Source organism: Bradyrhizobium sp. AUGA SZCCT0169 (assembly GCF_018130085.1).
Lineage (GTDB): Bacteria > Pseudomonadota > Alphaproteobacteria > Rhizobiales > Xanthobacteraceae > Bradyrhizobium.
In genome coordinates this window covers 1-56,460 of record NZ_JAFCMC010000015.1, presented here as the reverse complement: position 1 = coordinate 56,460, position 56,460 = coordinate 1, and the positions used below count along the sequence as shown (strand labels likewise).

The 56,460-nt window shown below is 61.6% G+C and carries 51 protein-coding genes and 1 pseudogene; 25 read left to right on the top strand and 27 right to left on the bottom strand.

Features of this window, described 5'->3' with window-relative positions; all coding sequences use genetic code 11:
* Positions 1-417: 417 nt before the first annotated feature.
* On the bottom strand, positions 418-813 hold the full coding sequence (locus JQ609_RS18655; protein ID WP_212274475.1) for a hypothetical protein: 396 nt from the start codon (positions 811-813) through the stop codon (positions 418-420).
* 15 nt (positions 814-828) lie between these two features.
* On the opposite strand from JQ609_RS18655, the gene JQ609_RS18650 reads away from it, so the two are divergent.
* From JQ609_RS18650 to JQ609_RS18635, 4 genes are all read left to right on the top strand, one after another.
* The gene (locus JQ609_RS18650) at positions 829-1,383 is read left to right on the top strand and encodes a hypothetical protein (RefSeq protein WP_212274474.1); all 555 of its coding nucleotides are present in this window, start codon (positions 829-831) and stop codon (positions 1,381-1,383) included.
* Positions 1,383-1,859: a hypothetical protein gene (locus JQ609_RS18645; RefSeq protein ID WP_212274473.1), complete on the top strand. Its 477-nt coding sequence runs from the start codon at positions 1,383-1,385 to the stop codon at positions 1,857-1,859. Before JQ609_RS18650 ends, JQ609_RS18645 begins: the two co-directional genes overlap by 1 nt.
* Before the next feature lie 234 nt (positions 1,860-2,093).
* Positions 2,094-2,282 carry a hypothetical protein gene (locus tag JQ609_RS18640; RefSeq protein ID WP_212274472.1) on the top strand — a complete coding sequence of 63 codons (189 nt, stop codon included), beginning with the start codon at positions 2,094-2,096 and terminating at the stop codon, positions 2,280-2,282.
* A 99-nt stretch (positions 2,283-2,381) separates the two neighbouring features.
* Positions 2,382-4,343 (top strand): bifunctional diguanylate cyclase/phosphodiesterase, encoded by a 1,962-nt coding sequence (locus JQ609_RS18635; RefSeq protein ID WP_212274471.1) that lies wholly within the window; start codon positions 2,382-2,384, stop codon positions 4,341-4,343.
* A 1,035-nt stretch (positions 4,344-5,378) separates the two neighbouring features.
* On the opposite strand, the gene JQ609_RS18630 is transcribed toward JQ609_RS18635, so the two are convergent.
* Complete coding sequence (locus tag JQ609_RS18630) at positions 5,379-5,699, bottom strand: hypothetical protein (protein ID WP_212274470.1); 321 nt, start codon at positions 5,697-5,699, stop codon at positions 5,379-5,381.
* Positions 5,700-5,788: 89 nt separating this feature from the next.
* Between JQ609_RS18630 and JQ609_RS18625 the strand changes: the two genes are divergently transcribed.
* The 4 genes and pseudogenes from JQ609_RS18625 to JQ609_RS18610 all read left to right on the top strand — a co-directional run bounded on the left by JQ609_RS18625 (position 5,789) and on the right by JQ609_RS18610 (position 13,993).
* Positions 5,789-8,581, top strand: coding sequence for a DNA polymerase (locus JQ609_RS18625; protein WP_212274469.1), 2,793 nt, complete (start codon positions 5,789-5,791; stop codon positions 8,579-8,581).
* 88 nt (positions 8,582-8,669) lie between these two features.
* Positions 8,670-10,115: pseudogene (locus JQ609_RS18620) on the top strand (YifB family Mg chelatase-like AAA ATPase); the annotation flags it as partial.
* Between the two features lie 1,010 nt (positions 10,116-11,125).
* The gene (locus JQ609_RS18615; RefSeq protein ID WP_212274468.1) at positions 11,126-11,593 is read left to right on the top strand and encodes a hypothetical protein; all 468 of its coding nucleotides are present in this window, start codon (positions 11,126-11,128) and stop codon (positions 11,591-11,593) included.
* 150 nt (positions 11,594-11,743) lie between these two features.
* The gene (locus JQ609_RS18610; protein ID WP_212274467.1) at positions 11,744-13,993 is read left to right on the top strand and encodes an ATP-binding protein; all 2,250 of its coding nucleotides are present in this window, start codon (positions 11,744-11,746) and stop codon (positions 13,991-13,993) included.
* Positions 13,994-14,093: 100 nt separating this feature from the next.
* On the opposite strand, the gene coaA is transcribed toward JQ609_RS18610, so the two are convergent.
* The 7 genes from coaA to hisB all read right to left on the bottom strand — a co-directional run bounded on the left by coaA (position 14,094) and on the right by hisB (position 18,900).
* A complete protein-coding gene (coaA, locus tag JQ609_RS18605) occupies positions 14,094-15,050 on the bottom strand; it encodes a type I pantothenate kinase (protein WP_192736144.1) in 957 nt (318 codons plus the stop codon).
* Positions 15,051-15,065: 15 nt separating this feature from the next.
* The gene (locus JQ609_RS18600) at positions 15,066-15,389 is read right to left on the bottom strand and encodes a phosphoribosyl-ATP diphosphatase (protein WP_192736143.1); all 324 of its coding nucleotides are present in this window, start codon (positions 15,387-15,389) and stop codon (positions 15,066-15,068) included.
* 80 nt (positions 15,390-15,469) lie between these two features.
* Positions 15,470-16,246, bottom strand: coding sequence for an imidazole glycerol phosphate synthase subunit HisF (gene hisF, locus JQ609_RS18595; RefSeq protein ID WP_212207580.1), 777 nt, complete (start codon positions 16,244-16,246; stop codon positions 15,470-15,472).
* A gap of 10 nt (positions 16,247-16,256) precedes the next feature.
* Positions 16,257-17,006 (bottom strand): 1-(5-phosphoribosyl)-5-[(5-phosphoribosylamino)methylideneamino]imidazole-4-carboxamide isomerase, encoded by a 750-nt coding sequence (hisA, locus tag JQ609_RS18590; protein WP_212207581.1) that lies wholly within the window; start codon positions 17,004-17,006, stop codon positions 16,257-16,259.
* A complete protein-coding gene (hisH, locus tag JQ609_RS18585; RefSeq protein ID WP_212274466.1) occupies positions 16,994-17,644 on the bottom strand; it encodes an imidazole glycerol phosphate synthase subunit HisH in 651 nt (216 codons plus the stop codon). Before hisH ends, hisA begins: the two co-directional genes overlap by 13 nt.
* Entirely contained in the window at positions 17,641-18,171 is a 531-nt protein-coding gene (locus tag JQ609_RS18580; RefSeq protein ID WP_212274465.1) for a DUF2628 domain-containing protein, read from the bottom strand. Before JQ609_RS18580 ends, hisH begins: the two co-directional genes overlap by 4 nt.
* A 135-nt stretch (positions 18,172-18,306) precedes the next feature.
* On the bottom strand, positions 18,307-18,900 hold the full coding sequence (gene hisB, locus JQ609_RS18575; protein ID WP_212274464.1) for an imidazoleglycerol-phosphate dehydratase HisB: 594 nt from the start codon (positions 18,898-18,900) through the stop codon (positions 18,307-18,309).
* A gap of 179 nt (positions 18,901-19,079) precedes the next feature.
* On the opposite strand from hisB, the gene hslV reads away from it, so the two are divergent.
* From hslV to JQ609_RS18550, 5 genes are all read left to right on the top strand, one after another.
* Positions 19,080-19,631: an ATP-dependent protease subunit HslV gene (gene hslV / locus JQ609_RS18570; protein ID WP_212274463.1), complete on the top strand. Its 552-nt coding sequence runs from the start codon at positions 19,080-19,082 to the stop codon at positions 19,629-19,631.
* Between the two features lie 15 nt (positions 19,632-19,646).
* Positions 19,647-20,129, top strand: a complete 483-nt coding sequence (locus tag JQ609_RS18565; protein WP_212207586.1) for a GNAT family N-acetyltransferase — start codon at positions 19,647-19,649, stop codon at positions 20,127-20,129.
* The gene (locus tag JQ609_RS18560) at positions 20,126-20,737 is read left to right on the top strand and encodes a DUF2585 domain-containing protein (RefSeq protein WP_212274462.1); all 612 of its coding nucleotides are present in this window, start codon (positions 20,126-20,128) and stop codon (positions 20,735-20,737) included. Before JQ609_RS18565 ends, JQ609_RS18560 begins: the two co-directional genes overlap by 4 nt.
* Positions 20,738-20,778: 41 nt before the next feature.
* Positions 20,779-22,080, top strand: coding sequence for an ATP-dependent protease ATPase subunit HslU (gene hslU / locus JQ609_RS18555; protein ID WP_212207588.1), 1,302 nt, complete (start codon positions 20,779-20,781; stop codon positions 22,078-22,080).
* A gap of 161 nt (positions 22,081-22,241) precedes the next feature.
* Positions 22,242-23,366 carry a hypothetical protein gene (locus JQ609_RS18550; RefSeq protein WP_212274461.1) on the top strand — a complete coding sequence of 375 codons (1,125 nt, stop codon included), beginning with the start codon at positions 22,242-22,244 and terminating at the stop codon, positions 23,364-23,366.
* Here the strand turns inward: JQ609_RS18550 and JQ609_RS18545 are convergent.
* From JQ609_RS18545 to JQ609_RS18535, 3 genes are all read right to left on the bottom strand, one after another.
* The gene (locus JQ609_RS18545) at positions 23,363-23,959 is read right to left on the bottom strand and encodes a Smr/MutS family protein (RefSeq protein ID WP_212274460.1); all 597 of its coding nucleotides are present in this window, start codon (positions 23,957-23,959) and stop codon (positions 23,363-23,365) included. The two genes, JQ609_RS18550 and JQ609_RS18545, sit on opposite strands and share 4 nt — an antisense overlap.
* Positions 23,956-25,329: a murein transglycosylase A gene (locus JQ609_RS18540; protein WP_409411189.1), complete on the bottom strand. Its 1,374-nt coding sequence runs from the start codon at positions 25,327-25,329 to the stop codon at positions 23,956-23,958. The genes JQ609_RS18545 and JQ609_RS18540 overlap by 4 nt, the downstream gene beginning before the upstream one ends.
* A 166-nt stretch (positions 25,330-25,495) precedes the next feature.
* Positions 25,496-26,200 (bottom strand): Tim44/TimA family putative adaptor protein, encoded by a 705-nt coding sequence (locus JQ609_RS18535; protein WP_212207591.1) that lies wholly within the window; start codon positions 26,198-26,200, stop codon positions 25,496-25,498.
* Between the two features lie 439 nt (positions 26,201-26,639).
* On the opposite strand from JQ609_RS18535, the gene secB reads away from it, so the two are divergent.
* Positions 26,640-27,128, top strand: coding sequence for a protein-export chaperone SecB (secB, locus tag JQ609_RS18530; protein WP_212207592.1), 489 nt, complete (start codon positions 26,640-26,642; stop codon positions 27,126-27,128).
* A gap of 36 nt (positions 27,129-27,164) precedes the next feature.
* Here secB and dnaQ read toward each other — a convergent pair whose 3' ends face one another.
* The 4 genes from dnaQ to JQ609_RS18510 form a co-directional block, all read right to left on the bottom strand.
* Positions 27,165-27,863, bottom strand: coding sequence for a DNA polymerase III subunit epsilon (gene dnaQ, locus JQ609_RS18525; RefSeq protein WP_212274458.1), 699 nt, complete (start codon positions 27,861-27,863; stop codon positions 27,165-27,167).
* 32 nt (positions 27,864-27,895) lie between these two features.
* A complete protein-coding gene (gene coaE / locus JQ609_RS18520; protein ID WP_212274457.1) occupies positions 27,896-28,495 on the bottom strand; it encodes a dephospho-CoA kinase in 600 nt (199 codons plus the stop codon).
* A 22-nt stretch (positions 28,496-28,517) separates the two neighbouring features.
* Positions 28,518-29,126, bottom strand: coding sequence for a Maf family protein (locus tag JQ609_RS18515; RefSeq protein WP_212274456.1), 609 nt, complete (start codon positions 29,124-29,126; stop codon positions 28,518-28,520).
* Between the two features lie 73 nt (positions 29,127-29,199).
* Complete coding sequence (locus JQ609_RS18510) at positions 29,200-30,039, bottom strand: pyruvate, water dikinase regulatory protein (protein ID WP_212207596.1); 840 nt, start codon at positions 30,037-30,039, stop codon at positions 29,200-29,202.
* 453 nt (positions 30,040-30,492) lie between these two features.
* Between JQ609_RS18510 and hemJ the strand changes: the two genes are divergently transcribed.
* The 7 genes from hemJ (at position 30,493) to JQ609_RS18475 (ending at position 38,883) form a co-directional block, all read left to right on the top strand.
* Positions 30,493-30,939, top strand: a complete 447-nt coding sequence (gene hemJ / locus JQ609_RS18505; protein ID WP_212274455.1) for a protoporphyrinogen oxidase HemJ — start codon at positions 30,493-30,495, stop codon at positions 30,937-30,939.
* 254 nt (positions 30,940-31,193) lie between these two features.
* Positions 31,194-32,459 (top strand): transcription termination factor Rho, encoded by a 1,266-nt coding sequence (gene rho / locus JQ609_RS18500; protein WP_074821153.1) that lies wholly within the window; start codon positions 31,194-31,196, stop codon positions 32,457-32,459.
* A 323-nt stretch (positions 32,460-32,782) separates the two neighbouring features.
* On the top strand, positions 32,783-34,114 hold the full coding sequence (mnmE, locus tag JQ609_RS18495; RefSeq protein WP_212274454.1) for a tRNA uridine-5-carboxymethylaminomethyl(34) synthesis GTPase MnmE: 1,332 nt from the start codon (positions 32,783-32,785) through the stop codon (positions 34,112-34,114).
* A gap of 168 nt (positions 34,115-34,282) precedes the next feature.
* A complete protein-coding gene (gene mnmG, locus JQ609_RS18490) occupies positions 34,283-36,166 on the top strand; it encodes a tRNA uridine-5-carboxymethylaminomethyl(34) synthesis enzyme MnmG (protein ID WP_212274453.1) in 1,884 nt (627 codons plus the stop codon).
* A gap of 191 nt (positions 36,167-36,357) precedes the next feature.
* Positions 36,358-37,023, top strand: a complete 666-nt coding sequence (gene rsmG, locus JQ609_RS18485; RefSeq protein ID WP_212207600.1) for a 16S rRNA (guanine(527)-N(7))-methyltransferase RsmG — start codon at positions 36,358-36,360, stop codon at positions 37,021-37,023.
* Complete coding sequence (locus JQ609_RS18480; RefSeq protein WP_212274452.1) at positions 37,010-37,861, top strand: ParA family protein; 852 nt, start codon at positions 37,010-37,012, stop codon at positions 37,859-37,861. Before rsmG ends, JQ609_RS18480 begins: the two co-directional genes overlap by 14 nt.
* Positions 37,862-38,001: 140 nt before the next feature.
* Positions 38,002-38,883, top strand: coding sequence for a ParB/RepB/Spo0J family partition protein (locus JQ609_RS18475; protein ID WP_212274451.1), 882 nt, complete (start codon positions 38,002-38,004; stop codon positions 38,881-38,883).
* 122 nt (positions 38,884-39,005) lie between these two features.
* Here the strand turns inward: JQ609_RS18475 and JQ609_RS18470 are convergent, their stop codons facing one another.
* The 4 genes from JQ609_RS18470 to leuS are packed head-to-tail and all read right to left on the bottom strand — an operon-like array spanning position 39,006 to position 43,563.
* On the bottom strand, positions 39,006-39,362 hold the full coding sequence (locus tag JQ609_RS18470) for an ADP-ribosylation/crystallin J1 (RefSeq protein WP_212207603.1): 357 nt from the start codon (positions 39,360-39,362) through the stop codon (positions 39,006-39,008).
* A 1-nt stretch (position 39,363) separates the two neighbouring features.
* Entirely contained in the window at positions 39,364-40,392 is a 1,029-nt protein-coding gene (gene holA / locus JQ609_RS18465; protein WP_212274450.1) for a DNA polymerase III subunit delta, read from the bottom strand.
* Positions 40,393-40,400: 8 nt separating this feature from the next.
* On the bottom strand, positions 40,401-40,952 hold the full coding sequence (gene lptE, locus JQ609_RS18460; protein WP_212207605.1) for an LPS assembly lipoprotein LptE: 552 nt from the start codon (positions 40,950-40,952) through the stop codon (positions 40,401-40,403).
* Entirely contained in the window at positions 40,939-43,563 is a 2,625-nt protein-coding gene (gene leuS, locus JQ609_RS18455) for a leucine--tRNA ligase (protein ID WP_212274449.1), read from the bottom strand. Before leuS ends, lptE begins: the two co-directional genes overlap by 14 nt.
* A gap of 285 nt (positions 43,564-43,848) precedes the next feature.
* On the opposite strand from leuS, the gene JQ609_RS18450 reads away from it, so the two are divergent.
* Entirely contained in the window at positions 43,849-44,838 is a 990-nt protein-coding gene (locus tag JQ609_RS18450) for a GGDEF domain-containing protein (protein ID WP_212274536.1), read from the top strand.
* Here JQ609_RS18450 and JQ609_RS18445 read toward each other — a convergent pair.
* A complete protein-coding gene (locus JQ609_RS18445; protein WP_212274448.1) occupies positions 44,835-46,526 on the bottom strand; it encodes a diguanylate cyclase domain-containing protein in 1,692 nt (563 codons plus the stop codon). The two genes, JQ609_RS18450 and JQ609_RS18445, sit on opposite strands and share 4 nt — an antisense overlap.
* Before the next feature lie 106 nt (positions 46,527-46,632).
* Between JQ609_RS18445 and JQ609_RS18440 the strand changes: the two genes are divergently transcribed.
* Entirely contained in the window at positions 46,633-47,322 is a 690-nt protein-coding gene (locus tag JQ609_RS18440; protein WP_212274447.1) for a YggS family pyridoxal phosphate-dependent enzyme, read from the top strand.
* Between the two features lie 169 nt (positions 47,323-47,491).
* Here the strand turns inward: JQ609_RS18440 and JQ609_RS18435 are convergent, their stop codons facing one another.
* Both JQ609_RS18435 and JQ609_RS18430 read right to left on the bottom strand, forming a co-directional pair.
* The gene (locus JQ609_RS18435; protein ID WP_212207609.1) at positions 47,492-48,277 is read right to left on the bottom strand and encodes a 2-keto-4-pentenoate hydratase; all 786 of its coding nucleotides are present in this window, start codon (positions 48,275-48,277) and stop codon (positions 47,492-47,494) included.
* Between the two features lie 24 nt (positions 48,278-48,301).
* Complete coding sequence (locus JQ609_RS18430) at positions 48,302-48,871, bottom strand: L,D-transpeptidase (protein WP_212274446.1); 570 nt, start codon at positions 48,869-48,871, stop codon at positions 48,302-48,304.
* A gap of 260 nt (positions 48,872-49,131) precedes the next feature.
* Here JQ609_RS18430 and JQ609_RS18425 point away from each other — a divergent pair, with 260 nt between their 5' ends.
* Together JQ609_RS18425 and JQ609_RS18420 are read left to right on the top strand one after the other, a co-directional pair.
* Positions 49,132-49,818 carry a response regulator transcription factor gene (locus JQ609_RS18425; RefSeq protein WP_044539278.1) on the top strand — a complete coding sequence of 229 codons (687 nt, stop codon included), beginning with the start codon at positions 49,132-49,134 and terminating at the stop codon, positions 49,816-49,818.
* Between the two features lie 48 nt (positions 49,819-49,866).
* Positions 49,867-50,307, top strand: coding sequence for a Crp/Fnr family transcriptional regulator (locus tag JQ609_RS18420; RefSeq protein WP_192740640.1), 441 nt, complete (start codon positions 49,867-49,869; stop codon positions 50,305-50,307).
* A gap of 70 nt (positions 50,308-50,377) precedes the next feature.
* Here JQ609_RS18420 and JQ609_RS18415 read toward each other — a convergent pair whose 3' ends face one another.
* From JQ609_RS18415 to JQ609_RS18400, 4 genes are all read right to left on the bottom strand, one after another.
* Positions 50,378-51,193 (bottom strand): exodeoxyribonuclease III, encoded by an 816-nt coding sequence (locus tag JQ609_RS18415; protein ID WP_212274445.1) that lies wholly within the window; start codon positions 51,191-51,193, stop codon positions 50,378-50,380.
* A gap of 65 nt (positions 51,194-51,258) precedes the next feature.
* On the bottom strand, positions 51,259-52,098 hold the full coding sequence (locus JQ609_RS18410; protein WP_212274444.1) for an outer membrane lipoprotein carrier protein LolA: 840 nt from the start codon (positions 52,096-52,098) through the stop codon (positions 51,259-51,261).
* A gap of 142 nt (positions 52,099-52,240) precedes the next feature.
* Positions 52,241-54,691, bottom strand: coding sequence for a DNA translocase FtsK (locus JQ609_RS18405; RefSeq protein ID WP_212274443.1), 2,451 nt, complete (start codon positions 54,689-54,691; stop codon positions 52,241-52,243).
* Positions 54,692-54,703: 12 nt separating this feature from the next.
* Positions 54,704-55,927, bottom strand: a complete 1,224-nt coding sequence (locus tag JQ609_RS18400; protein WP_212274442.1) for an aminotransferase class I/II-fold pyridoxal phosphate-dependent enzyme — start codon at positions 55,925-55,927, stop codon at positions 54,704-54,706.
* Between the last annotated feature and the right edge of the window lie 533 nt (positions 55,928-56,460).

Below are 56,460 nucleotides of genomic sequence, written 5' to 3'. Positions count from 1 at the left end.
GGACATAGGTCATCAGAGGGCTTCTCGACACGCGAGTCTCCGAGACAACACGTCCGTAGCCACCGGCCGGAAACATGTACAAGAACCACTGGATGATCAGGCCGGGGAGAAGAAGCCATTTCCAGGGGCTATCAAGAATGACTCGCGCCTTATTCTCCCGCCCCCATAGTCCTCTCTGAATCATCTTTCTCTCCCAGACCGCAGTTCATTTTGTCGATTTAAAGCGGTGGGTCAATAAGCGACAGCCGAGATCGCGCATCTGCCGATTTCGAGGATATCGCCAAACTGCCCAAGAACGGTCGACCGACCCCGTTGAATTCAACGTATGAGCGGCGCCGCGATCCGGCAAAACACTGGATGGAGCCCCGCACCATTGAGCGGCTATGAGGTGCCCGGACATGCGGTCGGCTACATGAACTAACTCCTCCCCGCCTTCTTGTCCTTAGCGGTCTTGAAGTTCGACCTGACCGCATTTGCGCAGGCGGCCAGCGCCTCGTCCATACCACCGGCCACGGCGATCGTTTTGATCTGGTCAAGCTGTTCGACCAGATCATCAAACGTCGATGCCTTCAGCGTGCTCTTGCCCTTCTCCAGCTCCAGCGGCTGCTTCCCATAGCGAAGCTGGAAATAGATCGCGCCCGATCCATCTACCCAGAATTGCTCGCGGGAAATCCGCTTTCCTTCACGGAATAGGCCGATCTTGGTGATCTGCTGCTCGATGCTGGCGGTGAACTTGTTGCGGCGCTGCAGGATTGGTGTATTCGCGGTCGGCTTCTGAACAGAGACGAGAGAGATATTCGGACGGTTTGCCATGCTGGACTCCTCTGATTGACGATGGAGCGGCCGTCCCCCCGATTTGGCATTCAGACAACAGCGAGCTGGGTCAAAAATATCGTCCTGATCTGCGAAGGGCTTAGCGACAGAAATCTAAATATCTCCATCGGAGCAGACATCATTGATGTCGGCTTACAATCCCAGTTCGCAACGAAACGGAGAAACATGTCCAACGCGCCGCCGCTCTGGGAGAATCCAGAGCCAATCATCCCACCACCGCCACCGCTTTCGGCTCAAGCAGCTCGCAAGTTGAAGCAACGTGAGCGCTACGCGAACGGTCCGCCTACCGATGTTCTTGAATGGCTGCGCTCAAACAAGCCTCAGCACTTCGGTGAGCTTATGGACTTGCGAAAGACGCTGTACAGCCGCCAAAGCCATGGCAAGTATTGGATCACCAAGCGGGGTCATACGATGAGTGGCGAGGAGAAGTTTGTCCTCAATGGGCCAGCTGGAGCAGTGTTGATCCTTAGCAACAAGTGCCGTCACTTCCTCCTTCGCACTCTATGCCGGCTGCGTCGCCAGAAGCGTTGGCAGCCAATCGCATATTAATGTCTCCCGCTGCTCGTGAAGCAGAGTTTGAGCTGCGTCGGCTAGTTGAATCGATCCATTTCGAGAATCCCGTCGCCGTCACTCTAACGATGAAGAAACGCGCTGGTTCGCAGGCCGCCGATTCCATCGTCGCATCAAACAACTTTCGCCATTTTCGCAATCGTCTTGAGCATGCGATTCTTGGCAGCGCAGCGAAACGTCATGGCAGACGTTTATCGATGATCGCAGTTCTTGAAATGAGCGCGGACCATCGCCTCCATTATCACTGCACTATCGACCGGCCCTATCACTGCTCATTCGAAAGGTTGAGCAATACCATTCGAGAGCAGTGGCAAAAGACAGACTTCGGCTATCGCCAAGTCGATATCCAGGACCAACCGGATACCGGATGGACCGATTACATACTGAAGCAGCGGCAGAAGGGCTCGCTGTTCGATTCCATAGATTGGGCCAATTGCCAATTGATTGCTGAGTGAAGTCTCCTCTCAGGCAACCGATCGATCGTACTACGCAGAAAGCGGCTCGTGTTGAGAAGCTTTAATAGCTAAGTGCGTTCCAGGAACAGCCAGCGATCCATAGTGAACCAACGGTATCAATTGATGTGAGTAGCCTGTTTACCAAGTCGATCAATGACGTGAAAACCAACTTCCCTAAACGGTCCGAAACGAATCCGTTCTAGGCTGCCTCCAACAAGCAGTAAGGGGCGACAAATGTTCGAGATCGTTAAGGTGCTCGCCATCGCAGCATGCGCTTATGCCGGTTCAGAGGTAGCAAGCATTCAATTCCCTGAGTTGCCGGATTGCAATCGAACCTGCTCGGAACTGCCTGACGGAAAGAGCCTGTTCCTGGATCGAGCGCATCAACACCAATTGGTTATCCATACCGTGGAACTTCGATAGCGTTCGTGTCGCACTGCATAGTTCATATTTTCTCAAAGAATACCGGCGACTTTCCAAAGATTGGCGTCAGCGTCCAGCAGCCGCTGTCGGGGGTCTAGAATGCGGACGTATCTGAGCTCCTATTTCTCAAAGCTGTTCGCCGGTGATCTAGCAGCTTTTGGCGGTCCGCCGACGGGGGAAGTGGTCGCAGGCTTCATTCGTGCCGAGCAGATCGCCCTCGTGCTGCGCCATGCACCTAGCATAATGGTGGCCAATGCCTGCAATGCGACAGTGCTTGCAATGGCGCTGTGGAATTCGCCTGACGGGATATTCGCGGCGTTATGGGCTGCCGTCGTAGTTTTCTGCGCGATATTCTTCGGAGTGAAAGCGCGGGCATCGTGGCGGGTTGCAAAGCCCCAATTTGTGTCCCGTCGGACCATTCATCGACTCGTGCGAAATGCCTTCATTCTTGGAGGCGCCTGGGCGATCGTTCCGATAGGTTTCTTTGCAAACGCCACCAACGGCGGGCAACTGGTGATGACCTGCCTGTGTGCTGGGATGCTTGCGGGTGGAGCATTCGCCTTCGCCACGATCCCGGTGGCGGCGATTGCTTTCACCGCTCCTATCTTTGTCGGCACAGCGATCTGCATCGGCAGAAGTGGCGATTTTACCTACCTGCTGGTCGCAATCCTGGTCGTAGTTTATGCATGCGTCCTTCTGCGCGGCGTATTTTCCTATTCCTTTGAATTTACACGACGGCTGATTAACCAGCTGGAAACCGAGAAGGCTGTCCGCCAGGATCCACTTACGCATCTACCGAACCGCTTTGCCTTCAACGAAAGCCTCGGAAGCGGTCTGACTCGGCTGTCTCACTCCGGCGAGGAATTTGCCATTCTTCTGCTTGACCTCGATCGCTTCAAGGAGGTGAACGACCAGTTTGGTCACCCGGCAGGCGACGAATTCCTCATCCAGGTTGCGACGAGATTGCGACGATGCACGCGGGAGGCGGAAATTGTCGCGCGCATTGGTGGTGACGAGTTCGCGATAATTGTGACAAATCTGACCAAGGCAGAAGAGGCACTTGCGCTCGCCGAACGGATCGCTGCCGCGTTTGCCGATCCATTCCTCATCGAGGGACGGGAAATCGTGGGCGCCGCCAGTATCGGAATTGCGCTGGCGCCACGTGATGGTAGCACATCCAACGATCTCCTGAAGCATGTAGATGTCGCGCTCTATCGCGCAAAGAAAGTGGGACCCGGCACGATCCAGTTCTTTCAGGCAAGCGACGACGTATCGGCTCGCGAGCGGCGGGCGTTGCAGCATGACCTGGAAGGAGCGATCGCACGAGAGGAGCTTTTTCTCGTCTATCAACCGTTTCTGAACCTTCGCGAGAACCGTGTGACCGGCTTCGAGGCCCTGCTGCGCTGGCGGCATCCCGTGCGTGGATTGGTCCCGCCGGATGAATTCATTCCGATTGCCGAGGAGAGCGGGCTGATCCATTCGATCGGAGAATGGGTTATCCGACGCGCGTGCGCAACGCTGTCGCACTGGCCGGCAGACGTCAGGATTGCAGTGAATTTTTCGGCGGTGCAGTTTCAAAACGCAAATATTCTGCAGACTGTTGTGCGCGCTCTTGCGGATGCCGGTGTTTCCCCCGGACGTCTGGAAATCGAGCTGACGGAGTCGATGCTGGTCTCGAAATATGGCCCCGCATCCACCGTGCTAAATTCATTACTGCAATTAGGGATCACAGTAGCACTCGACGATTTTGGAACAGGCTATTCGTCGTTGACCTATCTGCGTAAATTGCCTTTCAGCCGTATCAAGATCGATCAGTCCTTTGTCCGCGACATGCTGATCCAGCCGGATTGTGCGGCGATCGTGAAATCCGTGATTGGGCTGGCTCAGGATCTGCGGATCTGCGTCGTAGCAGAAGGCGTCGAAACCAGGGAGCAACTTGAATACCTGCGCGAGACCAACTGCGATGAAGCCCAGGGATATCTCATAGGACGGCCGGTTTCGTCCGACCAGGTACTAGCGTTGCTGGACCAGCGAAACCCAAAAGCGGAGCATGCTGCCTGACAGGTCGAATTGCAGCCGCCGAAGTAATATGGACTGGCGTCGGCTTTGATGTTCCTGATGTTTGCCCCCGCAGACCGTATCTATCAATCAACCCTACACGGAGAATACGGATTGGTCTCTTGCCAGCGTCTGAGTTGGCAGGCCCCAGGGGCAACGTCACTACCCGCACTGTGGCGATAGGTTTAGTTTTCTCAAGAGCGGATCCAAGCCATCTGAACGACACTCCTTCACGTCAGTAACGCGTTTGGGCGCTCGGTCAGCGGAGTTTTTCGTTGGCGGCCTTGATTTACTGGTTCTCTGTTTGGCTGCATCAAAAAACTTCCGGTCATGCGGATCGTGCCAATGACGAGATACGATGCGGGGAAGCGGTTGACTCGCTACCTTTTGCGGCACTTGTAGTTCTGAAGGGGCTTCGACAGGTGGAACGTAAGCGACATCCAGCCTCTCCACGTCATCTGGCGTATCCAGACGAGGCATAAGAGGCAGCCGATCAGCTTTGTTGCCGTCAACCTTCGGGAATACGATCTCGGCGTGTTGTGGCAACGCTGGTTTCTTGGCGGCTGCGGCAATCGCACCCAGCCCGGCCAGGCAAATTACTCCAAGAGCGACGGTCCTAATCACACGGGACGCTCCTACGCGGAGAGAACGCAAAGCGTCTGCGTCAAATCCGTCCAGAATAAGGCCGTGTCATTGGCTTGGCTAATGCGCCGAGATGGCTCTATTGACAAGGTTGGCTCTATCGAAAGCTGCCGGATTGTGGAGTGCACAAGCAAGCAACCGATCAGTCGTGTGCGTGCAGACGGCGTCTCGCGTGGAGGCGTTTAATAGCTAACTGTACTCCAAAGCCAGCACGTAACCATTTAATGGAAGTGCGGAGTGCCGAAGGCGCAGTCGCTAAAGGGCGAGTCGAGGATCAGAATGTCTCAGAAGCTGGGGATTGCCCCACGATCGCTGAATGCTCTGTCTTGGACAGCCAGGATATGAAGCTAGAATGTTATCAGATAACATCGACTGAAAACCAATTGACTGTCGAGCCTATTTCTTTGTCTTTCGCCGCATGATCACTAATCGAGTCTTCGCGACGTCAAGTTCCTCTGTCGTGAATTCTCCACTGGACTCGTGATCAATAGCAGCTTGTTCAATTGAGCAGTCTAGCAAATCGTATTCGGCCAGTTTCTCCAGGCCAGATTGGAGCTTGGTCACATGGTTGATGTCGAGAACGCGCTTGGCTGTAATGACCGCACCCTGTTTGTCAATCAGATCGCGCATGGCGGTGAATTCGTATCCCGGTATGGCCGCCTCTGCCCTATCGAGCCTAGCCAGCACATCCTTCTTAAACCGATCCTCAAACGACATGCGCAACTCCTCTGTGGGTAGCACCGTTTAACAGAAGCAAGCCGCCGACGAAATCCCTACACTGGCTGGGAATCTGGCGGGCGGTCGATATGAACGACGAAGACTTTGTCGAGCTTGAGCAGGAGGAGACCGAGCCGGACGAGCCGGCACCCGAGAAGCCAAAGGTCGATCAGTCGGCCTTCCTTGAGACCACGAACACAGCGCGGGTTCGCGACAAACTGAAGGGCCGCAAACGCGACTATTCGTTTCCACGATCTATGATCAAGGACGTGAAGAGGTCAGAGTTCATGGTGCTCGGCTTCGACACGGAATATCAATCACCGCAGGAAGCTTTCAAGAATGATGCTATTGCGGAAGGCAAAGCGAAGTACGAGGTCTTGTCGTATCAATTTCACGCGATCAACAGCAATGGCGTGGAGTGGAGCGGAATCGCGATTCCCGACGATAACGATCGCCTTTCCTTCACGGATTTCATTGTATTCGCGCTGTCTCTCGGTGCGAAGAAGAAACAACAAGTACCTAAGACAATTATCCTCGTCGCGCACTACAACAGAGCCGATCTCCCAGCATTCGAGGACCGCAAGCAGCTTCTTTGGCGATTGCAGAACGTCCGAAATTCCCTCGTGTCAGCGTCTGCACCGATTTCGCTTAAGGTTAGCTTTGACGACGGAGCTGAGGAGACTGTCGATCTTAGCGTTTATGTGCGGGACACGATGCTGCTGGCTCCAGCCGGCCGCAAAAGTCTAGCCGAGATCGGAAAGCTAATCGAACGCGAGAAGATCAGACTATCAGATGATGACGACGAAGAGCTCAAACTCAAAGCGAATATGAAGAGCCTCCGAAATACGGACTGGGCGACCTTTCGAGAATACGCACTAATCGATGCCGAGATCAGCGCCAAGTATTTTCTCAAGCTGACGCGGATGTATCAGGAGGTCACTGGAGAAGATTTCGTTCCCAGTGCGCTATCAAACATTGGCATGAAGCTGCTGATCAAAGGATGGAGAGAGGGCGAGCCGCAGCGTGATCCGATTGAATTGGTCGGCAAGGAGAAGGTAGCGGAAGTCGTTTGGGACGAGAAATCGCAGGGGTTTCGGAAATGGAACCACAAGCCACCTTTGGAAGAGATCAGCTGGTTCGTTGATTTCGTGACAGAGTGCTATCATGGTGGTCGCAATGAACAGCTATGGTTCGGGCCAAGTTTTGAGGATGATTGGTACGACTATGACTTGACCGGCGCATATCCTACCGCGATGGCAACCATTGGCCGTCTCGACTGGCGAGCGATACGACCGTTGGCTTCCCTGAATGACTTACGAGACGAGGACGCCGCATTTGTCTGCGTCGACTTTAAGTTTCCGGACGACACTCGGTACCCGACGCTCCCCATGAGGAGCCAGAACGGGATCATCTTCCCACTGTCTGGCCGAAGCTACTGCGCCCGCCCTGAGATTGAGTTGGCTCAGCAACTGGGCTGCCAGTTAACACTCAAGCACGGGGTCGCAGTTCCGCAAGACACGAATGACAAGGTATTCTTCGAGTTCATCAAGGATACGATACGGAAGCGTGATGAAGCGCCCACCAAAATCGAGAACGCGTTCTGGAAGGAGCTGACCAACTCTTGCTACGGTAAGACTGCACAAGGGCTCCGCGAGAAGCGCGTCTTCAGCCTGCGCAAAAGGCGAGGCGAGCGGATTGGGGAGAGCGCGATCAGCAATCCATTCTACGCCGCATATATCACATCATTTGTCCGCGCCGTCGTCGGCGAGATCATGAACAGCATTCCCCGGGACAAGATGGTGTTTAGCGTGACGACGGACGGATTCATCACAAATGCGACCGACAGGGAGATGAAAGCTGCCAAGGGCGGCCCGATAGCCAAGCGTTTCTCAGATGCTCGCAACGCACTCAAAGGCGATCCAGAGGTGCTATCGGAGAAGCATCGTGTTCGTCAGGTTCTTGGCTGGCGGACGCGAGGCCAAGCGACGATTAGGCCAGGCGATGAGACTGTCGAAAGCGAACGGTATGTGCTGGCCAAAGCGGGCATCAAGTCGCCAGTCCACAGCACGGAAGTATCCGAGCAGAATGATTACATCACCGAACTTTTCTTCAGGCGCAGCGCCGAGCACAAGATCGAATTGGATTACTTCACAAGCATCCGCGAAATGCTTCTCTGGAACGCCGACCTCGTGAAGAAGAAGTCCGAGAAGCACATCAGCATGGAATACGATTTCAAGCGGAAGCCGTATGCTGCGGGGATGACGGAGGTTGATGGCGTAAAGCCACTTTCGACCGGCCCGAAGCCACACTTGATATTCAGCACGGAGCCGTGGAAATCCGTTTCTGAGTTCAAGCAAGTGAGATCTGTCTGGAACGATTTCTACAACAAGACGAAAATCTGCCTCAAGACGACGAACGATTTCGCCGATTTCGCCGATTTCTTTGACACGGCTTCATCGCTTACCCCCGGCATGGAACGATACATGAGAAGTAAGAACGGCGACATCAGGAGACTTCGCCGCGATGTGTGCCGAGCATTCAAGAGAGGCCTCGCCGGTTTCGCCGCCTATCAGGACATGACTGCCAAGGAATTCGCTGCTGCGTTGAATGAGGCCGGGTTTATTGCGGTCGGCGAAGAAGTCAAAGTCAGCGATGTTACGAACGCAGCCAAGCCCAACGCCCCGTTTATGAGGAACGCAACCCCACCGACCAAAGCGGTCCGAAAACTCGTGGACAGCCTCAGGGAGCGGTTTCCGGAATTCGACGAACTCGAGATACTGGCAGCGCCGCGGCATGACGCCATCAACTTGTTTGAGGCGCTAACTCGGCCCTGTGACTTCGTCGATCGAGCGCAAGGCACCGGTGAAAGATGGCGGGAATAGTAAAAGTTATACGATTTGTCCCATATCCAACTTTTACTACGGGCAAGCCATCTCAACTTCTCGCTAGGGGTTAATTGTCCTTACCATCGCGATCGTCGGCCTGCCCGACAAGGCGGTTTCCGAGGCGCGCGAGCGGGTACGTTCGGCGCTGATCGCCTCGGGGCTGGCGCTGCCGGCGCGGCGGATCACCGTCAACCTCGCCCCCGCCGACGTGCCCAAGGAAGGCAGCCATTACGACCTCCCGATCGCACTCGGCCTGATGGCTGCCATCGGCGCGATTCCGCCGGACGCGCTCGCAGGCTTTACGGTGCTCGGCGAACTCGGGCTCGACGGATCGATCGCGCCGGTCGCGGGCGTGCTGCCGGCGGCGATCGGCGCCAATTCGCGCGATGAAGGCCTGATCTGCCCCGCTGCGTGCGGAACGGAAGCCGCGTGGGCGAGCCCGGATATCCAGATCATCGCGGCGAAATCGCTGATCCAGATCGCCAACCACTTTAAAGGCACGCAGCTGCTGTCGCGCCCGCAGCCGAAAGTGCATGAGCGCGAGGAAACGCTGCTCGACTTGCGCGACATCAAGGGCCAGGAAAGCGCAAAACGCGCGCTGGAGATCGCGGCGGCCGGCGGACATCATCTCCTGATGATCGGCTCGCCAGGCGCCGGCAAGTCGATGCTAGCGGCGCGGCTGCCCTCGATCCTGCCGCCGCTGTCGCCGTCCGAACTTTTGGAAGTCTCGATGATCGCCTCGGTCGCCGGCGAAATCCGCGACGGCGCATTGACGGCGCGGCGGCCGTTCCGGGCGCCACATCATTCCGCCAGCATGGCCGCGCTGACCGGCGGCGGGATGCGGGCAAAACCCGGCGAGATCTCGCTGGCGCATCAGGGCGTGCTGTTCCTCGACGAATTGCCGGAGTTCGATCCGCGCGTGCTGGACTCGCTGCGCCAGCCGCTGGAGAACGGCGAGGTCGCGGTGTCCAGGGCCAATCACCGCGTCACCTATCCGGCGCGCTTCATGCTGGTCGCGGCGATGAACCCGTGCCGCTGCGGCCACGCCTATGAGCCCGGCTATTCCTGCAAGCGCGGCCGGATCGACCGCTGCACGTCGGATTATCAGGTGCGTATTTCGGGGCCGATGATGGACCGCATCGATCTGCGCATCGAAGTGCCGGCGGTGACCGCCGCCGACCTGATCCTGCCGCCCCCGAGTGAAGGCTCGGCCGAAGTCGCCGCCCGCGTCGCCGCCGCGCGCGACGTTCAGCTCGCGCGGTACGCGGCGGCCGGCATGCCGCATGTCCGCACCAATGCCGAAGCGCCGGCGTCGCTCCTGGAAACCATAGCGCAGCCGGATGCGCAGGGACAAAAGCTGCTGCGCGACGCCGCCGAGACCATGAAGCTGACCGCGCGCGGCTATCATCGCGTGCTGCGCGTCGCCCGCACGCTGGCCGATCTCGACGGCGCGGAAAAGATCGGCCGGCTGCATCTGGCGGAAGCGTTGTCGTATCGCGCCTTGGCCGACGATGCGCGGCGCGCGGCGTGAGTCGTAGGGTGGGTGGAGCGCAGCGATACCCACCAGCTTCGTCGCCAGCCATAGATGGGTATTGCGGAGCCTGTCATCGGGCGCGCATTGGCGCGACCCGTTGGCTCCACCCATCCTACAAGATCGAACGATCACCTCTTGCACTCGGGAGTCAGAAAGCCGAAACAATTCAACTGCGGTTGTTGCCTTAGGACTGTGCCGGACCCGCAGTCGCCAAGTCGTCACTCTGGCACCACGCAAGCCGTCCCGGCGGGCCGCTTTCTAATCTTGTCGCGACAAATTGACCCGACGGGCAAATCAGTTCTGAGTTTCAGAAATCATGTCAAGTAGAAAATTTCTGTAAATCAAAAATATTTCTGTTGTCGGCCGGCCCAAATCAGTGCGCATCTATCGCCATCCCGCCCTGGTCAGAAGGGCGTCGGCCGTCGTCACGGACGTTGGGCGGGTTGCGGTGGACGCTGGGCTCACGTCTGACGATGGCGTGGATCGAGCGTACGGCAAAACCGTGTGGTCCTGGCACCCGTTGCTGGTGTCAAGCTGTCGGAGAAGCGCAAGCGGAAACGGCAGTGACGGAGTCAATCAAGAACTCGTCTCCGGGGAGAGCACGGCATAAGCCGTAAAGCCACTGCGCAGGGAATGTCGGATGTTCTCCGCTGCCCTGTATGCTCGTGTGCGCATTTTTCTGTGCAAATTGCACACGGGACCGCGGGTGCAGCGCACATCCGGCATTCCCTGCGCCCTCTTAATTCTGGGGGCGGAACGAATTTACAAAGCTCGGGCGCAATGCGTCGCGAGATCGCGAACACATATTCAGTTGTCATCACCCGCGCATGCGGGTGATCCAGTATCCCAGAGACGACGATGATTGAACCGATAAGCCGCGGCGTACTGGGTCCCCCGCTTTCGCGGAGGACGACACCGCGCCTCATAAACCCCGTAGTAACGAGTTTTCTTTACCCTCTGCCAACCATAAGCTCCCTGTCGCGGGCTTGTGCTGAGTGGGTAGTGTCATGTTGCGTTTCAAGGTTCTGGCCTCGGTGGTTCCGCTGGCCGTCGTCGCCCTGTTCGCCCGCGGCGAGTTTTCGACCGGTCCGCGCCCCTGCATCGAGATTGCGGGCGCTTCGGTCCAGATCGCGGCGCTGTCCTGGCAGGCCGAACGTCACGTCAGTTTCACTCATGATCCCGGCCGCGCCACCGTCCGCGTCCAGATCTCCGACAGCGCGGAAGCGGCGGACTTTACCGTCATTGACGACGTCGACAGCACCGAGCGTGGGGCCTGCGAAAGCCATTCGCCGCCGCAGCTGGTCGCGATTTCCAGTTCGCCGTCGCCGTCCAAACCCGTCGTCTATCTCTCGACGGAGGGACCCGCCGATTACCGCATCTTCGTGCGCTCGAAGAGCTTTTCGGTGCGCGATGCCGCCGCTCTCATCGTCAGCGCCCGCGGCGCACAGCCTCGCGTCGTGGCCGCCTCGCTGTGAGTTAACACTTCATCAACCCTGTTCTTATCGCACCCGCGAAAGGCAGCCAGCCTCAAGCACTTTTCAAGATCGGCGACGCATCGTCTCTCGGGACGCACCGGGCGAATCGAGCCGCCTCAATTCGAGCAAACAATCTCAGGGTAACTGACGATGGGGCGGACTTACCGGATCAAACTATACTTCCGCCGCTTTGGCCGCCGGTATCCCTGGGTCAGCTTCACCCTCCGCTCGTTCATCGTCTTTTCCGCCACCTTTGGCGGCGCCTACGGCTTCATTACCGCAAGCCGCTCGGAAATATCCGGCTACAATCCGCACACCTTTGCGATCGGCATCAGTTTCCTGTTCGCGATCGCCTGCGTCGCCCTGGCCGCCCAGAGCGCCCGGTTTCGCTTCCTGCGCAAGAAGATGCACAAGGTCGCCCTGCACAATGAAGCGATGGCGGACCGCAACTGGGAACTGCAGGAGGCCGAGCAGCGCACCCGCCGCCTGTTCGAATCGCAGGGCGATTTGATCATCCTGCGCGACACCGACGGCCGCATCACCTTCGTCAACGATGCCTATTGCGAACTGGCGCAAGCGCCGCGCGAGGCCCTGATCAGCAGCACCGCCACGCTCGAAATTCTGGAACAGGGCGACAGCGTGCTGGAGTGGAACGGGACGCGTATCCATGACCAGAAGATCGCCGGTCCCGAGGGGCCACGATGGATCGCCTGGCGTGAAGCGCTGGTGCGCAACGATGCCGGCGGGCCTTCCGAAATGCAGAGCGTCGGCCGCGACGTCACCAACCGCACCGAGAGCGAGCGCGCGCTGGCCGAGGCCCGCGATCAGGCCGATGCCGCCAGCCGCGCCAAGTCGCGCTTCCTCGCCATGGCGAGCCACGAGATCCGCACGCCGCTGAACGGCATCATCGGCATGAGCGGGCTGCTGCTGGATACGCCGCTGACGCCGGAACAGACCACCTACGTCAAGGCGGTGAAGACCTCCGGCGACGCGCTGCTGTCGCTGATCGAGGAGCTGCTGGACTATTCCAAGATCGAGGCCGGCAAGATCGACCTCGAACATCGCGCCTTCGCGCTGCCAGAGCTGATCGAGGGCATTACCGAATTGCTGGCGCCGCGCGCGCAGGCCCGCAAGCTCGAGATCGCCGCCTATATCGACGAGCGCCTGCCGATGGAAGTGGTCGGCGATGCGGCGCGGCTGCGCCAGCTGCTGCTCAATCTCGCCGGCAACGCCATCAAGTTCACCGCGACCGGCGGCGTCGCGTTAATTGTCGAGCCCGGCATCCGTCCGGGTGAAGTCAGTTTTGTGTTGCGCGACACCGGCATCGGCATCGCGCCCGAGGCGCAGGAGCGCATCTTCCGCGAATTCGAGCAGGCCGACGACCGCATCGCGCGCAGCTATGGCGGCACCGGATTGGGCCTCAGCATCAGCGATCGCATCGTCAAGCGGATGGGCGGCCGCATCACGCTGGAGAGCAAGCCCGGCACTGGTTCGACGTTCGAGGTGACGATCCCGCTGCCGGCCTCCGATTCCGGCACGCCCAAGACGTTTGCCGCACCCGACCTGACCGGGCAGTCGATCATGCTGGTGTCGCCGCAAAGCATCGAGGCCTCGTTGACCGCGCGGCGGCTGCAGCGCTGGGGCGGCCAGACCTGCATGGTTTCCGACGCCGACGTCGCCGAGGCGCTGCTGCCGGAGCGGCTCTGGCACGCCATCCTGATCGATCACGCGCTCGGCACCAAAGCCATCGAAGCGTTCGGCGAGGCCGCACGGCTGCACGCCACCCAGCGCATCGTGATGTTCACGCCGGCCACGCGGCAGGAACTGCAACCATCCGCGGCATCCCCCTTCACCGGTTATCTGGTCAAGCCGCTCCGCGCCGCCTCGCTCGCGGCGCGCCTGACGGCGACGGCGGAAATCTCGGCGCCCAGCGTCGTCAGCGATGCGATGACGGGCCTCGACGAGCCTGCCCCGACGCCGGCGCCGGCGAGCAAGGGCCTTTCGATCCTGGTCGCGGAAGACAATGAGATCAACGCGCTGTTGATGCGCTCCTTGCTGAGCCGGCTGGGGCACCAGGCCGTCATCACCACCAATGGCGAAGAGGCGCTGGAATCCTGGCTGTCGGCCAAGTCAGCCGGCGCGGGCTATGATCTGGTGCTGATGGACATCCAGATGCCGCAGCTCAACGGCATCGAAACCACCAAGCGGATGCGCACGCTGGAATCCGGCCTGCCCGGCCGCCGGACGCCGATCCTGGCGCTGACCGCCAACACGCTGGTGGAAGATCGTTACGCCTGTTTTGAAGCCGGGATGGACGGTTTCCTGATCAAGCCGCTCGACCGCGAGAAACTGGCGGAGGCGATCGCAGGGCTGGCAGCGTCGCGGCACATCGCGGCGTGACATCAATCGTAGGATGGGTTGAGCTCTTCGCGAAACCCATCAATGACTGGCGACGACGCTGATGGGTTTCGCAAGGGCTCAACCCATCCTACGAAGCTGGCTACAGCCGCCGCAGCGCCACCGTCTCGACGACGTGATCGGCGCCCTTCTTGAGAATCAGCGTCGCGCGCGGCCGGGTCGGCAAGATGTTGTCTTCGAGATTGGCAAGGTTGGTACGTTCCCAGATCGCCAGCGCCGTTGCCGTCGCCTCCTCGTCGGAGAGCGGCGCGTAACGATGGAAGTAGGACCGCGGATCGGTAAACGCCGTGTCGCGCAGCGCGAGGAAGCGCCGCACATACCATTGGCGCAGCACCGCTTCGTCGGCGTCGATATAAACCGAGAAGTCGAAAAAGTCGGAGACCACAGGAACCGCCTTGCCGTCGCGCGGCAGCCGGCCGGTCTGCAGCACGTTGACGCCCTCGACGATCAGGATGTCGGGGCGGTCGACCTCGATCCACTGGTTGGGAACGATGTCGTAGGTCAAATGCGAATAGACCGGCGCGCGCACCGGCCGCCGGCCGGCCTTGATGTCGCTCAGGAACGACAGCAGCATCGGCAGGTCGTAGCTCTCGGGAAAGCCCTTCTTCTGCATCAGGCCCTGCCGCTCGAGCACGGCGTTCGGAAACAGAAAGCCGTCGGTCGTCACCATTTCGACCTTGGGCCGCGGCGACCAGCGCGCCAAGAGCGCCTGCAGCACGCGCGCGGTGGTGGATTTGCCGACCGCCACGGAGCCGGCAACGCCGATGATATAGGGCACCTTGCGGTCGCGGATGCCGAGGAACTGACGCTGCGCCTGGTAGAGCCGCAAGGTCGCATCGACATAGATCGACAGCAGGCGCGACAGCGGCAGGAAGATGTCCTCGACCTCCTGCAAATCGAGGCGGTCGTGCAGCGAACGCAGCCGTTCGAACTCGCCCGGCTCCAGCGTCATCGGCGTGTCGTCGCGCAATCGCGCCCACTGCTCGCGGGTGAAGATCCGGTAGGGGTTGTATTGCTGGTCCGTCGCCCGAATATCCATGGCGTCGCCTCTTGCTCAATCGCGCTTGCGCGCGGCTTTTTCTTCCAGCCCGGACTGGTTGGTACGTTGCCCGAGCGCGGTCTCGACTTCTTCCAGCGTCACGCCGCGCGCTTTGAGCAGCACCAGCAGATGAAACAGCAAATCGGCGCTTTCGGCGATCAGGTGGTCGCGATCGTTCTCGACCGCGGCGATCACGGTCTCGACCGCTTCCTCGCCCAGCTTCTTGGCGCAGTGCTCCGCGCCCTTGTCGAGCAACTTGCGGGTGTAGGACGCCTCTCCCCCCGATGCGGCCCGGGCATCGATGGTGGCGGCCAGATCATGAATGGTGAAACGTGGCATCGACTGAACTCAACAATTGCGCCGGCTGAAGGCCCGCGCCATCCCGATCACGGACTTAGCACTTTTGTGACGGGGAGTCGTCAGGGATCGAGCCGCATCGGCAGCCCGGCCCGCACCATGTGCTCCTTGGCTTGGCGAATGGTAAATTCGCCGAAGTGGAATATCGAGGCCGCCAGCACCGCGGTGGCGTGGCCCTGGCGGATGCCGTCCACGAGGTGGTCGAGATTGCCGACGCCGCCGGACGCAATTACCGGTACGGGAACACTGTCGGCGATGGCCTGTGTCAGCGGCAGGTCGAAGCCCTGCCTTGTGCCGTCCCGGTCCATCGAGGTCAGCAGGATTTCGCCGGCGCCGAGCGAGACCACTTCCTGGGCGTATTCGATGGCGTCGATCCCGGTCGAATTGCGCCCGCCATGGGTGAAAATCTCCCAGCGGTCCGAGCCGCCGGCGCGTTTGACCCGCTTGGCGTCGATCGCGACCACGATGCACTGCTCGCCGAACTTTTCAGCCCCCTGCTTGACGAATTCACGGTTGGAGACCGCCGCGCTGTTGATCGAGACCTTGTCGGCGCCGGATCGCAGCAGCGTCTTGATGTCGTCAATCGTCCGCACCCCGCCGCCGACCGTCAGCGGCATGAAGCAGGCTTCCGCCGTCCGCCTGACAACGTCGAGCATGGTGCCGCGGTTCTCGTGGGTGGCGGTGATGTCGAGGAAGCAGAGCTCGTCGGCGCCGGCGGCGTCATACGCAATCGCCGCTTCCACGGGATCGCCGGCGTCGCGCAGATCGACGAAGTTGACGCCCTTGACCACGCGGCCGTCCTTGACGTCGAGGCAGGGGATCACGCGGACCTTGAACATCGTAGTCTCCCTACGCCGCGCTGCGCGCGTTGCGGATCAGCGCCAATGCGGCTGCGGGATCGAGCCGGCCGTCATAGAGCGCACGGCCGGCAATCGCGCCCGCCAGCTTTTTGGCGCGCGGCTCCAGCAGCGCCTTGACGTCCTCGATGGAAGCAAAGCCGCCGGAGGCGATGACGGGAATCGAGATGCTCTCGGCCAGCGCAATCGTTGCGTCGAGGTTGAGGCCCTTGAGCAGACCGTCGCGCGCGATGTCCGTAAAGATGATCGCGGCGACGCCGGCGTCCTCGAACCGTTGCGCGATTTCGAGCACGGTCACCTGCGAGGTCTCGGCCCAGCCTTCGACCGCGACCTTGCCGTCGCGGGCGTCGAGACCGACCGCGACGCGGCCGGGGAATTTCTTCGCGGCGCTCTTCACCAGTTCCGGGTCGCGCACCGCGGCGGTGCCGATGATTACCCGCGCAATGCCCTTGTCGAGCCAGGCCTCGATCGTCTTGAGGTCGCGAATGCCGCCGCCGAGTTGCACCGGCATCGTGACCGCCTTCAGCATGCCTTCGACGGCGAGCGCGTTCATCGGCTTGCCGGCAAAGGCGCCGTCGAGATCGACGACATGCAGATATTCAAAGCCCTGATCGGCAAAGGCGCGCGCCTGCGCTGCGGGATCGAGGTTGAACACGGTCGCCCGCGCCATGTCGCCCTGTTCGAGGCGCACGCACTGGCCGTTTTTCAAATCGACAGCGGGAAAAAGGATCACGGCTTCCATTTCAAAAAGTTCGAGATCAGACCCAGCCCGAAACGCTGGCTCTTTTCCGGGTGGAATTGCGTACCGATCGCGGTGTCCTTGCCGACCATCGCCGTTACCGGCCCGCCATACTCGGCGCGCAGCAGCACATCCGCTTCATGCGAGGCGTTGAGGTGATAGGAGTGCACGAAATAGGCGTGGCGGCCCTTCGGCCCGAGCGGCAGGCGCTCCAGCACCGGGTGCTCGCGCACCATGTCGAGCGTATTCCAGCCCATGTGCGGAATTTTCAGGTTCTCTTCGCGCGGCGTTATCTTTTCGACGTCGCCCGCGATCCAGTTGAAGCCGTCGGTGGTGACATGCTCCTTGCCGCGCGTCGCCATCAGCTGCATGCCGACGCAGATGCCGAAGAACGGCCGCGCCTTGGAACGCACGGCTTCCGTCATTGCCTCGAGCATGCCGTCGACGGCATCGAGGCCCCTGCGGCAATCGGCGAAGGCACCGACGCCGGGCAACACGATGCGATCGGCGCGGAATACCGCTTCGGGATCGCGCGTCACCATGATCTTCGGCGAATTTTCCATGCTGCGCGCGGCGCGCTCGAACGCTTTGGCCGCCGAGTGCAGATTGCCCGAGCCGTAATCGATGATCGCAACGCTCATCGCAATCCTCCCGGCTCGGGAAACAGGCCGATGATGCCGCCTTGCGGCATCGGCGGCGGTTTTGAAAATGGCTGGCCCGGAATGTTGCGGGTCGGCGGCGGTCCGCCGCGCTCAACCGCCCATTGGTCGTTGGTGAGACCGCGCTGCCTTGCGGTCCAGCGATTGAAGAAGCGCTGCTCGGCGGCTTCCTCGTCATCGGCCACCACGATATCGAGCTGCCGCCATTTGCGCCGCGAGAACGTCCAGCGCCGCAGGCTGGCCGCTTCAAAGCCCATCAGAACCGCAACCAGGAAATTGGCGAACAGGATGGTACCACCGCCGGCGCCAAGCGCCCTCAGGCCGAATGCAATCGCAACTGTCAGCGCGATCCAGCCGATCAGCGCCAGCCACAGACGATGCCAGACAAGCCACGGCAGGCTCGCCACCGCGGCCCAGAAATGGAAGCCGTCGCGGACGAAAATAAACCTGTCGGTCGACGCCAGATCGGCGCCGCCATTGACCGGGGCATGCACTGTATAGACCGGCATCGTCACTCTCCGCCGCGAACCAGATCGAGCTGATTGGTCAGTCCGATCAGCCTTTTAGTTCAAGCATGGACCGTTTCGGGGAAACCGGTGCCCACTTTCGCCAGCGGGGCCCCGGGTCCAGATCATGGTCCAAAATCAGCCGCCGAGCTGACCCTTGGTGGATGGCACTTCGCCTGCGGTTTTTGGGTCGATGGCAACCGCCGTCCGAAGCGCCCGGGCCAAACCCTTGAAGCAGGATTCGGCGATATGATGGCTGTTCTCGCCATATATGGTTTCGACGTGCAAAGTCACGCCGGCGTTGGTCGTGAACGCGTTGAACCATTCGCGAACCAGCTCGGTGTCGAATTCGCCGATCTTGTCGCGCGGAAAATCGGCCTTGAACACCAGCACCGGCCGGCCCGAAATGTCGATCACGACGCGCGTCAGCGTCTCATCCATCGGCATGTGGATCGAGGCATAGCGGGTGATCCCGGCCATGGTGCCGAGCGCCTGCTTGACGGCCTGACCCAGCGCGATGCCGACGTCCTCGGTGGTGTGGTGATGGTCGACATGGAGATCGCCATCCGCCTTGACTGCGATGTCGATGCGCGAATGCCGGGCCAGGAGGTCGAGCATATGGTCGAAGAAGCCGATACCGGTCGAAACCTTGGACACGCCCGTGCCATCGAGGTTTACCGCCACCTCGATGTCGGTCTCCTTGGTCTTGCGCTTGATGGTCGCTGTGCGCATGAAATGTGCTTCCCTTTGCCTCTTCCCGGCCGAAAACGCGGCCCTTTTAACAGGCCGAAGTCGCCTTCGCCACTGCGGGATCGTGCTTAAAAGGCTCAACTTCCCCCTATAGTGACCAAATCCGGCCGATTGTAACGGTGCGCTCGAACCCCTAAATCTGGTCGGACACGAGGTATTCCATGCAAGTATCCCCCAACGAGCCGTCGGTCTGGCACGGCACCACCATTTTAACGGTCCGCAAGGGCGGCAAGGTGGTGATCGGCGGCGACGGCCAGGTCTCGATCGGCCAGACCGTGATCAAATCCAACGCCAAGAAGGTCCGCAAACTCGGCAAGGGCGACGTTATCGGCGGCTTTGCCGGCGCCACCGCTGATGCTTTCACCCTGTTCGAGCGGCTGGAGAGCAAGCTGGAGCAGTATCCGGGTCAATTGACCCGCGCCGCGGTCGAACTCGCCAAGGACTGGCGCACCGACCGCTATCTGCGCCGCCTGGAAGCGATGATGATCGTCGCCGACAAGGACGTCTCGCTGGTGCTGACCGGCACTGGCGACGTGCTGGAGCCGGAGGCCGGCGTGATGGCGATCGGCTCAGGCGGCAATTATGCGCTGGCCGCCGCCCGTGCGCTGATTGATACCGACAAGGATGCCGAGGCCATCGTTCGCCGCGGGCTGGATATTGCCGCCGATATCTGCGTCTACACCAACCGCAACGTGACGATCGAGACCCTTTAGGGAGAGTGGCCGGTCATGGCTCCGCCTTATGTCTTCCGCCCGATGACCACGGCCGATCTGCCGCTGATTCAGCGTTGGCTTCTGGAACCCCATGTCGCCGAATGGTGGCATGATCCCGAGACCTTCGAGTTCGTCAGTGGCGACCTGGATCATCCTGATGTGGCGCAATTCATCGTGACGCTGGATGGCCAGCCGTTCGGCTATCTGCAATGCTATCGAATGAGCGACTGGGATAGCGGCTTTGGTCAGCAGCCGTTCGGCACACGTGGGATCGACCAGTTTATCGGCGAAGCCGATATGATGGGGCGGGGCCACGGGTCTGCATTCATCAGCGCCTTCATTGAAGGGCTGCTGAGGAATGACACGCCTCGCGTCGTGCTCGATCCCAAGCCAACGAATGGTCGCGCCATACGGGCCTATGAGAAGGCGGGTTTCGTTAGAGATCGCTTGGTCGATACCCCCGACGGCGAGGCTCTGCTGATGGTCCGCAACCTATGACTACAGACAGCGCCGCCGCACGGCCTCCCTTCGCCAACAGTGTTACGGCCGGGCGCTGGCTGTTGATGGCCGCCGTCATCCTGGTGCTGCAAGCCTTGATCCTCTATGCGATGGGCCGCCTGCCGATCTGCGCCTGCGGCTACGTCAAACTCTGGCACGGCGTGGTGCAGAGCTCGGAAAATTCGCAGCACATCGCCGACTGGTACACGCTGTCGCATATCCTGCACGGCTTCCTGTTTTATGGCGCGGCCCATCTCGTGTTTCCGCGGCTGGCCTGGCCCGGCCGGCTGATCCTCGCGATGCTGGTCGAGGGCGCCTGGGAACTGGTCGAGAATTCAAATTTGATCATCGACCGCTATCGTGCCGCCACCATCTCGCTGGATTATTACGGCGACACCATCGTCAATTCGATCTCCGACAGTTTCGCCATGATCGGCGGCTTCCTGCTGGCGAAAAAACTCCCGGTCGCGGCCACCGTGGCGCTGGCCCTGGTGTTCGAAATCGTGTTGGCGCTGCACATTCGGGACAATCTGGCGCTGAACATCATCATGCTGCTCTACCCCGTTGAAGCGATAAAGCAGTGGCAGGCCGGCCCGCCGATTATCTAGGCCGCCTTGCCGTGAACGAAATTTCACCCTAGCTAAAGCCAATGACCGACTTTTCCCCCCGTGAAATCGTATCCGAACTCGACCGCTTCATCGTCGGCCAGGCCGACGCCAAGCGCGCCGTCTCGATTGCGCTGCGCAACCGCTGGCGGCGGCTGCAGCTCACCGGCAATCTGCGCGAGGAGGTGCTGCCGAAAAACATCCTGATGATCGGGCCAACCGGCGTCGGCAAGACCGAGATCGCGCGACGGCTGGCGAAATTGGCCGGCGCCCCCTTCATCAAGGTCGAAGCCACGAAGTTTACCGAGGTCGGTTATGTCGGCCGCGACGTCGAGCAGATCATCCGTGATCTCGTCGAGGTCGCGATCTCCCAGACCCGCGAGCGCAAACGCAAAGACGTGCAGGCCCGCGCCCAACTCGCGGCCGAGGAGCGCGTGCTCGACGCACTGGTCGGGCCGGCTTCCAGTCCCGCCACCCGCGATTCCTTCCGCAAGAAGCTGCGCGCCGGCGAACTCAACGACAAGGAAATCGAGATCGAGACGTCGTCGTCCGGCGGCATGCCGATGTTCGAAATCCCGGGCATGCCCGGCGCCCAGCTGGGTGCGATTTCGATCGGCGATATCTTCGGCAAGATGGGCGGACGGACCAAGACCCGCCGCCTGACGGTCGAAAACTCGCACGAGACGCTCGTGAACGAAGAATCCGACAAACTGCTCGACAGCGACCAGCTGGTGCTGGAAGCGATCAACGCGGTCGAGAACAACGGCATCGTGTTCCTCGACGAGATCGACAAGATCTGCGTGCGCGACGGCCGCACCGGCGGCGATGTCTCGCGCGAAGGCGTGCAGCGCGACCTGCTACCGCTGATCGAAGGCACCACCGTCTCGACCAAGCACGGCGCGGTTAAAACCGACCATATCCTGTTCATCGCGTCCGGCGCGTTCCATATCGCAAAACCGTCAGACCTGTTGCCCGAGTTGCAGGGCCGGTTGCCGATCCGTGTCGAGCTGGAAGCGCTGACGCGCGACGACATGCGCCGCATCCTGACCGAGCCGGAGGCGTCGCTGATCAAGCAATATATCGCGCTGATGCAGACCGAAGGCGTCACGCTCGACATCACCGACGGGGCGATCGACGCGCTGGCGGATGTCGCGGTCGCCGTCAACTCCACCGTGGAGAATATCGGCGCGCGGCGCCTGCAGACGGTGATGGAGCGCGTGCTCGACGAGATTTCCTTTGCCGCCCCGGACCGCCACGGCGAGACCATCAAGGTCGATGCCGACTACGTGCAGAAGCACGTCGGCGATCTCGCCAAGAACGCGGATTTGAGCCGGTTTATTTTGTAGTATCAAAGATTGTCGTCCCGGCCTTGAGCCGGGACCCATAACCCCGGTCGTCTATTGTTGAAGCAAGCCATCTACCATCGTGCCAGACAATCACGGCCGCTGCATATGGGTCCCCCGATGCGCACTGCGCATCTGAGCTCAAGGCCGGGACGACGATGAAGATGAATTTGCGTCTTTGGGAAAACCTCTGGCGCTTGATGATTGCCGTCAATGTCGCCGTGTTCTTCGGGGTGTTCCTGCACAAGATCGCGCTGCCGCCCTTCGTTCCCTACATTCATCTGCTGGTCGACTATCATTTCGGCTTCACCAAGCGCGCGCTGATCGGCGCGATCGTGGCGCTGTTCGCCTCAAAGGTGCCGGTGTGGCTGGTGTTCGCGATCAGTGGAGCGGTCTGGCTCATCACGGCGGGCCTGTTCGTGCGACTGTTCAGGCGGACGTTCGGTTTCGACGACGCGCATCTGCCGTTGTTCGTGTTCATGGTAGGCTCACCGTTCTTCCTGAAGAATTTCATGCACACGCTCGGGCATTTCGACATCTACGGATGCCTGTTTGCGATCTGCCTCTTACTGATTCCGGCGCGCTCGCTGTTCTATGTGCTGCTCGCCACGCTATGCTCGATGATCCTCGTGCTGATTCACCATATTCATCTCCTGATGTATGTGCCGACCATCGCGGCCATCGTGGTGCTGCGTTATTATCTGGTGCAGGGAGTGAGCCGCACCGGCGCGATCGCGGGCTTCGCCGCGCTTGCCGCCACCGGCATCCTTTTCTTCGCCGCGCAGTTCTATGGAACGATGGCGGTGTCCGAAGCAGATTTCGTCGCTTATCTAAAGGGCCGGATGGCCGATCCCAGCCGCAGTAACCTGCTGAGCTTTGCCTATATCTGGTACCAGCCGCTGTCGACGGAGGTTGCCGACACCTGGCAACGCCTACCGCACAACCTGCTCGGCTTTCCGATCTTCGCGCTGCTGATCTGGCTGCACACGCCGCTATGGCGATATTTTGCAGACCTGATCGCTGCACTATCCGTCGAACGCCATCGCCACATCGTCAAGGCCGTGATCGCCGTCATCAGCCTCTTCTATCTCGTGATGTTTGCGATGGTGTTCGATTATTCGCGCTGGATTTCGAACTGGGCGGTGTGCCTGTTCCTGCTCCTGCACGCGGTAAAGGCCCTGCCCGCCTCGCGCGAGGTGACGCCGATATCGACCGATGATCGGAAGACCATGGTCTTCGGCTGGATCGTCACGCTGATCCCGCGCGTCGGGATCGTACGGCCGTTCTAGCGAACCCTTCGTACCCGCACATACAGCGCGCCCTCGCCGCCGTGGCCGATATGGGCCTCCTCGAAGCCGACCACCAGCGAGCGGAATTCCGGCAAACCCAACCATTGCGGCACCTGACGGCGCAACACGCCGCGCTCGGCCTCTGAGCCGCCCACTTTGCCCTTGCCGGTGATGATGAGCACGAAGGTGAGGCCATCGCTGTGTGCGCGCTGCAGGAAGGTAAGCAGCACGCGGTGCGCGCGGATCTGCGTCATGCCGTGCAAATCGAGCCGGGCGTCTATCTCTTTCCGGCCACGCGAAAGCTGTGAGCGTTCACGGCGTCCGATCGGCGCCAGCGGTGGCGGCTCCGGCCGGGACGGAGGAATGATTCGTGGCGAAGGCGTCGCCTTTGGTGACGCAACAGGCTTGGCAGCGGCACTGGCTTCCGCCTCCGGCGATGCGGCCGGCGGCTTCACGGTGCGGTGCCGCTTGCGCAGCGGCTTGACCTGCTTGGCCACGCTTTCCCACAGCGCACGCTCCTCTTCGCTGAGGCTGCGCTTGCGCCGCGGCGGCATTGGTATTTCGGGGATCGAGCTCGACGTCCGGCGTTTCATTGACGGTGGTGGCGGAAACGGCGGATGTGGCGGTGCCGCGGTTCGGAAACCGGTTTGACATCGGGCCGGGCCGCCGGCAACGGCACCGGTTTTACCACGGCGGCCTGCGCGGCGGATGTGGGTGCGGTCGCGGGCGGCGTTGCAGCGGGAGTGGCGGGAGCAGCGTTCTTGGGATCCTTCAGTGGATCAACCTGCGGAAACAGCTTTGCGATTTTCTCCGACGGCCGTTCGTCCGGCACCGGCAGCTTGCGGCCCCGCGCGGAGGGATCGAGGCTCTTCGGCAACAGCATGACAAAACGCATAGGATGGCGGAAGCGGCCTGCCACCTTGCCGGCATCGGCTCCGGCGCCGAGATAGAGATCGGCACGGGCCGGCCCGACGATCGCAGAGCCCGTGTCCTGCGCGATCATCAGCCGGCGAAACGGCGTCTTGGACGTTTCGGTGTCGATCGGCAACTCGCCCTCGATGAAGAATGGCGTGCCGTAGACATGCAGCGCCTTATCAACCGCGATCGAGCGACCCGGCGTCAGCGGCACACCCTGGGCGCCGACCGCTTCGTCCTTGTCGGAGAGGTTTACCTCGCGGAAGAACACGTAGGACCGGTTCTGGCGTCGCAATTCGTTGGCGCCATCGGGGTTTGCCGTCATCCACTCCCGGATCTTCTGCATCGACATCTGATCCCTGGGGATGATGTTGCGTTCGATCAGGATGCGGCCGACCGGGGTATAGGGATAACCATTATGCGCATCGTAATTGATGCGAACGGTCGAGCCATCATCGAGGCTGACCCGCGCCGACCCCTGGATCTGCGAGAACAGCAGATCGGTCTGGTCCTTCAGAAAGCAGATCTCGAGGCCACGGCCCTCGATCGCTCCGTCCTCGATCTCGGCGCGATCGTAATAGGGCACCAGCTTGCGGCGGCCAATCTTGCGAAACACCTTGCCCCCGTTGGGCAAACCGACCGAGCTCTGCGTGACGCCGCGAACGAACAGATTGGACGGCCGGCGATAGACCGGCACTTTGTAGACCTCGTTCTCCGTCCGCGAGCCGTCGACGATGGGCTCGTAATAGCCGGTGACAAAGCCCTCGGGCTCGCCGAGCCGCGATATCCGCAAGGGCAGAAAATGCTCCTCGAAGAACGCTTTCGCCCTGGCGCCGTCGGTTAGCTCAAGGCCCCTGGCGACGCGGCAGGGATCGCGCAGCGAGGTACCAATTGCTTTCGGTTCGGATGGTGGTTTGGTTTGCGCTGCTATCGGCTTGCAGCTGTCGCGAAAGGTCTTGTAGGCGGCGAGATGATCGTCTTCGCGCCAGCCGGTGATGTCGGACCAGGCGACCGGCGCATATTGGGTGTTGGTGATCTGGAACGGCAAATCCAGCTGCGGATAAGGAAGCTGACGCTCGGATACCGGATGCGGTGGCGGATGAGAATGCGACCGCATCCGACGCGCGGCAGATGCGTCCAGGGGAGCCAGTGACAACGCGATAGCGATCGCAGCCAGCGCCAACCTTGCAAGAGACCTTACAAGGCTGTGCTCGCTAGCTGGCGCTTCCGGTGCCAACCAACTTCCAGTTCGGATCGCGGGAACTCGTGTCGCGGGCAAATGTCCAGACATCGGTGATATCGGCGACCTTATCCGGCGTTCCATCGACAATGGCACCGGTCTTGTCGCGGGTGACCGAGATCATCTGCGACACGAACCGCACCGTCAGCTGCGCCGCCTTGTCGCGGGCTTCCGCACCCACCAGTTCGGCCTTGTCGATCGAAACAAACCGCGTTTCGGTTTTCTGCTCGTGCTTCTCGCGATCCTTGATCACCGCGTCGAAACTCTCATAGACCTCGCTCGACAACAGATCCTTGAGCGCGCGGCGGTCGCCATTGGCAAATGCCAGCACGATCATCTCGTAGGCGCTGCGGGCACCGGAGAGGAAGTGACGGGGATCGAATGAGGAATCCTGCGCGACAAGCGCGTCGAGGCCTTGCGCCAGCGGCGTGCCGGCTTCCGCAATGCCCTTCCAGCGGTCAGTCGCCGGCGCAACGTCCGCGGCCGGCGCCAACGGCGTCTGATCGATCACGGCACCGGGCATCGGCACGACGTTGTTGTCCTGCGTACGCTGCACCACGTTCGGCGCGGCGCGATCATAGGGCGGCCGTTCGCTCCCGGTGCGCTGTCCGAGGACGCTGCGCAGGCGCAGGAAGATGAAGACGGCCAGCGCCAGGAAGATGATAGTGTAAATATCCACGTCGTATTCGCTTTCTGGTTCTAACGCCGGCAACGGGTCCGGCGGTCGAGGGTTCCCTCATGACCCCGGGAACGGCAGAGATTACATCTTCAATCGAGACTGCAGCATGTAGGCATGAAACTTTGCCCGGCCAATGGCGCGTTTTGGCGCGGGTGAATTGTAGCGCGTTTTGGCCGCGAGGGGAAATCCGATCATTTCCGGAAATCACGCATATTCAATTATTTAGGATGACCCCAAAGGGGCTCGCTGGGAGGCCGGCCGCGCGCTATTAGCCATATCTGTCACAAATGGCGGTTGGCCGGACCCGCCTTCAGCCCGTCGTCCTTGTGGAATAAGGCGGGGCTATGATAGCCACTCGCCCGGCAAAGGCATTTCCGCCCGCCGAGCGAATTCAGACAGAAACCCGGGCTCCGCTCGCCAGCGTTTTTAGGAGAGTTTCATGACCAACGGTAACGGCGCGCCCGCAGAGCAGGCCCCTGCCCAGCTCAACGTATTGGCGCAGTATACCAAGGACCTGTCGTTCGAGAATCCGAACGCCCCAGGATCGCTGGCGCCTCAGCAGCAGCAGCCGGCCATCAATATCCAGATCAATGTCGGCGCCAATAATCTCTCCGAGAGCGAGTTCGAGGTGACGCTTTCGATCGAGGGCAAGGCGGAAAATGCCGGCAAGCTCATGTTTTCGTTCGACCTCGCCTATGCGGGGGTGTTCCGCATCGTCAATGTGCCGAAGGAAAACCTGCACCCGCTGGTCATGATCGAATGCCCGCGGCTGTTGTTCCCGTTTGCGCGCGAAATCATTGCCACCTCGGTGCGGGACGGCGGGTTCCCCCCGCTAATGCTCGATCCCGTCGATTTCGTCGGCCTGTATCGCCAGAACATGGAGCGGCAGGCGGCAGAGCAGGCCGCCTCGGGCGCAAAGCCCAGCTAACAGGGGCGCTCAGCGGCTAAACGCCGCTGCAGCGTTTCAAGCAGCTCCCAGAAACTCGTTCCAGATCGCCTTGTCGCCCAGCGTGGCGACAAAGGCCCGGTGCGCCTCGCGGTCAGCATCGGTGATTCGGGGTGCGAGCGGCGTCTCGCGCTGCCGGCGCGGCATATCGCCGGTCCGCTCCGCCCGCGACTCGCGGGTCTCCGAGGCCAGGATCAGCTGCGACTGGCGTGCTCCGATCAGGTCGATATAGACCTCGGCCAGCAGTTCGGCGTCTAGCAGAGCCCCGTGCTTGGTACGGCGGGAATTGTCGATCGAATAACGCGAGCAGAGATCGTCGAGCCGATTCGAGACGCCCGGATGCTTGCGGCGCGCCAGCAGCAGCGTATCGACCAGCCGGTCGCGCGAAATCACCTGTCGCTTGATGCGGTCGAGTTCGGCATTGATGAAGGAGATGTCGAACGACGCGTTGTGGATCACCAGCGGCGCATCGGCGATGAATTCCAGGAACTCCTCGACCACTTCCGTGAACAGCGGCTTGGTGGACAGGAACTCGGCGGAAAGTCCGTGCACCGCGAATGCTTCGGCCGGCATGTCGCGCTCGGGATTGATGTAGCGGTGAAACGTTTGCCCTGTTGGCATGCGGTTGTAGATTTCGATGCAGCCGATCTCGACCAGCCGGTCGCCGCGCAGCGGATCAAGCCCGGTAGTTTCGGTATCGAGAACGATTTCACGCATGGATTTACTTCAGGGCCCGGAAAGTCAGCGAATCAGGTCCGCCGCTGCGGCATCTTAACAACCTCGGCCAGAATGTCCCTGATACGGGCGCGCACGGGGTCGAGACCATCCGAAGTATCCACCACGAAATCGGCGCGCTTGCGCTTTTCGGCGTCCGGTAGCTGCCGCGCCAGAATGGCGTCGAACCGCGCCTCGTCCATCGTGCCCCGCGCCAACACGCGCTGGCGCTGGATTTCGGGCGTGGTCGTGACCACCACGACCGCATCGACGCGCTTCTCGCCGCCAGTCTCATACAGCAGCGGGATATCCAACAGCACCACCGGCTTGCCCGCCGCTTCCGCATCTTCAAAGAATTTTTTTCGCGACGCGCCGAGCATCGGATGAACGATCTGCTCGAGCTGCTTCATGGCGGCGGGATTGTGCACCACCTGGGCGGAGAGCCGCGCCCGATCCACCTTGCCGTCGACTGTGGTGCCGGCAAACGCCGCTTCGATCGCGGGCGCAGCCTCACCCTCATAGATTTTGTGGACCTCGGCATCGGCGTCGTAAACGGGAACCCCCGCCTCCGCGAACAATTTTGCGGTGGTGGATTTTCCCATTCCAATCGAGCCGGTCAGTCCAAGGATCAGCATTCAGGTCGCCATTGTTTGAAACTCAGACGCCAAGCAACCGCTCGCTGCGCAAAAATGCGAACAGCGGCAGCAGCGGCAGGCCGAGGATGGTAAAATGATCGCCTTCGATGCGCTCGAACAAATGCACCCCGAGCCCTTCCAGCTGATAGGCGCCGACGCTGGTCGTCACCGCTTGTCCGGCCTGGTCCAGATAGGCCTCGATCTCGCCCTTGCTGAGAGATCGCATGATCATGTGTGCAACACTAACATGTGCGGACAATATCTTACCGTCACGGGCAACAGCAAATGCCGAATGCAATTCGTGGCGCTTGCCTGCGAGCAAACCCAGTTGCTCCGTAGCTGCGGCACGCCCGGCGGGCTTGCTGAACAACCGGTCCCCAAGCGCCAGCGTTTGGTCGGCGCCAACGACGTAGCGGTCGGGTTTTTGCTGCGAGACCCACAGCGCCTTTTCCCGCGCCAGCAGTTTTGCGATTTCACCGGGCGCCGTTAGCCCGGAGCCCTTCTGCACGGCGCGCTCATCGATATCGGCCGGAACAGCTTCAAAGGCGATGCCGGCGTTGGCCAGCAGCATCTGTCGCGCGCGGCTCTGCGAAGCCAGGACTAGCGGGTCTTTTCCAAGCCAGATGCTCATAGCCGTTGATCGTTGTTTTGACGCGTTTTCTTGACGCGAACCGGGGTCCACTTCGCTGGAACACGCTCTGGTTTCATTCCGGAAGCCGTTGCCGCTGCCGGTCGGTGAAAAGTTTCAAGATTGCGGCCGCGGTTTCCTCGATTGACCGCCGCGTCACATCGAGCTGCGCCCAGCCGAACTTGGCACTGAGCCGCCGTGCGTACGCCACTTCATCGGTGACGGATTGGCGATCGATATAATCGTCGTTGCCGGAATCCGCGCCCATGCTCAGGAGCCGGTTTTGCCGAACCTGAATCAGGCGCTCCGGCGTTGCATGGAGGCTGACCACCAGCGGCTTCTTCAGCGTTTCCAGCTGATGCGGCGCCGGAATGCCCGGCACCAGCGGGACATTCGCGGTGCGGATGCCGCGGTTGGCGAGATAGATCGAGGTCGGTGTCTTTGACGTACGGGATACGCCGACCAATACGATATCGGCGTCTTCGAGGCCTTCCACATGCTGGCCGTCGTCATGGATCATCGTGTAGTTCAGCGCGTCGATGCGCTTGAAATATTCGGCATTGAGCACGTGCTGGGCGCCGACGCGCCCCGTGGTGGCCGCACCGAGATAGGCTTCGAACAATTGCATTACCGGCCCGATGATCGACAGGCTCGGGATGTTGATGTCCTTGCACTTGGTCTCGAGCCGGCCAACCAGATCCTTTTCCAGCAGCGTGAAAAGCACGATGCCCGGCGCCTCCTCGATCTCATCGAGCACACGGTCGAGCTGCTTTTGGCTGCGCACCAAGGGATAGACATGTTCGACCGCAGTGACGTTGGCGTACTGCGCGGCGACCGCGCGCGCCACGGTGATCAGCGTCTCGCCGGTCGAATCGGAGACCAGATGAAGGTGAAAATAATTGCCGGTCGTGGGCACCAAAACCCCTGTGTATTCTGTGAATCCCTGTGGACCTTATCCCAGAGATTTGGCCCTGGATCGTCCTCTCGGGGATAACCCGGCTTTTTCTACACAGGGCTCCCAAAAGGATAAGTCAGATCCCTGATCCGAACGATAGTGAGAATATGTGGATTTGTCTCTGCATAAGCTGCCGATAAGTTGGCGCAAGCGCTTGATGCAAGGGGCGTTATTTGAACGATCCAATTCTCTTGCGGAAAGGGTGATGGATGTGAACAAGCCGGGAGAACTACGGGACGGTTTGTTGTGAGTCCAATTCACCGCTACTTAGACTCAAACCTAAGATTCTAAAAATATTAGTTTAGAGAAGCGGTGCATGAGGATATGTCTCCGTCCCACGCTGGCGGAAGCTTTTCAGGCAATGCTGAGAGCGTCTGAACGTTCCAAGCGGCGATGAGGACGAGGCGACGCACGATGTACGAATGGATCACGATCACGGCCTACCCGTGGATCAAGGCACTGCATGTGATTGCGGTCATCTCCTGGATGGCCGGCATGCTCTACCTGCCGCGGCTGTTCGTCTATCATTGCGAGGCCGAGGTCGGATCGAAGCAATCCGAGATTTTCAAGGTGATGGAACGCCGGCTGCTGAAGGCGATCATCAATCCGGCGATGATGATCACCTGGCTGGCCGGGCTGTATCTGGCCTGGAGCGGGCATTGGTACATGTCCGGCTGGTTTCACGCCAAGTTCGCGCTGGTGATCGTGCTGTCGGGCGTCCACGGCTTTTTTTCGCGCTGGGTGAAGGATTTCGCCGCCGACAGGAATGCGCGAAGCCAGAAATTCTATCGTATTATCAATGAGGTACCGACTGTTCTGATGGTCGGGATCGTTATTCTGGTCGTGGTCAAGCCGTTCTAGGCGGCGTTTTTGGCGCGAGGAGCACTTCAGGCCTGCTTGCGGAGCGCCGGGCGATTTTCTATATTAGCCAAATCCCACCCCACGCAGGCGGATGTGGTTGCGTTCCGGTCTCCTCGTTGAGCCGGCCACCGCATCAGGTTTGAAGCCTCACCGGCACTTTCCTCGCTTAGACCTGCGGACCTTCCGTTTTTCGTGTCCGCTTTTCCTATAAGCCTAGCACCCCTCCTCCAGTTATTCTCCACAGGACCACCCCAATGCGGGAAATGAAACTCCAAGACCTCAAAGCAAAAACGCCGGCCGAGCTCGTCTCGTTCGCGGAAGAGAACGGGGTCGAAAATGCCAGCACCATGCGCAAGCAGGAGCTGATGTTCGCCATCCTCAAGCAGCTCGCGATCCAGGAAACCGACATTATCGGCGAGGGTGTCGTTGAGGTTCTCTCCGACGGCTTCGGCTTCCTGCGTTCGCCGGATGCGAACTATCTGCCCGGCCCAGACGATATCTACGTCTCGCCTTCGCAGATCCGCCGCTTCGGGCTTCGCACCGGCGACACCATCGAGGGCCATATCCGCAGCCCGAAAGAAGGCGAACGCTATTTCGCGCTGCTCAAGGTCAACACACTCAATTTCGAAGACCCGGAAAAGTCCAAGCACAAGGTCAATTTCGACAATCTGACGCCGCTGTTTCCAGACCAGCGCTTCCGCCTCGAACTCGAAGATCCGACGCGAAAAGACCTTTCTGCAAGGGTTATCGACATCGTCGCCCCGATCGGCAAAGGCCAGCGCGCCCTGATCGTGGCGCCGCCGCGCACCGGCAAGACGGTGCTGATGCAGAACATCGCGCACTCGATCACCGCCAATCATCCTGAATGCTATCTGATCGTGCTGCTGATCGACGAACGTCCGGAAGAAGTCACGGACATGCAGCGTTCGGTGAAGGGCGAGGTCGTCTCATCGACCTTCGACGAGCCGGCGGTGCGTCACGTCCAGGTCGCCGAGATGGTGATCGAAAAAGCAAAACGGCTGGTCGAACACGGCCGCGACGTCGTGATCCTGCTCGACTCGATCACGCGTCTGGGCCGCGCCTACAACACCGTGGTGCCGTCATCCGGCAAGGTGCTGACCGGCGGTGTCGACGCCAACGCGTTGCAGCGGCCGAAGCGCTTCTTCGGTGCCGCCCGTAACATCGAGGAGGGCGGTTCGCTCACCATCATCGCGACCGCGCTGGTCGATACCGGCAGCCGAATGGACGAAGTCATCTTCGAAGAGTTCAAGGGCACCGGTAACTCCGAACTGATCCTGGACCGCAAGGTCTCGGACAAGCGGACCTTCCCGGCGATCGACATCTCGCGCTCCGGCACCCGCAAGGAGGAGCTCATCACCGATCCGCAGCTGCTCAAGAAAATGTACGTGCTGCGCCGAATCCTCAATCCGATGGGCACCATGGATGCGATCGACTTCCTGCTCGACAAGCTCCGCAACACCAAGAACAACTCGGAATTCTTCGATTCGATGAACACCTGATCCATCAGGCGAGGTTGGGGAAGGGCGCCTTGTGTCGAGGGCGCCCTTTTCATTTCCTGCGTTGCTGCAGCAATTTGCTGCAGCAAAGGTGCACCATGGTTCGGTAAGCTTCTTAGAAGCGGACTGCACTTAAGTATTTGATATTGCTTGGTTTAGATGCGGTGGGCTACGAAACCCGGCCAAGCCATCGATTTTTGCAGCAAAATTGCTGCGCAAATGATGCAGCAAATTGGCTCTCGGCGGGGTGTTCCCCGTTTTGATCGGGAGGCCGACCCACAGCTCAAATTGCGTTGCCTTTTCAAGCACTCCTGCACAAATAGGCGATGCATCCGCGGGATCAGACCATTTTTGCGCTGTCGTCGGGCCGTGCGCCGAGCGCGATCGCGATTGTGCGCGTGTCGGGACCGGGAGCCGGTCCGGCGCTGGTCGCGCTGGGTGGCAGAATCCCGCCGGCGCGGGCGGCGACCCGCATGCTGCTCCGCGACGCCGGCGGTCAGCCATTGGACGATGCGGTCGTACTCTGGTTCCCCGGGCCGGCCAGCGCCACCGGCGAAGACGTCGCCGAGTTTCACGTCCATGGTGGGCGGGCAGTGCTGGCCTCGGTCTTTGCGGCGCTGGCTGCCCAGGAAAATATGCGCCCCGCCGAACCCGGTGAATTCACGCGGCGCGCGTTCGAGAACGGCAAGCTCGATCTCACCGAGGCTGAGGGCCTCGACGACCTCATTCACGCCGACACCGACCGGCAACGGCGCCAGGCGCTACGCCAGCTCAAGGGCCTGCTCGGCGACAGAGCGCGCGACTGGCGCGCGCGCATCATCGAGGCATCAGCGCTGATCGAAGCCGGAATCGATTTTTCGGATGAGGGCGATGTGCCCGCGGAATTGATCGCGCCGGCGCTGGTGAAGATCAAGACGCTCTTAATTGAAATCGAAGAAGTCCTTGCGGCACAGGGTCAAAGTGAACGCCTGCGCGATGGTCTCGTGGTGGCGATCGCGGGTCCCCCGAATGTCGGCAAGTCGACCTTGATGAATCAGCTGGCGCGGCGCGAGGTGGCGATCGTATCGCCACACGCCGGCACCACGCGTGACGTCATCGAAGTGCAGCTCGATCTCGACGGTTATCCGGTGACCGTCATCGACACTGCCGGCATTCGCGAGACCGACGATCCGGTGGAGCAGGAGGGTGTGCGTCGCGCGCGGGCTCGCGCCGCGGAAGCCGATCTTGTGCTGTGGCTTGCCGACCGGGTAGGCGCGAGAATTGATCACGCAGGCACCGCGCCGGTCTGGCGCGTGCGCAACAAGATCGACCTGGATCCGGCCGGTCGGCCATTGGCCGAGGTGCCGGACCGGGGCGAATTTGCGATTTCGGCCAGGGGCGGGGACGGGCTTCCCGAGTTGATCGCGGCCCTCGTCCAATTCGCGCAGGATTATTTTGGGGCCAGCGAGGGCGGGTTAATCAGCCGGACCCGGCAGCGGCAGTTGCTGCAGCAGACAGCGATTTCATTGCAGCGCAGCATTGATGTGGTCGGGGAGGGCGAGGAACTGGCAGCCGAGGAGCTTCGCGTCGCCGCGCATTCGCTTGGGCGGCTACTGGGGCGCGTCGATGTCGAGGACATACTCGACGTGATCTTCCGGGAATTCTGTGTAGGAAAGTAGTGTTTCTTTAGTTTAGTATTTCATTCATTTCATGGCTAATCGGTTTCACGTGAAACGCTTACCCAAGACCTAATGGAACCCGCTGTTTCACGTGAAACAGATCCATTCCTTTCGGTTTCCCGCAACTTCCCGCTTCCGCGATTTCTGACTCCGCGATAGAAGTCCGCCATGATTTCGCGCTCAGATTCCTTCGACATCATCGTCATCGGCGGCGGCCATGCCGGCTGCGAGGCCGCGAGCGCGGCCGCCCGGATGGGTGCAACGACAGCGTTGGTGACCCACAGCTTTGCGACCGTCGGCGCGATGTCCTGCAATCCCGCCATCGGTGGTCTGGGCAAGGGGCATCTGGTTCGTGAAGTCGATGCCCTCGATGGTCTGATGGGCCGGGTCGCTGATGCCGGGGGCATCCAGTTTCGGATGCTGAACCGTCGCAAAGGTCCCGCTGTTCGGGGACCGCGGGTCCAGGCCGACCGCGAACTGTATGCGGCCGCGATGCAGGCGGCGATCATCGAGACCGCCAATTTGAGCGTGATCGAAGGCGAGGCGGACGAACTGATCGTTTCCAACGGTCGCGTCACCGGCATTCGTCTGGGCGATGGCCGCGAACTGAGCTGTGGTGCCGTCGTCATCACCACCGGGACCTTCCTCCGTGGTCTGATCCATCTCGGCGAAAAGAACTGGCCGGCCGGGCGGGTCGGCGAGGCGCCGGCGATGAGGCTTTCCGCTTCGTTCGAGCGTGCCGGCTTTATGCTTGGCCGTCTCAAGACCGGTACGCCGCCGCGGCTGGATGGCACGACCATCGACTGGTCCGCGGTCGAAATGCAGCCCGGCGACGATCCGCCGGAGCCGTTCTCGGTCATGACCGACCGCATTACGACTCGACAGATCGAATGCGGGATCACCCGCACCACGCCGGCGACCCATGAGGTGATCCGGGCCAATGTACATCGCTCGCCGATGTATTCTGGCCAGATCAAGAGCAGCGGTCCGCGCTATTGCCCCTCGATCGAAGACAAGATCGTCCGCTTTGGCGACCGCGACGGCCATCAGATCTTCCTGGAACCGGAAGGCCTGGAAGATTCCACCGTCTATCCCAACGGGATCTCGACCTCGCTTCCGGAAGAGGTCCAGCTCGCGATCCTCTCGACCATTCCCGGTCTCGAGCGGGTCAAGATGGTCCGGCCCGGCTATGCCATCGAATACGACCATGTCGACCCGCGGGAGTTGGAGCCGACACTCCAGGCCAAGCGGTTGCCGGGACTGTTTCTGGCGGGGCAGATCAACGGCACCACCGGATATGAAGAGGCCGCCGCACAGGGAATTGTCGCGGGGCTGAATGCGGCACTGTCCGCCAGCGGCGGCGAGGCGATCGTTTTCGACCGTGCCGACGGCTATCTCGGCGTGATGATCGATGATCTCGTGACCCGCGGGATATCAGAACCCTATCGTATGTTCACCTCGCGGGCGGAGTATCGCCTGACGCTGCGGGCCGACAATGCCGACCAGCGGCTGACCGACAAGGGGATCGCACTGGGTTGCGTAGGGCAGGCGCGTTCGCAGCGCCACGGGGCCAAGATGGCGGCGCTCGAAGCCGCGAAGTCGCTGGCGAAGTCCTTGACGATCACTCCCAATGAAGCCGGCAAGCACGGCCTGGCGCTGAACCGGGACGGTCACCGCCGCTCGGCATTTGAGCTCCTTGCCTATCCGGAGATTGAATGGTCCGCGCTGCAAGGTATCTGGCCCGAGCTATCAGCCATTGACCCATCGATCGCAGTCCACCTCGAGATCGATGCCAAGTATGACGTCTATCTGAAGCGCCAGACCGCTGACGTCGACGCCTTCCGGCGCGATGAGGGCCTGGTTCTGACCGACATCGATTATTCCGATGTGCCCGGCCTCTCCAATGAAGCGCGCTCAAAGCTCGAGGCGGCGCGGCCGCGAACCGTGGGGCAGGCGGGGCGGCTGGATGGCTTGACGCCGGCCGCGCTTGGTATCCTGGCGGCTTATCTTCGGCGTGAAGCCCGGCGGAAGACCTCGAAGGCGACGGCTTAAAACGTTTCACGTGAAACGGGGAGGTCCGCTCGAAGCCGGCTGCAATCGTCGTTGCGAGGAGCCCTTGCGACGAAGCAATCCATTCTTCCTTTTGCGCGGACAGATGCATTGCTTCGCTTCGCTCGCAATGACAGTTTTGGGTGGGACGGGCCCCAGGCGAATCGCCAAAGCTCAAACGGCCGAAATTGATAATGACCTCCGACAAAGCCGCCGCCCTCGCCCTCACCCCTGTTTCACGTGAAACAGAAGCGCGGCTGGATCGCTATGTCGATCTGCTCCGGGAATGGCAGGCCAAAACAAACCTGGTGGCGCCGTCGACACTTCCACATCTCTGGACCCGCCATATCGCTGACTCGCTGCAGCTGCTGAGCTTGGCTCCCACTGCAACGAGGTGGGTCGATCTCGGCAGCGGCGGCGGCTTTCCCGGCGTGGTGCTGGCCTGCGCTTTGGCGGAAACACCGGGCGCCAATATTCAATTGGTCGAACGCAACGCCAAGAAAGCCGCGTTCCTGCGCGAAGCAATTCGTGTGACCTCGGCGGCCGGGACCGTGCATCTCGCTGACATCGGGGATATCGTGGATAGAATCGCCGGGCCTGTTGATTGCGTCACTGCGCGGGCGCTGGCTCCGTTACATCAGCTCATCGGTTTCGCGGAACCGCTGGTAGGAAAGGGCGCAAAAGCGTTATTTCTGAAGGGCCAAGATGTAGAGGCTGAATTGACCGAAGCCACTAAATATTGGAATATTGAGCCGCAACTTCATTCCAGCCGCACGGGCGGACAAGGCTGGATCGTCGAACTCGACCGCATCGAGCGACGCAAAACTTCCGCGATGGGCACCGGGTATGACCGTGATTGATCAAATATATCAAGAAGATAAAGCGCCTGCTCCGGCAGCCCGTCCGCGCATCTTGTCGCTCGCCAACCAGAAAGGCGGCGTCGGCAAGACTACCACCGCGATCAATCTTGGCACGGCACTCGCTGCGATTGGCGAACGCGTGTTGATCGTCGACCTCGATCCCCAAGGCAACGCCTCCACCGGCCTCGGCATCGATCGCCGCGACCGCAACTGTTCGACCTACGATGTGCTGATCGGCGAAGCCCCGCTGCGCGAAGCTGTCGTTGTGACCGCCGTGCCGCGTCTGCATATCGCGGCTTCCACCATGGATCTGTCGGGTCTCGAACTGGAGCTGGGAACGACGCCCGGCCGCGCCTTCCGCCTGCGCGACGCCATCGCCGCGCTGAACAACGATGCAGCGCCCGGATCCGATTACACCTATGTGCTGATCGACTGCCCGCCGTCGCTCAACCTTCTCACCGTCAATGCGATGGCGGCATCCGACGCGATCCTGGTGCCGCTGCAATGCGAATTCTTCGCGCTCGAAGGTCTGTCGCAATTGCTGCAGACCGTGGAGCAGGTGCGCTCGACGTTGAATCCTAATCTGTCGATCCACGGCATCGTTCTGACCATGTTCGACTCGCGCAACAATTTGTCCAACCAGGTCGTCGCCGACGTCCGGCAGTTCATGGGCGCCAAGGTCTACAACACCATGATCCCGCGCAACGTGCGGATCTCCGAGGCGCCGTCCTATGGCAAGCCGGTGCTGGTTTACGATCTCAAATGCGTCGGCAGCGATGCCTATCTGAAACTCGCAACCGAAGTGATCCAGCGCGAGCGCGAGCTCAGGACGCACTAGCGCGAAATCGTAGGATGGGTAGAGCGCAGCGAAACCCATCGCACCACGACGAGCTTGATGGGTTCGCTACGCTCTACCCATCCTACAAGAAAAACAGTTTCTAATTCGGAGTATGCTGCGTGAATCCAAGGGAGCTGGCGATGGCCGACGAAGCGCGTTCGCGACTGGGCCGCGGTCTTGCAAGTCTGATCGGCGATGTCGGCGGCGAGGCCGCGCATGTCGAACGTCCGCGCAATCAGCGCAAGGTGCCGATCGAATTTCTAAAGGCAAATCCGCGCAACCCGCGCCGGACGTTTGCCGACGCCGAACTCGGCGAGCTCGCTGCTTCCGTCAAGCAGCATGGCGTGATCCAGCCGATCGTGGTGCGTCCGGTCAAGGGCGCCACCGATCGCTATGAGATCATCGCCGGCGAACGCCGCTGGCGCGCCTCGCAGCTGGCCGGGCTGCATGAAGTGCCGATCGTGCCGATCGAGGTCAGCGACAGCGACGCGCTCGAGATCATGATCATCGAAAACGTGCAGCGCGAAGACCTCAATGCGATGGAAGAGGCGCAGGGCTATCACGCGCTCGCAGAAGAATTCAAACGCAGCCAGGAAGAGATCGCCAAGGAAGTCGGCAAGAGCCGCAGCCATGTCGCCAACATGATGCGGCTGACGAAACTGCCGGCAGAGGTGCAGGCCCTCATCTCCACGGGCGAACTGTCCGCTGGCCACGCCCGCGCGCTGATCGGCGTGCCGGATCCGCTTGCCTCCGCAAAGCGTATCGTCGCCGAAGGCCTCAACGTCCGCCAGGCCGAAGCGCTGGCGCATGAAGAGGGCGTGCCGGAACGCAAGCCGCAGAAGGCCCGCAGCGGCGGCAAGACCAAGGACCCCGATACGATCGCGCTGGAGAAACGCGTCAGCGACGCGCTGGGTCTCAGCGTAACCGTCACCCACCGCGATCCCGGCGGCAGCGTCCAGATCAGCTACCGCAACCTCGAACAGCTCGACGAAGTGATGCGGCGGCTGGCGAAGGGGATTTGAGGCCTTCTCCACGTCATTGCGAGGAGCGATAGCGACGAAGCAATCCATCTATCCCCGAGTTGAGGCATGGATTGCTTCGCTTCGCTCGCAATGACGGTGGAATGAGAAGCACCGCACGCACCTCAACGAAATTCAGCGATGACCTCGATCTCGCCCACGATGGCCTCGTTGAACGCAATCATTTCCTCTGCGGGAATCCAGTACTCCAGATGTGCGGAGCCACCGGCGGCTTGCACCCGGTAATTGTCCAGGAAATTCCGCCGCACCTCAAACCGAGTGACATAGCCGGAGCCGCTGGCCGGTACATTCCAATCGCGGGCAATCTTCACGGCGTACTCTTCCGACAGCACAGGATAGAAGATCGGCTGCTCCGGAAGCCGCGGCGGAAAAGCGCGCATGCCGCTCTCCTGGATCAATTCCAGCTCGCGTGGGCCAACCGGCCGCCAAAGCGTCACGACGTCTTGTTTCTCGCCGGACATGCTACCCCCGCCGCTTCGCATTCGCCGCGATCGACAGCAGCGTGCGTTGCGCGATCGCGGCTGCGAGCGTGGCCTGCTTGCGCATGTCGAATGCGGCGGTCGCGAGCTGGTCGATGATCGCGACCAGCCGCGCAGCGCTGAAATTCCGTAGCGCGACTTCAACCGCGCCCTTGCGCGAAAAATGCAGCCGGGGATACCCGCTCTCCAGCAAATTCGAGACCGGCGTGCCTTCGGCTACCGCTAGCGCCGATTTGTGCAGCCATGCGGCCTGGCGTTGGGCTGCCGAAATGATCACGCCGGGATAGGTGCCGGCGATCATCGCTTTGGCGAATTCGCTTTCGACCAGATCAGGCTTTCCAGCAAACGCGCCGTCGACGATCGGATCGAGCTTCAGCTCGGAGGCGTCGGCGACAACCGCCATCACGTCGTCGATCGACACTTCGCCCTGGCCGTGGGCGTAGAGCGCGAGCTTGCGCAATTCGTTGCGCGAGGCCTGCCGGTCGCCGCCGAGCAGTGCGGTCAGCACGGCGCGGGCGTCGGGCGCGATGCGCAGGTTGGAGGGCCGCAATTCATCATCGATCAGCTTGGCAAGGTCGCGTTCGGTGTCGGGATAGCAGGCGATCGCGACCGCGGTCTTGGCGCGCTCGCAGGCCTTGCGCAGCGGCGATTCCGGCCGGAGCTCGCCGGCCTCGATCACGATGCGGCAATCCCTCAGCGGCATCTCCGCCAGCGTGTCGATACCGCCAGCAAAACTGCGTGAGCCTGCACGCACGCGGATGGCGCGGCGGCCGCCGAACAGCGGCACCGTCATCGCTTCATCGACCAGCCGCGATGGCTCGGCCGACAGTTCGTCGCCGTCCAGCCGCACCATTGAGAATGGATCGTTGGGATCGTCGACGGCGGACGCCAGCAGCGCGTCGGCGCGCTCACGCACCAGGCCGGCGTCCGGGCCGTACAGCAGGATGATGGGACGGCCGGAATCAGGCCGGGCGAGAAAAGCGTCGATTTCTTTTCCGCGAAGCGCGACCAATTGCGGGATCAGGTGCCGGCGACGAAGAACGACGCCAGCCGGGTCTGGATGTTCTCGGCGATCTCGTTGGCTGAGCGATCCTCCGCGTCGCGGAAGGCGCGGGCGCGGGCGAAACGCTGCATCTGGCCCGGGATGTCATAGGACACGCGGGAGAAGGTCGTGCCTGTCATGACAGACTTGTTCGTCGCCAGATCGATCAGATTGTACTGCGCGTCGATACCGTAATTCTCGCTCGACGGCAGCGCGGTGGTCGGATCGAGGATCAGCGACGAGCGGCTGGTGGAGAACCGCAGCACCAGCCGATGGGTCGGCGGCATGCCGGTCGCATTGCCATAAAGCTTGAACGCCAGCTGGTTGCGGATTTCGACCTGGATGCGGGCCTCGCGGGAGGCGTTGTTCTTGTCGACGGGCGGGATTTCCACGCCCATCAGCTTTTCGCGCAGGCCGGGCGAGCCGTCGGCGCGTTCGGCATACATCGGCTGAAAACAGCCGGCCGTCAGCGCCGCCAGAGCGACAACGGCGAGCAGCCGAGCGGCGATCCGGGTCCTAGCCAACGACATTCACGATCCTCATGGGAACAACAATCACCTTACGGACGGCCTTGCCGCCCAAGGCTAGTTTTACCGCATCAAGGGCCAGAACGGCAGCCTCAATTTCCGGATTTTGGGCGCCCCGTGGCAAGGTTACATCACCCCGTTTTTTGCCGTTGACCTGAACCACCAGCGTCACCGTGTCTTCAACCAGCAAATCGCGTTCGATTTGGGGCCAATTGGCTTCCGAAATCAGCCCGGATTGCCCCAATACCGTCCAGCACTCCTCGGCCAGATGAGGCATCATGGGCGCGAACAATTGAACAAGGATGACCGCGGCCTCCCGGACCGACCAGACCAGGTCCGGCGCCGGCTGCCCCTCGCGCCCCAGCACCTCGGCCAGCACATTGGTGAATTCGCGGATATGGGCGAGGCAGACGTTGAAATGCAGCCGCTCGATGCCGTTCGACACCTTGTCCAGCGCGCCATGGGCCGCCTTGCGCAAGCCCAGCGCATCGTCGCCGAACGAGGCTGGGCGGGCGGCCGGGGCTGCTTTGGCAATCTCGGCCGATTCGTTGACCAGCCGCCACAGCCGCTGCACGAAGCGCGAGGCACCCTGCACGCGCTCGTCGCTCCAGATCACGTCGCGATCCGGTGGTGAGTCCGACAGCATGAACCAGCGCGCGACGTCGGCGCCGTAGGTGGCGATGATGTCGTCGGGGTCGACAGTGTTCTTCTTCGACTTCGACATCTTCTCGATCGCGCCGATGGCGACCTCTTCACCCGTCGTCAGCAGAAGGGCGCGCTTGCCATTGCCGCCGGTCTCGATCTTCACCTCGGCGGGCGTGACGTAAGAGCCGTCGGCCTTCTGGTAAGTCTCGTGCACCACCATGCCCTGCGTGAACATGCCGGCGAACGGCTCGTCCATGTCGATGTGGCCGGTCGCTTTCATCGCGCGGGTGAAGAAGCGGCTGTACAGCAGATGCAGGATCGCGTGCTCGACACCGCCGATATACTGGTCGATCGGCAACATCCGGTTCACGACATCAGGCGTCGTCGGCGCGTTCTCGTTCCAGGGATCGGTGAAGCGCGCAAAATACCAGGACGAGTCGACAAACGTGTCCATGGTGTCGGTTTCGCGCTGGGCCTTGCCGCCGCATTTCGGACAGGCGACGTGCTTCCAGGTCGGATGATGGTCGAGCGCGTTGCCGGGCTTGTCGAAGGTCACGTCCTCCGGCAGCACCACCGGCAGGTCGCTGTCCGGCACCGGCACCACATCGCATTTCGGGCAGTGGATCACCGGGATCGGGCAGCCCCAATAGCGCTGGCGCGAAATGCCCCAGTCGCGCAGGCGGAAGTTCACCTGCCGCTCAGCCACCGGCATGTTGCCGCGCAGTTCACTCTCCAGCCGCTTTGCGACTTCTTCCTTGGCCTGCTCGATGGTCATGCCGTCGAGGAAGCGGGAATTGATCATGCGGCCGTCACCGTCATAGGCGGTGTCGGTGATTACGAACGTCTTCGGGTCCTGGCCTTCCGGACACACCACGGGCGTGACGCCAAGCGCATATTTATTGACGAAATCGAGGTCGCGCTGGTCGTGCCCGGGGCAGCCGAAGATCGCGCCGGTGCCGTATTCCATCAGCACGAAGTTGGCGACATAGACCGGCAGCTTCCAGTTCGGGTCGAACGGATGCACCGCGCGGATGCCGGTGTCGAAACCCTGCTTCTCGGCGGTGTCGATGATTTCCTGGGCGGTGCCGATGCGCTTGACCTCGGCGATGAACTCCGCGAGCTTCGGATTCTTCGCTGCCGCCGCGATCGCCAGCGGATGGTCGGCTGCGATCGCCATGAACTTGGCGCCGAACAGCGTGTCGGGCCGCGTCGTGAAGATCTTCAGCTCGCTCTTGCCGGCCGGCGTCGTTGCCGCATCTAGCGCGAAGCGCACCAGCAGGCCCTCGGAGCGGCCGATCCAGTTGCGTTGCATCAGCCGCACCTTGTCGGGCCAGCGATCCAGCCCATCCAGGGCGTCCAGCAGTTCCTGCGAGTACTTCGTGATCTTGAAGACCCACTGGCTCATCTCGCGCTGTTCGACCACGGCGCCGGAACGCCAGCCGCGGCCGTCGATCACCTGCTCGTTGGCGAGCACGGTCATGTCGACCGGGTCCCAGTTCAGCTTGCGCTTCTCGCGCTCGGCGAGACCGGCGCGCAGCATGTCGAGAAACATCTTCTGCTGATGCTTGTAATAGCTGGGGTCGCAGGTCGCGAATTCCCGGCTCCAGTCGAGCGACAGTCCGATCGACTGCAGCTGCTTCTTCATCGCGGCGATGTTGTCGTAGGTCCAGGCCTTGGGCGCGACCTTGCGCTCGATCGCGGCGTTTTCGGCCGGCAGCCCGAACGCGTCCCAGCCCATCGGGTGCAGCACGTTGAACCCCTTGGCGCGCATGAACCGCGCCAGCACGTCGCCGAGCGTGTAGTTGCGGACATGCCCGATATGGATGCGCCCGGACGGGTAGGGGAACATCTCGAGGACGTAATATTTCGGCCGGGAATCGTCGTTTTTGGAGGCGAAGATCGCCTTCTGGTCCCACTGGCGTTGCCAGCGCGGCTCGGAGTCACGGGCGTTATAGCGTTCGGAGGTCATGGAATCGCTGGGCTTTTATGGATTCGGGGCCGTCTAAAAGACGGCGGACTAGGCCACAAAAGCGGTTGCGGGGTCAACGGGTTGGCGCAGATCGACAGGCCCCCTTGGGGTGTCTTGAGCCGAATGCCGGCGGGTCGGTTGAGGGGCATTTAACGAATTCATGGGAACCTGCCTATGAAAAGAGCACCAATTCACCGGTAGGAAGCCATCAAAGCCGTGACCGCGGGATTCGACGAGCTCGATTTCGAATACGCGACGTCGGTCGCTGAAACGGCCATGCGCTCAATGGCCGAGCATCGCGTGCCGCCGACGCCGAACAATTTCCATGTCTGGTTCAATTATACGCTCGGCACGCCGCCGGTGCTGAAGCGGGCGATCGACATCCTGATCGGCAACAAGCGCAAATTCGACGCCCAGACCAATCGTGAAATCTATGAGAGCTATATCGGATCGAAGGCCGCCGACGAGGCGGTGGCCTATGAAGTCTCCCAGCAACTGCATTCGGTAATGGCGTCGGCCAAGCAGTTCCTGACCACGGCGATCGCCGACAACCGCTCGCAAATGGCCGCCATCAACGATGTCACCGAGCGCACCGGGGCCGGCGTCGATCCCAAGCTGCTGATCGAGAGCCTGATGAGCGAACTCGCCAAGGCGACGACGCGCGCCACCAAGCTCGAAGTCAGCTTTGTCGAGAAATCACGCGAACTGGCGACGATCCGCGATTCCCTGGTCAAGTCCGAGGAGCGGGCCAAGACAGACACGCTGACCGGCCTGCCGAACCGCCGGGCGCTGGAGGAGTTCTTCCGCAAGGCTCAGCTCGCGGCGATGGAGCAGGACGATCCAGTGAGTGCGCTTCTGATCGATATCGATCACTTCAAGCGCTTCAACGACGAGTTCGGCCACGGGGTCGGCGACCAGGTGCTGCGCCTGATGGCGAGGGTGTTGCGCGAGGCCGTGCGGGACATCGATCTGCCGGCGCGATATGGCGGCGAGGAGTTGATCGTCATCCTGCCGAACGCCGGCCTGACGACGGCTGCCACGATTGCGGAACGCATCCGGCGCCTGGTTGCCGAATGCCACATCTCCCGCCGTTCGACCGGAGAAGCACTGCCTGGCATCACCATCTCCATCGGAGTGGCGCAGTTCCAGGGCGGCGAATCGATGGCCGATCTGATCGAGCGCTGCGACCGCGCGCTCTATCAGGCCAAGAAGACCGGCCGCAACCGGGTCGTCACCGAGGCCGAACTCGTGCCTGAGCAGCGGGCGACGGGCTAGCCCGCCAGCGCCATCCCGGCCTGATCCACCATCTTCGCAAAGCCATGTTCGACCACGGTGTTACGGCCGCGGTGTTTGGCGGCGTAGAGGGCGGCATCGGCCGCCTCGATCAGGTCGCCCGGGCGCTGCGCGTCGTTCGGCAGCGTGCCGGCCACACCGATGCTCACGGTGACGGTATGATGGCTGCTGGTGTGATGCGGTATTTTCAGGTCCAGCACCGCGGTGCGCACCATCTCGCCGATCGCCAGCGCTTTCAGCGAATCGGTGTTCGGCAGCAGCAGGCAGAATTCCTCGCCGCCATAGCGGCCGGCGAAGCCCATGGTGTCGGCGGCGATGCCGGCCAGCGTTTCGCCGAGCCTGGTCAGGCAGGCGTCGCCCTCAGGGTGGCCATAGGTGTCGTTGTAGAGCTTGAAGTGATCGACATCGATCATCAGCAGCGACAATTCGCTGTTGTATTGCTGCGCCTTCATCCACTCGAAATCCAGACGGCTCTGAAAGCCGCGGCGATTGGCGAGACCCGACAGCATGTCGATCGATGCGATCACGGTGAGGCGGTCGTTGTTGGCGAGGAGCTCGCGCTCGCGTTGGCTTAGCTGGGCGGCCATCGCGTTGAAGGCGCGCGCCAGCGGCATGAATTCCGAAGGCAGTTTGCTGCGCGCGACGCGCGCCGTGCGATCGCCCTCGCCGAATCGCCTGGCCATGCCGGTCATCACCTCGATCGGGTTGATGATCAGTTTTTCCGCGCCGATCAGTGCGCCCAGCAGCACGAACAGGCAGACAAATCCCAATTGAAGATAGGCGGTGCGGATCTCGCGATTGATCGCGGCGGTCACCCTGGTTTCGTCGATGCTGACGATCAGGCGGGACTGTGTTCCGGAAATCCGGGAGAAACTGATGGTGCGATTCGAGCCGTCGGACGCGGTGAACGAAAGCGAGCCGGTCGGGGCGTCGGAGCTCAAGGCCTTCTCCGCCACGGCGGACATCAGCGGCACCGAATCCAGCGGCCGGCCGATCATGCTGGTCTGATCGGTAGGCGCGGCGAGGACGACGCCGGCGCTGTCGACCAGCAACGACGAAATTCCCGGCCGCCCGCCGAGATTGGTCATGATCTTCGACAGCCAGTCGATATTGATGCCGGCAACGACGATGGCATCTTCCTCGGGATTGATGGCAGACACCGGATAGGCCGCCATCATCATCGGCCGGCCGTTGGTCTTGCCGAACAGGTAATCGCTGAAAACGAAGTCGCGGCTTGCCTGCGCCTTCTTGAAATATTCGCGGTCGCCGATTTGCAATCCGACCTGAATGTTCAAGGTCGAGCACTGCACGAGGCCGTCCTTGGACGCGATCATGATGCTGCGGATCCAGGGCAGGTTGCTCGGCAGGCTGGCACGCAGGATTTCGCAACTGCGCCCGATGCCGCTGGAGGCGCGGATATAGGCGGCGGATTTGAGCATCGTCTCGACGGAGGAGACCACTTCGCGCTGGGTATCGGCGCTGTGCTGGGCGATGTTGAGGAATTCTTCGGTGGCAAGGGCGATTTGCTTGGAGCGGGCATGCTCGAGCGAACGGACGCGTTCCAGCATCAAGGGCGCCACCAGCATCAACGCCAGCAGCACCAGCCGCGTCCGGATCCCCAGAAGCTTCTTGAGTTTCACTCTGTTGCGGTTGAAAATAACGCGAGACATTTTGGCCCCTACCCCGCGTGGCAGGGTAAAGCGAAGGATTCAAAAAGCCCTTCCCGAACTTGGTAAAATCCAAGGAAATCCCGTAAATGTACGAGCCACAATCGACATGACGCCTCCGACGACCAACTCGCTAACCGAATCTTTACCTGGCGGACTTGCTACCGTGGAGCAGGACATCGCGCGCGCTTGCAAGGAAGCACGCCGCGATCGGGCGACGGTACAATTGATCGCGGTGTCCAAGACGTTCGACGCGTCGGCGATTTCGCCCATTATCGACGCCGGACAGCGCGTATTCGGCGAGAATCGCGTGCAGGAAGCCAAAGCGAAATGGCCTGGGTTAATGTCCGCTTACCAGGGGCTGGCGCTGCATCTGATCGGGCCGCTGCAATCCAACAAGGCGAAAGAGGCCGTGGCGCTGTTCGACGCCATTCATTCTGTCGACCGCCCGAGCATTTGCGAAGCGTTAGCCAAGGAAATCAATTCCCAAAAAAAGCAGCCGGAATTGTTCGTCCAGCTCAACACCGGCGAGGAGCCGCAGAAGGCCGGCGTCGCGCCCGGCGAGGCCGATGCGTTCATCGCGGGCTGCCGGGAGAAATATGGCCTGCTGATTTCCGGATTGATGTGCATTCCGCCGGTCGACCAGGCGCCGGCACCGCATTTCGCGCTGACCGCCAAGATCGCCGCGCGCAACGGCTTGAAGCATCTGTCGATGGGCATGAGCGCCGATTTTGCAATCGCGATCCAGTTCGGCGCCACGCATATCCGCGTCGGCTCGGCGATTTTCGGGCATCGGTGACTTGTCGTCCCGGCCTTGAGCCGGGACCCATACGCCGCGGCTCCTCGGTTATGCACAGTCGGAGTTGGTACTCTTCGTGAGCAATGAATAGCGGTGGCTATGGGTCCCCCGATGCGCAATTGCGCATCTGTGCTCAAGGCCGGGACGACACCGAGTTTGAGGCGCGCCGCTACTCGAACCCCACCGACACTTTCCCGAGCACCCCGAAATCAACCGCGCAGAAATCGCCCGCCTGGATCGGCAGCGGCGGATGGCAGGTGCCTGTCGTGACGACCCGGCCCGCCTTCAAGGTCACGCCGAGCTGGCGCAATTCGTTGGCGAGCCAAGTCAACGCCAGCCGGGGATCGCCCAGCACGTTCTTGCCGTGACCGACGAATTGCTGGCCGCGCAGCGTGGTGACAGGCCGCTCCTCCACCAGATCGCGCGCGCGCCAGTCGGCTGTCGTGGCCGGGCCGAGCACGAACAGATGCGCACAGGCGTTGTCGGCGATGATCTGGGCGTCGCCGGCGCTGACGAAATCCGAAAAGCGCGAATCCGGAATTTCGATCGCCGGATGCAGCGTGTCCACGGCATCGAGCACCTGGCCCACCGTGTAGGGCGTCGATCGCGACGGTAGATCGTAGCGCATGCGAAACGCGAATTCCGGCTCGGCAACGCGCATTTCGTTGCCGGCCATCGACGCCGTGCCGCCGTCAGGGATCACGGTCTCGGCGAGAATGCGTCCGGCCATTGGACCGCCGACATTGATGTGCTTCTGCCCGGCCTCGCTGGTGGCCGCGATCTTCCAGCCGAACAGATGGGTCGTCGAAAATCTTTCGATCGCGGCCTGGATCGCATACGCCTCGATGCGGTCCTGTGGACGCAGCCAGTCGTCGAGTGCGTCAAGCTTGGTGCCGGCGCGCCAATGGTCGTGCAACGTCTGCGATGCCGACGCAATCTGATGTCTGTCCTGCATATTCCCCGCACCCTGAAATGAAGTTCATCCAATAATAATTTTGGTTTGCGGCCCCATCCGCCGCAGCAACCGCAGCATCGCAGACTTTGTCATCGAAACGCAGCCTGCCGTGGCGGAAAAATTCGGGCGCGCCAGATGCAGGAACACCGCGCTGCCGCGGCCGGCAATACGCGGCGCGCTGTTGTGATCGATCTCGACGATGAAGTCGTAGAGGTGATCGTCGCGCGTGAGGCGGTCGCCGATCTGGTCACGCATCAGCCGTATCGGCTGGTTGTAGTGGCGGTCCTTCGGATCTTCGCACCAGCCGTCCTCGGGCCGGATTGGCCGGACCGGCAGAAAGGTTGGCGGGCGCGAGTGGCGGTCGGCGCGCCACCATAATTGCAGTGGCCGGTAGGTGCCCCGCGGGGTGCCGCCATCGCCTTCGCGCTTGTTGGCGAGGATGCCGCCGCGACCAAGTGCCACCGGGATGGTCCAGCCGTCGGCCGTCAGCCAGCCCCGGCGCGGGTCGCCGGCGGCGCGATGAACCCTGATCGCCGAGAGCGGTCGATCACGCGCTTCTGTCTCATAAGTGATTGAAAAATTGGTGTTTCCCATGCCAAAGGTCCAAATCCTGGGGTTGCGTCCCCGGCCGCAATTGCTCTATTTGACGCCCATTACAGGACATTCATCCAACAGCCCCTCGAATCTGGGATACACTGCGGTTCGCCTTGTGAAATTGTAACAATCTCCTACCTGATTCCGTACCCGATGGCCGAGGTTCGCCCGCGAACCAGTTTCGTCATCGACCAACCGACCAAGACCGGCTTGAGACGCTCCCACTTGTGTCCGCCGCCTGCCTCTAGAGGATCGTACCTATGGCCAATGCCCGCAAGATCCTGATCGTGGATGACGATACCGATCTGCGCGACACGCTGGTTGAGCAATTATCACTGCATGAGGAGTTCGAAGCCTCCGCGGTCGATACCGGCGCCAAGGGCGCCAGCGCCGCCAAGGCCAATTCCCCCGACCTGGTGCTGATGGATGTCGGCCTGCCCGATACCGACGGCCGCGAAGTGGTGCGCTCCCTGCGCAAGGGGGGCTTTAAGGCGCCGATCATCATGCTGACCGGCCACGACACCGATTCGGATACCATTTTGGGCCTCGAATCCGGCGCCAATGACTACGTGGCAAAACCGTTCCGCTTCGCCGTGCTGCTGGCCCGGATCCGGGCGCAGCTGCGCCAGCACGAGGCCAGCGAGGACGCCGTGTTCTCCGTCGGCCCCTACAGCTTCCGCCCCGGCTCCAAGATGCTGACCGGCGCCAACGCCCGGAAGGTGCGGCTGACCGAGAAGGAAACCGCGATCCTGCGCTTCCTGTACCGGGCCGGCCAGATGCCGGTGTCGCGCGAGACGCTGCTGCAGGAAGTCTGGGGCTATAATTCGGGTGTCACCACCCACACCCTGGAAACCCACATCTACCGGCTGCGGCAGAAGATCGAAAAGGATGCCGCGAATCCCGAGATCCTGGTGACGGAAGCCGGTGGCTACAAGCTGGTGCCGTGATACGATTCGGCCCACGAATCGTACCTCTTTGGGCATCACCGGTTCCGTATGTCGATCGAAGATGATGTAGCTCTGCTCGAGCGCGTCCCGACACTGCGCTTGTTGGGAACGACGGCGCTGCGCATGCTGGCGATCGGCTCGGAGCAACGCGAATTCGGCCGCGGCGACCAGTTGTTCAACGCCGGCGACGAGGCGGACGCAGGCTATATCGTGCAGCGCGGTGCGTTCCGAGTCGAGGACGGCGGCGCTGAAGTCATCGCAGGTCCCGGTGCCCTGATCGGTGAGCTGGCGTTGATCGTGGCGATGAAGCGGCCGTCGAGCGCGATCGCGATCGAGAATTCCACCGTGATCCGGGTGTCGCGCAGCCTGTTTCAGCGCGTGCTCGAGAGCGATCCTGCCGCGGCGCGGGCGCTGCGCGACGAACTCGCCACCCGCACCAGCCAGCTTGCCAGCGATATATTGATGGCCGGCGCCAAGCTCTCTACCTGATCGCAATTCTTGTTTTGACGCGTTTTCTTCACGCGAACCGGTATCCACTTCGCTCGAAAACGCTCTGACCTCACACCTCCAGCGTCACCGTAACCGGCACGTGATCCGACGGGCGCTCCCAGCTGCGCGCGTCGCGGGTGATGCGGAAATCGCTGACGCCATCCTTCAGCGCGCGCGAGACCCAGATGTGATCGAGCCTGCGGCCGCGGTCGCCGACGGTCCAGTCGGCGGCGCGGTAGCTCCACCACGTATAGACCTTCTCCGACAGTGGAATGCGCATCCGGGCGACATCGAACCATTCGCCATGGGTCTGTGCCGCCAGCAGCTTTTCGCATTCGATCGGGGTGTGCGAGACCACCTTCAGCAGCTGCTTGTGCGACCACACGTCGTTCTCATGCGGCGCCACGTTGAGGTCGCCGACCAGGATATGCCGGTCGTCGCCGCGCGGATGCAGCGGTTCGCAGGCTTTCATCTCGTCGAGAAATTTCAGCTTGTGATCGAACTTCGGATTGAGCGCGGGGTCGGGGATGTCGCCGCCGGCCGGGACGTAGAAATTATGCAGCACCAGCGGCTTTGCGAGCTGCGCCTTTTCGCCGAACGCCACCGAGATGTGCCGCGAATCGATGTTGTCGCAGAAGGTGCGGATATCCTTGGTCTCGAACGGCAGTTTCGAGACGATGGCGACACCGTGATAGCCCTTCTGTCCGTTCAGCGCGACATGCTCATAGCCGAGGCGCTTGAAGCGCTTCAGCGGGAAGGCATCGTCGATGCATTTGGTCTCCTGCAGGCAGAGCACATCCGGCCGCGCCGATTTGAGGAATTTGGCGACGATGTCGATGCGCAGGCGCACCGAGTTGATATTCCACGTGGTCAGGGAAAAACGCATGCGGGCCCGAAATGAAAAAGACGTGCGCTTGATGACGCACGTCCTTCGTCCCTAATCAAGAATCATCAGCCTGGCGGCACCGAATAATTGGTGAAATCGATCTTGAACAGGCCGGGATCGACCTTCTTCGACGTATCGAGATTATAGACCGCGACCGTGGTGTCGTAGCCCTGCGGGTCGGTCACGGTCCATTGCTTGAGCTGGCCGTCCTTGGTGCCGACCATCAGCATCAACCGGCTGGTGCCGATCAGCGCCTGCTTTTCCTCGATGGTGACGCTGATGAAGACGTCATCGGCGGTGACGCTGACGACGTTGGTATCCTTCAACAGATCGATACGGTCCGACAGCAGGAACCGGAGCGGCGTTTGCGACAACGGATAGATGTCCTGGGTGGCGAGCTTTTTGTCGCGCACGGCGAGCGAGGATCCGTCGGCAACGATCGCGATCTGGCTCGGCGCGTCATATTCGAAGCGTACCTTGCCCGGCTTCTGGATCACGAAGTCGCCCTTGGTCTTGCTGCCGTCCGGCCCGACCTGGACGAAATTTCCGACCAGCGTCTGCAGCGACGACAGATACGTACTCACCCTGGCGGCCTGCGCCTTCTGGTTGGCATCGAAGGTCGCGAAAATATTGGCGGGCACATTGCGATTTGGATCGGGGATGACAGGGTTCGGCGGCGCTTGCGTCGCCCCCGCCTTTGGCTGCGCCTGGGTCGCACCCGTCGTCGCCGGACCTTTTTGCGAATCCTGCGCGCTCAGCTGCACGCCGCCGTCGCGGGCCTTGGGTGCGGGCTTTGGGACCGGAACGTTCTGCGAAAAGCCTGATGTCGCTGCGCCGGCAACGGACATGGCGATCACAAGCGCCAGTCCGTAACGGACGCCGCGATGGGTAAAGTCGTGTGTCATCAGATATTTCGAATCTCTATTCAACGGATCGTCCCACTGCCGGTGGTTTTATCGCGCTTTCGACCAAAGGAGATATCGTTTTTCCGTGAGAATTATTACGCCAAATTCAGTTCGTTAGTGGACCTATTCGCTTGAAATCGCTCTAGAAACCGCTCTCTTCTTCCTCGACCAGAATTTCGCGCTTGCCGGCATGGTTTGCCTGGCCGACGATGCCTTCGAGTTCCATCCGCTCCATCAATGACGCCGCGCGGTTGTAGCCGATTTGCAGCCGGCGTTGAATGTAGGAGGTCGAGGCCTTGCGGTCGCGCTTGACGATTGCCACGGCCTGCTGGAACAGGTCGCCGCCGCCGTCGCCGCCCATGCCGGTGGAATCGAACACCGCGCCGTCCTCGCCCTCGGCTGGTTCTTCCGCCGTAACGGCTTCGAGATATTCCGGCTGGCCCTGCGTCTTGAGATGGCGCACCACCTTCTCAACTTCCTCGTCGGAGGCAAACGGGCCGTGCACGCGGCTGATACGTCCGCCGCCCGCCATATAGAGCATGTCGCCCTGGCCGAGCAGTTGCTCGGCGCCCATTTCGCCGAGAATGGTGCGGCTGTCGATTTTCGACGTGACCTGAAACGCGATGCGGGTCGGGAAGTTCGCCTTGATGGTGCCGGTGATGACGTCGACCGACGGACGCTGCGTGGCGAGGATCACGTGCAGGCCCGCGGCGCGCGCCATCTGCGCCAGCCGCTGCACCGCGCCTTCGATGTCCTTGCCGGCCACCATCATCAGGTCGGCCATTTCGTCGACGATGATGACGATGTAGGGCAGCGGTTCGAGGTCGAGCTTTTCGTCCTCGTAGATCGCCTTGCCGGTTTCCTTGTCGAAGCCGGTGTGCACCGTGCGCGTCAGCTCCTCGCCCTTGCCCTTGGCTTCGACGAGACGCTGGTTGTAGCCATCGATGTTGCGGACGCCGAGCTTGGACATCTTCTTGTAGCGCTCTTCCATCTCGCGCACCGCCCATTTCAGCGCGACCACGGCCTTCTTCGGGTCGGTCACGACCGGCGTCAGCAGATGCGGGATGCCGTCATAGACGGAGAGTTCGAGCATCTTGGGGTCGACCATGATCAGCCGGCACTGATCGGGCCGCAGCCGGTAGACCAGGCTGAGGATCATGGTGTTGATGGCGACCGATTTGCCGGAGCCGGTGGTGCCGGCGATCAGCATATGCGGCGTGCGCGCCAGGTCGATGATAATGGACTCGCCGCCGATATTCTTGCCGAGGCAGAGCGGCAGTTTGGCATGCGACTCGTCCTTCAGCGACAGCAGCTCGCGCAAATAGACCTTCTCGCGGTGCGCGTTCGGCAATTCGATGCCGATGGCGTTGCGGCCGGCCACCACGGCGACGCGTGCCGACAGCGCGCTCATCGAGCGGGCGATGTCGTCGGCGAGGCCGATGACGCGCGAGGATTTGATGCCGGGCGCCGGTTCGAGTTCGTACAGTGTCACGACAGGGCCGGGATTGGCCTTGACGATCTCGCCGCGGACGCCGAAGTCGCCGAGCACGCCTTCCAGCGCGCGCGAATTGGCTTCCAATTCGCTCTTGCTGAGCGGCTGGCGATCGGATGCTTTTGGTGCCGTGAGCATCGAGACCGCGGGCAGTTCGAACTTGTCTTTGCGTGTCGATGCTTTTGGCGCTGCCGCCTTCTTGCGGGGGGCGCGGGCGACGGAGGCTTCCTCTTCCTCGTCTTCTTCCTCTTCCTCGTGGCCGTAATCTTCCTCGGCCTGCGGGGCAATCGATGGCGCCGGGCGGCCGCCGAGACTGGGCTCCTGTCGCTCGAACGAGGCGGTGCGGGGCTGCGGCGCGCTTGCGACCAGCGAACGGTAGGCCGTGGACATCAGCCAGCCGAGCCGGGCCTTGGCGCTCATCAGGGCATGATAGACCCAGCCGAGCGAAACCGAGCTGCGATCGCGCTCTTCCTCGAACGGCGCGTCGTCATCCTCAATGGGTGTTAGCTCTTCGTCGTCGCGTGGACGCGAACCCCAGCCGCTCGCAAACAGGAAGGTGGCGCACATCGCCGCGAACAGGATGATGCCGAGCACCAGCCGGTAGATGAATCCGGCGGGCCCGAAGATCACGGCCGGCGCGCGCACCAGGGCATCGCCGACAACGCCGCCAAGCCCGGTCGGCAGCGGCCATGCGCCGCCATGCGGCCAGCAGCTGGCAAAGCCCGCCGCAATGATGGTGCAGAGGATCCAGCAGGCCAGGCGCAATGCTTCGCGGTCGAAGGTGCGATGGGTCAGCATGCGCCAGCCCCACACCGCGACGGGCAGGATCAGCATGATCGCGCCAAGGCCGAGAATCTGCATCAGGAGATCGGCGCCGATCGCGCCCGGATATCCGAGGACGTTGCGGATCGCACGCGAGGTCGCGTGGCTCAAACTTGGATCCTGCACCGACCACGTCATCAGCGCGGCACTGGCGACGCCGGAGATTGCGATCAGGCACAGGCCTGCGACCTCCCGCAGGCGCCGCGCCAGCGCGTCGCGGATCGAGGCCGGCAGATGGCCGACCAGGGGAATGACACGTTCGATCGCTGGCATGCTCATGGGGCCCTGCGATTAAGCCAAAGTTTCGACCAGGCGGTGCAACGCCTCGGCCGTTGATTCACTGTCCGACACCAGCGCCAGGCGGATATAGCCGGCGCCGGGATTGCTGCCGTCGTTCTGCGGACGCGACAAATAGGTTCCGGGGATCACGCGCACGCCGGCATCGCGATAGAGCTGCACCGTTGCAGCCTCGTCGCCGCCGCGGTCCGATACATCGAGCCAGACGCAGAAGCCGCCGGCGGGCCTGGCATAGCCGTAGCGATTGCCGAGGATCTGATCGGCGAGATCGAACTTGATGCGATAGAGCCGGCGGTTTTCCTCGACATGCGCCTCGTCGCTATAGGCGGCGACCGCGACCTGCTGCAGCGGCACCGGCACCTGCGGGGCGGCGACGTTGCGCAGTTCGTGAAAGACGCTGAGAAATTTCCTGTCGCCCGCCGCAAAGCCGACGCGCATGCCCGGCAGGTTCGAGCGCTTCGACAGCGATTGAAACGCCACCACGTTGCTGAAATCGGATCCTGCGCATTCGAGCACGCTGCCCGGCGCCTGTTTGGTGTAGATTTCCGAATAGCACTCGTCGCTCAGGATCATGAAGCCGTAGCGATCGGCGAGTTGCACCAGACGGGTAAAATAGTCGCGCGAGGCGACCGACCCTTGCGGATTGGCGGGCGAGGCGATGTACATCGCAACGGTGCGCGCCAGCGTCGCCTCATCGAGCGCGTCGAGATCCGGCAGGAAGCCGTTGGCGAGCGTGGTCGGCAGGTAGATCGGTTCGCAATTGGCGGCGCGCGCGCCGGCGCCATAGGCCGGATAGAACGGGTTCGGCATCAGGATCGCCGGCGTGCCCTTGCGCGGGCCGACATAGCGCGCGGCCGTGATCGCGGCGAAGAACAGCCCCTCGCGGCTGCCGTTCAGCACCAGAATTTCACTCTCGGGATCCATTGCCCGAGGCAGCTGGAACCGGGCCGAGAGCCAGCTTGCGACCGCCCGGCGGAACGGCTCGATGCCCTTGGCGATCGGGTAGCGGCCGAAATCGGCGATGTGCTGGGCCAGCACCGGGCCGACAAAGGACGGAACCGGGTGCTGCGGCTCGCCCAACGATAACGCAATCAACGGCTTACCGGGCTGATAGGGGGCCAGAAGCTCGGCCGTCCGCAGAAACGGCGAACGTTCGGCCTGACCGGCCGGGATACTGCCGGCGCCCTGCGCCACGCCGGAAGAGGCGGTCATTGCCATGCGAGATACGCCAGTACTTTCAATAGCGGTCGGGGGACGGGTGGAGCGACCGGTAACGGATCAAACCACCATAGATACGGCGAGGTTAAGACGCGATTAACCATCGGCGCCAGCGTCGATTTTGAGTGGATTTTGGTCGATCATGGCAGCGGTGCGGCCCCACTCATCGCTGTCGTCCTCCGCGAAAGCGGGGGACCCAGTACGCCGCGGCCCATCCACGTCATTGCGAGCCACCCGGTCGGCGCGTAGCGCCGCTGGAGCAGCTCCGCACTCTCTCCGCACGTCGTCCCGGCGAACGCCAGGCCTTCGCCGGGACCCATACCGCGTGATCTCTCGATGAAGTCTCAGAAGCAGAGACCGTTCGCAAAACTTCTTCCTGTGGTTATGGGTCCCGGCTCAAGGCCGGGACGACGGCTGTGATTGTAGATGCGCAATCATCCAAAACGCGGTTCGCGCTCTCGCGACGCTATGCGCCCGAGCTTTGCCAGAAACTTCCCGCCCTAAATACAGAGGGCGCAGGGAAGACCGGGTGC

What these genes read in the sequence shown, in the direction of transcription:
- JQ609_RS18400 (WP_212274442.1), bottom strand. Translation starts at nt 55,927, where the DNA reads ATGGCAATGACCGCCTCTTCCGGCGTGGCGCAGGGCGCCGGCAGTATC.
- JQ609_RS18480 (WP_212274452.1), top strand. Translation starts at nt 37,010, where the DNA reads ATGACCGTGATTGATCAAATATATCAAGAAGATAAAGCGCCTGCTCCG.
- hisH (WP_212274466.1), bottom strand. Translation starts at nt 17,644, where the DNA reads ATGAGCGTTGCGATCATCGATTACGGCTCGGGCAATCTGCACTCGGCG.
- hslU (WP_212207588.1), top strand. Translation starts at nt 20,779, where the DNA reads ATGACCGACTTTTCCCCCCGTGAAATCGTATCCGAACTCGACCGCTTC.
- hisF (WP_212207580.1), bottom strand. Translation starts at nt 16,246, where the DNA reads ATGTTCAAGGTCCGCGTGATCCCCTGCCTCGACGTCAAGGACGGCCGC.
- coaA (WP_192736144.1), bottom strand. Translation starts at nt 15,050, where the DNA reads ATGGATATTCGGGCGACGGACCAGCAATACAACCCCTACCGGATCTTC.
- JQ609_RS18550 (WP_212274461.1), top strand. Translation starts at nt 22,242, where the DNA reads ATGAATTTGCGTCTTTGGGAAAACCTCTGGCGCTTGATGATTGCCGTC.
- hemJ (WP_212274455.1), top strand. Translation starts at nt 30,493, where the DNA reads ATGTACGAATGGATCACGATCACGGCCTACCCGTGGATCAAGGCACTG.
- JQ609_RS18440 (WP_212274447.1), top strand. Translation starts at nt 46,633, where the DNA reads ATGACGCCTCCGACGACCAACTCGCTAACCGAATCTTTACCTGGCGGA.
- JQ609_RS18430 (WP_212274446.1), bottom strand. Translation starts at nt 48,871, where the DNA reads ATGGGAAACACCAATTTTTCAATCACTTATGAGACAGAAGCGCGTGAT.
- JQ609_RS18425 (WP_044539278.1), top strand. Translation starts at nt 49,132, where the DNA reads ATGGCCAATGCCCGCAAGATCCTGATCGTGGATGACGATACCGATCTG.
- hisB (WP_212274464.1), bottom strand. Translation starts at nt 18,900, where the DNA reads ATGCGCACAGCGACCATCAAGCGCAAGACCAAGGAGACCGACATCGAG.
- dnaQ (WP_212274458.1), bottom strand. Translation starts at nt 27,863, where the DNA reads ATGCGTGAAATCGTTCTCGATACCGAAACTACCGGGCTTGATCCGCTG.
- JQ609_RS18635 (WP_212274471.1), top strand. Translation starts at nt 2,382, where the DNA reads ATGCGGACGTATCTGAGCTCCTATTTCTCAAAGCTGTTCGCCGGTGAT.
- lptE (WP_212207605.1), bottom strand. Translation starts at nt 40,952, where the DNA reads ATGTCGTTGGCTAGGACCCGGATCGCCGCTCGGCTGCTCGCCGTTGTC.
- JQ609_RS18415 (WP_212274445.1), bottom strand. Translation starts at nt 51,193, where the DNA reads ATGCGTTTTTCCCTGACCACGTGGAATATCAACTCGGTGCGCCTGCGC.
- JQ609_RS18420 (WP_192740640.1), top strand. Translation starts at nt 49,867, where the DNA reads ATGTCGATCGAAGATGATGTAGCTCTGCTCGAGCGCGTCCCGACACTG.
- JQ609_RS18610 (WP_212274467.1), top strand. Translation starts at nt 11,744, where the DNA reads ATGGGGCGGACTTACCGGATCAAACTATACTTCCGCCGCTTTGGCCGC.
- JQ609_RS18600 (WP_192736143.1), bottom strand. Translation starts at nt 15,389, where the DNA reads ATGCCACGTTTCACCATTCATGATCTGGCCGCCACCATCGATGCCCGG.
- JQ609_RS18560 (WP_212274462.1), top strand. Translation starts at nt 20,126, where the DNA reads ATGACTACAGACAGCGCCGCCGCACGGCCTCCCTTCGCCAACAGTGTT.
- hslV (WP_212274463.1), top strand. Translation starts at nt 19,080, where the DNA reads ATGCAAGTATCCCCCAACGAGCCGTCGGTCTGGCACGGCACCACCATT.
- mnmG (WP_212274453.1), top strand. Translation starts at nt 34,283, where the DNA reads ATGATTTCGCGCTCAGATTCCTTCGACATCATCGTCATCGGCGGCGGC.
- rho (WP_074821153.1), top strand. Translation starts at nt 31,194, where the DNA reads ATGCGGGAAATGAAACTCCAAGACCTCAAAGCAAAAACGCCGGCCGAG.
- JQ609_RS18625 (WP_212274469.1), top strand. Translation starts at nt 5,789, where the DNA reads ATGAACGACGAAGACTTTGTCGAGCTTGAGCAGGAGGAGACCGAGCCG.
- JQ609_RS18450 (WP_212274536.1), top strand. Translation starts at nt 43,849, where the DNA reads ATGGCCGAGCATCGCGTGCCGCCGACGCCGAACAATTTCCATGTCTGG.
- coaE (WP_212274457.1), bottom strand. Translation starts at nt 28,495, where the DNA reads ATGCTGATCCTTGGACTGACCGGCTCGATTGGAATGGGAAAATCCACC.
- JQ609_RS18640 (WP_212274472.1), top strand. Translation starts at nt 2,094, where the DNA reads ATGTTCGAGATCGTTAAGGTGCTCGCCATCGCAGCATGCGCTTATGCC.
- JQ609_RS18445 (WP_212274448.1), bottom strand. Translation starts at nt 46,526, where the DNA reads ATGTCTCGCGTTATTTTCAACCGCAACAGAGTGAAACTCAAGAAGCTT.
- JQ609_RS18565 (WP_212207586.1), top strand. Translation starts at nt 19,647, where the DNA reads ATGGCTCCGCCTTATGTCTTCCGCCCGATGACCACGGCCGATCTGCCG.
- JQ609_RS18405 (WP_212274443.1), bottom strand. Translation starts at nt 54,691, where the DNA reads ATGAGCATGCCAGCGATCGAACGTGTCATTCCCCTGGTCGGCCATCTG.
- JQ609_RS18470 (WP_212207603.1), bottom strand. Translation starts at nt 39,362, where the DNA reads ATGTCCGGCGAGAAACAAGACGTCGTGACGCTTTGGCGGCCGGTTGGC.
- JQ609_RS18545 (WP_212274460.1), bottom strand. Translation starts at nt 23,959, where the DNA reads ATGAAACGCCGGACGTCGAGCTCGATCCCCGAAATACCAATGCCGCCG.
- hisA (WP_212207581.1), bottom strand. Translation starts at nt 17,006, where the DNA reads ATGGAAGCCGTGATCCTTTTTCCCGCTGTCGATTTGAAAAACGGCCAG.
- JQ609_RS18615 (WP_212274468.1), top strand. Translation starts at nt 11,126, where the DNA reads ATGTTGCGTTTCAAGGTTCTGGCCTCGGTGGTTCCGCTGGCCGTCGTC.
- JQ609_RS18580 (WP_212274465.1), bottom strand. Translation starts at nt 18,171, where the DNA reads ATGCCGGTCTATACAGTGCATGCCCCGGTCAATGGCGGCGCCGATCTG.
- mnmE (WP_212274454.1), top strand. Translation starts at nt 32,783, where the DNA reads ATGCATCCGCGGGATCAGACCATTTTTGCGCTGTCGTCGGGCCGTGCG.
- JQ609_RS18515 (WP_212274456.1), bottom strand. Translation starts at nt 29,126, where the DNA reads ATGAGCATCTGGCTTGGAAAAGACCCGCTAGTCCTGGCTTCGCAGAGC.
- JQ609_RS18475 (WP_212274451.1), top strand. Translation starts at nt 38,002, where the DNA reads ATGGCCGACGAAGCGCGTTCGCGACTGGGCCGCGGTCTTGCAAGTCTG.
- leuS (WP_212274449.1), bottom strand. Translation starts at nt 43,563, where the DNA reads ATGACCTCCGAACGCTATAACGCCCGTGACTCCGAGCCGCGCTGGCAA.
- rsmG (WP_212207600.1), top strand. Translation starts at nt 36,358, where the DNA reads ATGACCTCCGACAAAGCCGCCGCCCTCGCCCTCACCCCTGTTTCACGT.
- secB (WP_212207592.1), top strand. Translation starts at nt 26,640, where the DNA reads ATGACCAACGGTAACGGCGCGCCCGCAGAGCAGGCCCCTGCCCAGCTC.
- JQ609_RS18410 (WP_212274444.1), bottom strand. Translation starts at nt 52,098, where the DNA reads ATGACACACGACTTTACCCATCGCGGCGTCCGTTACGGACTGGCGCTT.
- JQ609_RS18435 (WP_212207609.1), bottom strand. Translation starts at nt 48,277, where the DNA reads ATGCAGGACAGACATCAGATTGCGTCGGCATCGCAGACGTTGCACGAC.
- JQ609_RS18655 (WP_212274475.1), bottom strand. Translation starts at nt 813, where the DNA reads ATGGCAAACCGTCCGAATATCTCTCTCGTCTCTGTTCAGAAGCCGACC.
- JQ609_RS18645 (WP_212274473.1), top strand. Translation starts at nt 1,383, where the DNA reads ATGTCTCCCGCTGCTCGTGAAGCAGAGTTTGAGCTGCGTCGGCTAGTT.
- JQ609_RS18630 (WP_212274470.1), bottom strand. Translation starts at nt 5,699, where the DNA reads ATGTCGTTTGAGGATCGGTTTAAGAAGGATGTGCTGGCTAGGCTCGAT.